Consider the following 55,738-nt stretch of genomic DNA (forward strand, 5'->3'; position numbering starts at 1 on the left):
GATGTGCGGCCTGCTGATCACCACCTCCGGCGACCGCGTGACCGGCATCCGCGGCGACGCCGACGACCCCCTGTCGGCCGGGCACCTCTGCCCCAAGGCGCTCGCCCTCGCCGACCTGCGCGACGACCCCGACCGCCTGCGCGCCCCCGTACGCCGCACCGCCGACGGCTGGCAGGAGATCACCTGGGACGAGGCGTACGACCTCGTCGCCGGCGCGCTGGCCCGCATCCGCCGGCGGCACGGCGCCGACGCCGTCGCCACCTACCTGGGCAACCCCGTCACCCACAGCCTCGGCGGCATGACGCACGCGCCGCCGTTCGTCAACCTGCTCGGCAGCCGCAACCGCTTCACCGCCGGATCGGTCGACCAGCTTCCCCACCAGGTCGTCGCCCGGCTCCTGTACGGCCACCAGTGGCTGCTCCCGGTCCCCGACATCGACCGCACCGCGTACTTCCTGATCTTCGGCGCCAACCCCGCCGTCTCGAACGGCAGCCTGATGACCGCCCCCGGCATGACCCGCCGCATCCGCGCGCTGCGCGAGCGGGGCGGCACGGCCGTGCTGTTCGACCCGCGCCGGACCGAGACCGCCAGACTCGGCGTCGACCACCACTTCATCCGCCCCGGCACCGACGCCGCCCTCATCCTCGGCCTGCTCCGCGTCATCCTCACCGAAGGCGCCGCCACGCCCGCCGCGTACGTGGACGGGCTGGACGAGGTCCGCCACGCCGTCGAACCCTTCACCCCCGAACGGGTCGAGGCCGCGACCGGCGTCGAACCCGGCACCGTCCGGCGGATCGCCCTGGAGTTCGCCGCCGCGCCGGCCGCCGCCTGCTACGGCCGGATGGGCGTGTCCACGCAGCGGTACGGCACGCTGTGCCAGTGGGGCATCCAGCTCCTCAACATCGTCACCGGCAACCTCGACCGGCCCGGCGGCACCCTCCTCACCAGGCCCGCCGTGGACGCGATCGGACAGCTCGACCCCGGACGCCGGGGCCGCTGGCACAGCCGGGTGCGCGGGCTGCCCGAGTTCGGCGGCGAACTGCCGCTCGCCGCCCTCGCCGAGGAGATCCGCACCCCCGGCCCAGGCCAGGTCCGCGCCCTGCTCACCGTCGCCGGCAACCCCGTGCAGTCCGCCCCCGGCGGGCCCGCGCTCGACCAGGCGCTGGCCGGGCTGGAGTTCATGGCCGCCGTCGACTTCTACGTCAACGAGACCACCCGCCACGCCCACGTCATCCTGCCGCCCACGGAGCCCCTCGAACGCGACCACTACGACCTGGTCTTCCGCATGCTCGCCGTCCGCGACACCGCGCGCTACTCGGCCGCCGCCTTCCCCAAACCGCCCGGCGCCCGGCACGACTGGGAGATCTTCCGCGACCTCGCCCGCCGCTACCGCCGCCTCGTCCGCACCGGCCGGTGGCGCGACGCCCTCATGCTGCGGCTGCGCCCCGACCGGATCGTCGACCTCGCCCTGCGGACCGGCCCGTACCGGCTCTCACTGGCCCGGCTGCGCCGCCACCCGCACGGGATTGACCTCGGCCCGCTGCGCCCCGGCCTGCCCCGGCGGCTGCGCACCCCGCGCAAGCGGGTGCGCGCCGCCCCGCCGCCGCTCCTCGAAGCCGCCCGGCAGGCCGCCGCCGGCCTGCTCACCCCCGCCGAGCCCGGGACGCTGCTCCTCATCGGCCGCCGCCACCTGCGCGACAACAACTCGTGGATGCACAACTCGGCCCGGCTCACCAAGGGCCGCCCGCGCCACCACCTGCTGATGCACCCCGCCGACCTCGCCGCCCGCGGCCTCGCCGACGGCGCTCCGGTACGCGTCCGCTCGGCGACCGGCGAGGTGACCGTCGAGGTCGCCGCCAGCGACGACCTCATGCCCGGCACCGTCAGCCTGCCCCACGGCTACGGCCACGACCTGCCCGGCGTACGGCTGACCCGCGCCCGCCACCTGCCCGGCGCCCGCATCAACGCCCTCACCGACCCGGCCGCGCTCGACCAGCTCAGCGGCACCGCCGTGCTCAACGGCGTCCCCGTCACCGTGGAGCCCTGCCCATGACCCCCCGCAGCCGGCGGGCCGCCGACGCCGCCATCGAGGTCCTCGCCGACGAAGGCATGCGCGGCCTCACCCACCGCGCCGTCGACGCCCGCGCCGGGCTGCCGCCCGGCAGCACCAGCAGCTGCTTCCGCACCCGCCTCGCCCTGCTCGACGCGCTGCTGGCCCGCATGCTGGAGCTGGACGAGGCGTCGATCGTACGCCTGCCGCCCGACGCGTGGAGCAGCCGCGAACGGGTCGCCGCGACGCTGGCCGGGCTGCTCGCCCACTGGCTCGGACCGGCGCGGACCCGGACCCGGGCCCGCATGGAGCTCTACCTCGACGCCGCCCTCCACGCCGCCCTCCGCGCCCAGCTCGACGCTGCCAGCGCCCGCTTCCTCCACCTCGCCGCCACTGGCCTGCGCGCCGCCGGGGTGCCCGGCGCCGACGACGCGGCCCGCATGCTCGTCGCCCAGCTCGACGGCGTCCTCTTCGACGCCCTCGCCCGGCCCCTTCCGGTGGCCGCCCAACCCGCCTGGCTCGAGTACGCCGCCCGCACCATCGCCCACTCCATCCCCGACCCCACCCCATAACCGAGGCTGGGGCGCTCCCGCTCCTCCGAGTGCAGCCCGCACCCGCCCCGGCGTCCCTTCGGGCTTGCTACCGGGGTGGCCTGCCCGGGGGAGGCCGCTCCCGCTTGTACGGACGCGCGCCCGCGTCGGGACCGGGGTCCCCCTGGGGTGGCCGCCTTCCGGGGAGGCCGCTCCCGCTTGTACGGGCGCCCGCCCGCGCCGGGACCGGCGTCCTCCGGCCGGAGCTCGTCCCGGTTCGGGGGCCTCTGGTTTTTGGGAGGCCGCCCCATGCGGTGCGTCCCTTCCGGGGCGCGCTGGATGGGGCGCGGGGCCCCCGGACGCTCCGGTTCTGGGGTGGGGGCGTACCGCTCTCGGGGGTCAGAGGGTGTGGAGGAAGGATTCGAGGGTTTTGTTGTAGGCGTCCGGTTGTTCCAGGTTGGGGTAGTGGGCGGTGCCGGAGATGGTGTGGGTGCGGCCGTGGGGGACGGTGGTGGTGAGGCGGTCGGCCATGCCGAGGTGGTCGGGCGAGTCGAGGGAGCCGTTGATCGCCAGGACGGGGACGCGGACGGCCGGGAGCCGCTCCCAGGTGTCGTGGACCGGGACGAGGTGGTTCGGCTCGCCGGGGGCGTGTTTGGACATGGTCTCGCGGGCCATGCGGCGCAGGCGGGCGACCACGTCGGGGTCGAGGGTGTCGAGCGCGCGGTGCGGTCCGGCGGCGAAGAGCAGGTGTCCTTCGACGGAGGCGTCCAGGTCGCCGGCGGCCATGGCGGCCTGCCAGCCGGCCCAGGCCCGGGTGGTCCAGGGGTCGGTGAAGTACGGCTCGCTGGTCCCGGCTCCGGTGACGACGACGGCGCTGACGAGGTCGGGATGTTCGAGCGCGGTGTCGACGGCGGTGGCGGCGCCCATGGAGACGCCGACGAGGATCGCGGGCCCCGTGCCGAGGTGGCGTAGCAGGGCGGCGAGGTCGTCGGTGAGCCGGTAGGGCTCGGTGGCGTTGGGGGAGCGGCCGTGGCCGCGGGCGTCGGGGGCGATGACGCGGAAGTGCTCGGCGAAGGCGGGGATCTGGTCGTCCCACATGCGGTGGTGGAGAAACCCGCCGTGCAGGAGGACGAGGGGACGGCCGGTGCCGGATTCGGTCCAGAACAACTCACTCATGACAACCAAGGTGTCATCTTCCGCTCAACATGGCAACTAAGGTGTCATCATGAGCGAGAGTGGCGACGCGGTGACCGACCGGCTCACCGAGGTGTTCGACCTGGTGGGCCCGCTCTACCGGCGCGCCCAGCGCAAGGTGGAGCTGGACGCCCCCATCGAGGGGCTGTCGGTGGGCGTGCGGGCGGTGCTCAACATGCTGCGCGAGCACGGCCCCATGACCGTTCCCCAGATGGGCCGGGACCAGGCGTTGAGCCGCCAGTTCGTGCAGCGCATGACCAACGACGCGGCGGCGCGCGGGCTGGTCGAGTTCGTGCCGAACCCGGCGCACCGGAGGTCGTCGCTGATCCGGCTGACGGAGGCGGGCCGGGCCGCGATCACCGCCGTGTTCGACCGCGAGCGCGCCATGCTGCGGCAGATCGGCGGCGACCTGACCGAGGCCGAGATCGCCGCCTGCCTGCGCGTGCTGTCACGCCTCCTGCGCCACCTCGACGACGTGGACGTCGACTAGGGGGGACGTCGGCTTAGAACGCGTCGTCGTCGGCCGGCTCGGCGGTGGCGTCGTCCGGGTGGTCGGCGGCCGGCGCGCAGCCGAGGTCGCAGCCGCCGAACCGGTCCGCGTCGACCGGCGTGAACGGGGTCGCCGGCACGCCGCGCAGCGCGGCGGTCATCGTGTCCTTCCAGATGGGGCCGGGCAGCGAGGCGCCCTGAACCGACCCGTAGTAGCGTCCGCCGATGGTGACGCCCGTCAGCTTGTGGCGCTGGGAGCCGCGCGGGTCGCCGATGCTGACGGCCCCGGCCAGGTCCGGGGTGAACCCGGCGAACCAGGCGCTGGCGTACCCGTCGGTGGTGCCGGTCTTGCCGGCGGCCGGCCGGCCGATGCCGCCGACGCCGCTCATCGTGCCGTGCGTGAACACCCCGGACAGGATGTGCGCGGTGGCGTCGGCGACCCCGGCGTCGAGCACCCGCTCGCAGCGCGGCCGGAACGTGGTGGCCTTGCCGTCCCGGCCGACGACCTTGGTGATGGCCATGGGCGGGCAGTACGTGCCGCGCGCGGCGATGGCGGCGTAGGCGGTGGCCACGGTGACGGGGTCGCTCTCGTTGATGCCGAGCGTGAACGTCTCGAACTCCCGCAGTTCCTCGCCGTCCGCCCGCTTGATGCCGAGCGACCTGGCGGTCTGGACCGTCGGGCACAGGCCGACCCGCTCCTGCAGCTCCATGAAGAACGTGTTGACCGAGCCCCAGGTGCCGGTGGCGAGCGTCTTGAAGCCGGGCGACCCTTCGTCGTTGGTGACGGTCCACGACGGGTCGCCGACCTTGCGGCCCGCGCAGTCGGTGAACGAAGTGGCGGAGGGTGCGGTGTAGCCGGCGCCGGCGGTGATGCCGTCGTCGATCTTCATGCCCTGTTTGAGCGCCTCGATCAGCGTGAACGTCTTGAACGTCGAGCCCGCCTGGAAGCCGATCAGCCCGCCGTGGTCCATGTCGGCCACCGCGTTGTAGGAGATCTCGTTCTTGCGCGCCGAGCCGCCGAAGGGCCGGCTGGCGGCCATCGCCCGGATCGCGCCGGTGCCCGGCTGGACCAGCGCCTCGGCGGCCAGCGCCCGGTCGGAGGCGTGGACGTGCTTCTTGATGGCGGCCTCGGCGGCCTTCTGGGCGGCGGGGTCGAGCGTGGTGTGGACCTTGAGCCCGCCCTGGCTGAAGGCGGCCTCGCGCTGCCGCCGGGTCTTGCCGAAGGCGGGGTCGGACAGCAGCTCGTGCCGGACGTATTCGCAGAAGTACGGGTAGCGGCTCTCCTGGCAGCCGTTGGGCTGTTTGACACCCTTGTAGCCGAGCTTGCGGGCCTTGGCGGCGGCGGCCTGCGCGGGGGTGATCCGGCCCAGCTCGGCCATCCGGTCGAGCACCACGTCACGCCGCTGCCGCAGCAGCTCGCGGGCCTTGGCGCCGCGGTCGGGCGAGGTCGCGTTGGGGTCCTGGACGGCACCGGCCAGGGTGGCGGCCTGGGCGAGGTCGAGCCGGGCGGCGGAGACGCCGAAGAAGCGCCTGGCCGCGGCTTCGACGCCGTTGGCGCCCGCGCCGAAGTAGGCGATGTTCAGATACTTCTCCAGGATCTGGTCCTTGGTGTACTTCTGCTCGACGGCCATGGCGTGGCGCAGTTCCTGCAGCTTGCGCGCGTAGCTGGCCTCCAGGGCCGCGTTCTTCTCCGCCTCGGTGCCGGCCGCGTTGAACAGCACCTGCTTGACGTACTGCTGGGTGATGGACGAGCCGCCCTGGCTGATGCCGCCGGAGGTGAGGTTCTTGACCAGCGCGCGGGCGGTGCCCTCGACGTCGATGGCGCCGTGCTCGTAGAAGCGGTCGTCCTCGATGGCGACGATGGCGGTGCGCATCACCTCGGCGATGCGCTCCAGCGGGACGACCTTGCGGTCCTGGGCGTAGAACTGGGCGATCCTGCGGCCTTCGGCGTCGTACACCGTGGTCTTCTCCGCCAGCGGCGGCTCCACCAGCTCCTCCGGGCGCAGGTTGAGCGCTTCGGTGCCCGCGACGAGCACCGCGCCCGAGCCGCCCACGGCGGGCAGGGCGAGCGCGGCGGCGACCAGCCCGGCGGCGGTGGCGGCGGCGGCCAGCCGGGCGACGCCGGACATGCGGGTACGGGAATGCGACCTGGACATGGCGGCCATGACAGCACAGGCATCCACAGACTGTCCAAGACCGATATCAATCGCCCTTTGATATCCAAACAGATATCAAGGCCGGTGCTGTCACATCGCGGGCCGCTGTCCCGTCCTCCCCGTGCTGTCCAACAGACGAGGAGGTCTTCATGAGGGTGTTGCTGGCCGGGGCGACCGGCGCGATCGGGGTGCCGCTGCTGTCGGCGCTGGCCGGAGCCGGGCACGAGGTGGTCGCCGTCATCCGCGATCCCGCCAAGCGGCGGCTCGTCACCGACGGCGGGGCGGTCGCCGTGATCGCCGACGTGCTCGACCGCGACGCGCTGCTGCGCGCCGTCGACGGGGTGTCGGCCGACGTGGTGATGCACCAGGCCACGGCGCTGCGCAACGCCTCGCGCAGGCTGACTCCCGACGACCCGACGATCGCCCTGCGCGGCCGGGGGACCGCCAACCTGCTCGACGCCGCGCGGGTGGTCGGCGCGCACCGGTTCGTCACCCAGTCGCTGATCACCGGCTACGGCTACCGCGACAACGGCGAGCGGCTGCTGACCGAGGAGGACGAGTTCGGCGTGCACGTCGGCACCGTCGCCGACCTGGTGACGGACTCCAGCGTGGCGACCGAGCGGCAGGTGTTCGCCGCCGAGGGCATCGAGGGCATCGCCCTGCGCTACGGCATGTTCTACGGCAAGAACGCCTTCAGCGACATGTTCGCCGACATGATGCGCAAGCGGGCGCCGGTGCTGCCGCGCGGCAGGACGGGCACCACGTCCTTCGTCCACGTGGCCGACGCCGCGGCGGCCGCGGTCGCGGCGATGGAACGCGGCAGGCCGGGGGAGGCGTACAACATCGTCGACGACGAGCCGATGAGCTGGCGCGACTTCCTGATGACGGTGGCGCGCACGCACGGCACCCCGCGCCCGGTCGTGACGCCGAGGTGGCTGCTCCGGCTGGCGGTGCCGTATCTGGGCTGCCTGCTGATCGACACCACGACGCGGGTCTCGCACGCCAAGGCCACCCGCGAGCTGGGCTGGGCTCCGGTGCACCGGAGCGTGCCCGAGGGGCTGAAGGCCCGCTGACGACCCGCCGGGGCGGCGCCGCCCCGGCGGTCTCAGAGGATCTCCACGTACCCTTCGCCGCCGTTGACCCGGATGCGCTGCCCGTCCTCGATCCGCCGGGTGGCGCCCTCCACGCCGACGACCGCGGGCAGCCCGTACTCGCGGGCCACCACGGCGCCGTGCGTCATGACCCCGCCGACCTCCATGACGACGCCCTTGACCGAGACGAACAGCGGCGACCAGCTCGGATCGGTGAACACGGTGACGAGGATGTCGCCGTCCTCCAGGTCGGCCTCGGCCATGCTGCGGATGACCCGCGCCCGGCCCTCCACGACGCCCGACGACACGGGGATGCCCGCCAGCGCCCCCTGCGGCAGCGAGCCCGGCTCGTACGCGCCGGAGATCACCTCGCCCTCCGACGTGATCACGCGCGGCGGGGTCAGCTTCTGGAACGTCTCGTGCTCCTCCCGCCGCCGCGTGATGAGCGAGTAGTCCAGCTCGCCGGTGTTGACCGCCTTCCTGAACTCCTCGATGGACAGGAAGTACACGTCCTCGGGCGCCTGGACGACCCCGCGCGCGGCGAGCTTGGCCGCCTCCTCCATGAGCGCCCGCTTGTAGACCTCGTAGCGCAGGAGCAGCGCGTGCTTGGAGTACTCGCGGTAGCCGATGAAGTGCCGGATCAGGCTCATCTTCTTGGCCGCCTTCTTCGCCTTGCCGGCGCCGCCGGGCAGCGCACGCAGGCGGGCGAGCAGGTCGGCCATCGTGCGCTCGGCGTCGGCGCGGCCCTGCTCCGCCTTGCGGAGGCGCTCCCCGGGCGGGAAGTTGCGGATGTTGCTGAGGATGAGCGGCACGAGCAGCGTCGGGTCCTCGCTCCACCGGGTCCTGGTCAGGTCGATGTCACCGGCGCAGTGCATCCCGTACGTGTCGAGGTAGCGGCGGATGGCGTCGGCGGCCTCGGCCCCGCCCTCCAGCCCGGTCAGGCCGTCGTAGAAGGTGTCGCGCCGGGCCGTCTCCAGGTAGCGCAGCACCTCGGGGTGGTCGCGGACGGCGTCGGCGACGTCGAGCAGGTCGAGCCCCATCGCGGCCACCACGTTGTGGTCGGCGGACTGGGCGACGGCGTCGGCGGCGTTCTTGACGCCCAGCCAGGACTCCATGTGCTTGTTGACCCAGTTCACCGACTGGATGCCGAGGAAGGCCGCCGCCACGCTGCGCGGGTCGAAGGTGAGCTCGGCGAGCACGTCGTGGTCGTCGACGATGCAGGCGAACAGCTCGTCGCCCGACTTCCCGGCGATCTCGCGCCGCAGCCGCGCCACGGTCGCCTCGGTGTGCGCGATCAGGTCGGGCACGACGCGCGGGTCGTCCTCGCGGGCGAGCTTGAGATACTGCTTGGCGATCGGCAGCACGCCGCCCTCGCCGAAGTCCAGCATCGAGGTCTTGCCGCGGGCCAGCCCGGCGACGAAGTCCTTGCGCGTGAGCACGGCCCGCAGGGCGTTGGCCATCAGCACGTCGACCTGGTCGAGGCTCTTGAGCGTGGCGGGCCTGGCCCAGGCCGAGGTGAGCTCCGCCGAGACGTCCTTGTAGAAGCGGTTGCCGGCCACGACGCCCGCCGTGCGGCCCAGCTTGTCGTGCAGCAGCGCGAAGAACGACAGGCCGAGGGGCGCGAAGGCGTCGGTCATCATCTGCCGGTGCCCGTAGGAGACGTACACGTGGTTCTTGTCGTCGCCGGCGGGCGGAACGGGGTAGAGCGTGGTGACGGGGCGGCTCTGCAGGACGTGGAACGCGCCGTCGTACAGCGCCCACTCGATGTCCTGGGGGCGGCCGAAGTGCGCCTCGATCTCCCGGCCGAGGCGCTCCAGCAGCAGGATCTGCTCGTCGCCGAGCTTCTGCGCGGACTGCCGGGCGGGCTCGACCGGGAGCTCCTCGGTGCCGCCGGACGGCAGCCCGCGCAGCTCCATCGTCTGCGTGGCGATCTTCCTGTCGATGATCCGCCCCGCCCTGACGCGGTAGTTGTCGGCGTTGACCAGCCCCGACACGAACGCCTCGCCGAGCCCGTACCCGGCGTCGATCGACACCACCCGGCGGTTGGCCGAGACCGGGTCGGCGGTGAACATGATGCCCGCCGCCTCGGGGAAGACCATCCGCTGCACGACCACCGACAGCCGGACCAGGCGGTGGCCGAAGCCGTTCTGGATGCGGTAGGCCACGGCCCGGTCGGTGAACAGCGACGCCCAGCAGCGCCGCACCGCGTCGACGATCGCCTCGGCGCCGCGCACGTTCAGGTAGGTGTCCTGCTGGCCGGCGAAGGAGCTGGAGGGCAGGTCCTCGGCGGTGGCGCTGGAGCGCACCGCGCAGGGCGCCTCGTCGCCGCCCATCCCGCCGAGGTGGCGGACGATGTCGTGCCGGATCTCCTCGGGCACGGTCAGGCCCTCGATGGCGGCGCGCAGCCGGGCGGCGGCGGCCGCGATGCCGGCCCGGTCGTCGGCCCGCAGCCCGGACAGCCCGTCGATCAGCGCGGCGACCGCCGGGTCTCGCTCGACGACCTGCTCGTACGCGCCGGTGGTGACGCAGAAGCCCGGCGGCACGCGGACCCCGCGGATCGCGGACAGCTCGCCCAGGTTGGCCCCCTTCCCGCCGACCAGGGGGAGGTGCGTCTTGTCGATGTCTTGGAACCCGAGTACGTAGGCACTCATGGCTGATCCCGTCTCTCATCCGATTTCAATACAGCACTGTACTGTATTGAAATCGGGACACGCCAACAGGGAAGGACGTCCCCATGACTGCCAAGATCTGCCTGGTGACCGGAGCCTCCTCGGGCATCGGCCACGCCACCGCGCTGGAGCTGCGCCGGGCCGGCCACATCGTGTACGGGGCCGCGCGCCGCGTCGACCGCATGGCCGGGCTGCGACAGGCCGGGGCCCACCCGCTGGCCATGGACGTCACCAGCGACGACGACCTGGCCCGCGTCGTGGCCGCCGTCCTGGACGAGCACGGCCGGATCGACGTGCTCGTCAACAACGCCGGGACCGGCCTGCACGGCGCCGTCGAGGACGTGCCCGTCGACCGCGCCCGCCGCCTGTTCGAGGTCAACCTCTTCGGCCCGGCCCGGCTCACCCAGCTCGTCCTGCCGCACATGCGCGAGCGCCGCTCAGGCACGATCGTCAACGTCTCCTCGATCGCCGGCGAGATCTCGCTGCCCCTCGTCGCCTGGTACCACGCCTCCAAGCACGCCCTGGAGACCTGGTCCGACTCGCTGCGCCAGGAATGCCTGCCGTTCGGCGTCCGCGTGGTGGTCGTGCAGCCGGGCATCATCCGCACCGAGTTCGAGGAGGACACGCCGCGCGAGCTGCGCGAGACCTCCGGCGGCGGGGCCTACGGCGCGCTCGCCGAGTCGATGGCCAGGCGCGCCGAGGGCAACACCAAGGGCTCCCCGCCCGCCGTGGTCGCCCGGGCCATCAGGACCGCGGCCGAATCGCCCCGGCCCAAGTCCCGCTACCCGGTCGGCTACCTGGCCAGGACGCTCCTGGCGATGCACCGGATCCTGCCTGACCGGGCGTTCGACGCCCTGGTCACGAAGGCGGGCTAGCCCGGCCATGAGACGACCCGGCCGGCCGCGCAGCAGGGAGGTGGACGCGGCGGTCCTGGCCGCTGCGCTCGACCTGCTCATCGAGCGCGGCGCCAGCCAGACCAGCATCGAGCAGATCGCCCAGCGCGCCGGAGTCACCCGCGCCACCGTCTACCGGCGCTTCCCCGGCAAGACGGCCCTGCTCATCCAGGCCATCGAGTCGGTGCACCACGACCACGGCCCGGGGGCGCTCGACTGGCCGGACATCGACCGCATGCTCGACAACTGGGCGGCCTACCTGAGCACCCCCCGCAACCGGCGCATGCTGCGACGGCTGTACGGGGCCGTGGACGACTACCCCGAGCTGCCGCGCGCGTACCGGAACTCCCACGGCGGGCGGCGCGCGGCGGCCGAGCACGCGGCGCTGCGCCGCTCGCGCGAGCGCGGCCAGCTCCCGCGCGAGAGCGACCCCGACACCGTCCAGCAGCTTCTCAACGGCGCGGTGCTGCACCACCTCGGCGCCTACCCCGACACCGAGAGCGCCGAGGCGGTCAAGGCGTACTTCGTGGCCATCCTGCGGCAGGCCGGATACCGCACGGATGTCACATCGGGCCGCCCGCCGCCGTCTGCTCACTGACGGACGACTGGGGGAGGGGCTGCGGTGATTCTCGCGCACGGGATCGGCGGGCGGTCGGATCTGCCGATCCCGCTCTGGCTGGCGCTGTACGCCGGGGCGGGGGCGGTGCTGATCGCGTTCTTCGCGGTGTCGGTGCTGCGGCCACGGCAGCGGCAGCGATCGGGCGGGGTGCCGCTGCCCCGGGCCGCGCAGCGGATCGCCGCCGCGCCCGCCGTCCGCGCGCTGCTCAGGGCGGCGGGCCTGGCGGCGCTCGCGCTGTTGCTGGCCACCGCCTGGTTCGGGGCCGCCGACCCGGCGCGCAACCCGGCGCCCGCCTGGTTCTACGTGTGGTTCTGGGTCGGCCTGATCCCGGTGTCGCTGCTGTTCGGGCCGCTCTGGCGGCTGGTGAACCCGGTGCGCGCGCTCGCCGCCGCCGTCCGACGGCTCCTGCCGGAGGCGGCGCGCCGCGAGCCGCCGTCCGGCCGCGCCGGCTCCCTGCCGGCGGTCGCCGGCATGGTCGCCTTCCTCTGGCTGGAACTGGCCTCCCCCGACCCCGGCTCGCCGCGCGCGGTGGCGCTCTTCGTGACCGGGTACGCGCTGGCGCACACGGTGGCCGGAGCCGTGTTCGGGCCGCGCTGGTTCGACCGGGCGGACTCCTTCGAGGTGTACGCCGGGCTGCTCGCCGCCCTGTCGCCGATCGGCAGGGACGAGGCCGGGCGGCTGGTGCTGCGGACGCCCCCGGCCGGGCTGCGCGCCGGTCGCGCCGACGCCGGGCAGACCGCGCTGGCGCTCGTGGTGCTGGGCGGCACCATGTACGACGGCTTCAGCAGGCTGCCGGTGTGGACCGGGATCACCGGCGTGCTCGGCGGCCCGGCCGCGACGCTGCTGACCACGGCCGCGCTCGGCGTCGTGATCGCGCTCAACCACCTGGCCTACCGCGACGCGCTCCGGATGACCAGGCCGTACGCCCGGCCGTCGGCGGGCGTGGCCGACGCGTTCACGCACTCGCTGGTGCCGGTCATGGTCGGCTATAGCGTCGCGCACTACTTCTCCTTCGCCGTCTTCGAGGGGCAGCGGGGCTGGCTGCTGGCCGGTGACCCGTTCGGCCTCGGCTGGGACCTGTTCGGCGCCGGGGACGCGGCCGTCGACTACACGGTGCTGGCGCCGTCGCTGATCGCCGCCGTCCAGGTGGGCGCGATCGTGCTCGGCCACATCGGCGGCGTGGTGTCCGCGCACGACCGGGCGCTGGAGGTGGTGCGCGCCGGGGAGCTGCGGACCGGCCAGTACCCGATGCTCACGCTCATGGTCGTCTACACCGGCCTCGGCATCACGCTGATGTCCGCGGGCTGAGCCGTGTCACACGCCGCCGGGGGCGCTCGTCCTATCACCAGATCAAGCACAGGAAAGGGACAAATCATGATGAACGGCTACAGCAGGCCGGCCAGGATCTTCGTCCAGGTGGCCGTCGTGGTCGGCGCGCTGACGATGCTGGTGTTCGGCGTGTGGATGCGCATCGACCCCGCGGGCTTCGCGGTCTTCGCCCAGTTCCCCAATCACGTGCACTTCCTGCACGACGCCGGGGTCTTCCAGATCGGCATCGGGCTGATGATGCTCTGCGCGCTGGTGTGGCACGACGTGCTCTCGATCGTGCTGGTCGGGTTCTTCGTCACCAACTCGCTGCACGCGGTGAACCACGCGGCCGACCTGGACCTCGGCGGCAGCCCGGACAACTGGTGGCAGCTCGGGCTCGTCTCGCTGCTGGCCCTGGCCGGCCTCGTGGTGCACCGCAGGCAGCTCAGCCGCCGGTCACGGGCTGACGCGTAGCCGGGTCAGCACCAGCCCGCCGCGGTGGAGCTCGACCTCGAAGACACCCGGGATGTCCGCGACGAGGCTCAGCGTCGAGGCCCGGCCGGGGACGAGCTCCGCCTCGCGGTCGTAGCCGTGCACGTGCAGCTCGTCGGCGGCGTCGGAGGTCACGACCAGCTCGACCGTGTCGCCGGTGCGGGCCTCGACCCGGTCCGGCCCGGTCACCAGCTCGCCGCCGGCCACGACGAACAGGTGCCGCCGCGCGGCGGCGCCCTCGGCCCCCTGCCCCCCGCCCTGCCCTCCGCCCTGGCCGCACGCCGCCGCCGTCGCCAGCAGGGCGACGGCGACGGCCGCGGCGCGGATCGCCCGCCTCACGCGCGGACCTCGCGCATCGCACGCAGCCCGGCCCGGCAGCTCGGGTACTCCGGCCGCCAGTCCAGCTCCCGCTTGGCCTTGTCGTTCGACAGCCGGATCCGGGTGCCCGCCATCAGCGCGTACATGTAGGGCGCCGGCCGCAGCAGCAGGCTCGGCACGGCGATCGGTGCGGGCGCGCCCGCCGCCTCCGCCAGGGCGGCGACGAACTCGGCGAACGGCAGCGGCGTGTCGTCCACCACGTTGTACGCCTGCCCGGCCCGACCCCGTTCGAGAGCGGCGACCGTGGCCGCCGCCGCGTCCGCGATGTGGATCGGCGAGGTCACCCCGGACGGCCTCGGCACCGGCAGCATCCGCCGCGACGCCAGCTCCATCAGCTTGCGCGTGCCCGCCTCCGGGCCGTAGAAGAGGCCGTAGCGCAGCGCGACCCCCTCGATGCCCGCCGTGCCGAACGTCAGCCGCTCGTTCGTCCGCATCGAGCGCATGTGCCGCTCGAAGGCGCCCCGGCCGGTCGGCGCGAACGGGTGCTCCTCGGTCAGCTTCGCCTCGCCGTGGTCCAGGTAGCCGTAGCCGAGGAAGAACGACTGCGTGACGAACCGGTGCGCGCCGACCAGCTCGGCCGCCCGCAGCAGGTTCGCCGTGCCCTGCTCGCGCAGGTCGTCGGTGGCGTGCAGGTCCCGGTGGCGCAGCGGCGTGCCGGTGATCGCGGTCGCCTGGTGGATCACCGCGTCGGCGCGGTGCCCGCGCAGCGCGTCCAGCAGCTTCCGCTCGTCCATCACGTCGACCACCCGCGTCTCGACGCCCGCCTCCTCCAGCAGGCGCGCCCGGCGGGACGAGCGGGTCAGGCCGAGCACCGAGTGACCGGCGGCGAGCAGCCTCGGCACGAGTTCGCCGCCGAGGGCGCCCGTCGCACCCGCGAGCACGACCTTCATTCCCCGTCTCCTTCTTGCTGGTGTGTCATCGAACACGTTCCTTCCCGCGGCCTCGGTGTTCCTGCCCGGCCGCTCTACGATCTGACGCCGGCGCGCCGGCGCCTGTGACACGGATTTCCGCGCGGGATGTCACAAGCCGGGCGGCGGGTTCGTCCCAACGAGGGAAGGCAAGCGACCAGGGGGAACAGTGACGGACGACATCACGGACGAGAGGGAAGCCGTCTTCGCCGCGAACCGCAACCTGCTGTTCGCGGCCGCGTACGACATCCTCGGCAGCGTCACCGACGCCGAGGACGTCGTGCAGGACGCGTGGCTGCGCTGGCAGGGGGCCGACCACGAGGCCATCGAGCACCCGCGCGCGTACCTGATGCGCATCGTCGTGCACCGGGCGGTCGACCAGCTCCGCAAGGCGCGCAGGATGCGCGAGGACTACATCGGCCCGTGGCTGCCCGAGCCGCTGTGGACCGACGAGAGCGCCGCCGAGCCGGTGGAGCGCAGCGGCGGCGTGGCGCTCGGCCTGCTGGTCGTGCTGGAGACGCTGTCGCCGCTGGAACGGGCCGCGTTCGTCCTCAGGGAGGCGTTCGCCTACGAGTACGACGAGATCGCCGGCATCCTCGGCCGGTCGCCCGCGGCGGTGCGGCAGCTCGTGCACCGGGCGCGCGGGCACGTGCACGCGCGGCGGCCCCGCTTCTCCGCCGACCAGCGCGAGGCCCAGGTCGCGGCCGAGCGGTTCGTGGCCGCGGCGGTCGGGGGCAGCATGACCGGCCTGCTCGACGTGCTGGCCCCCGAGGTCACGCTCTGGAACGACGGCGGCGGCCGGGCCCGCGCCGCGCTGCGGCCGGTGCACGGCGCGGCCAAGGTGGCCCGCCTGCTCGCCGCCGTCGGCCCCTACTACGCCGGCTACCAGGTGCGCTGGGCGGCGCCCGGCGGCACCCCGACCGCCCTGATCGTCGACGGCGACCGCCCCGTCGCGGTCGTCACCGTCGAGACCGACCCCGTGGACGGCCGGGTACGCGCCATCTACGGCATGGCGAACCCGGACAAGCTCGCCCACCTGTCGCAGCACAACTGACGAACGAGAGGACGCGCGCATGCCGAAGGTCCTGGAGGACTTCATCCCGTGGCCCCTGGGCACCGAGTGCCACGAGCTGCACATCCGGCAGCGGCCGGAGACCGTGTGGACCGCGCTGAACACGCTGACCCCCGCCGAGCTGCCGGGGGTGCGGCTGCTCATGGGCCTGCGCTCGCTCCCGGCGAACGGGCTGAACCAGGCGCCGACGATGCTCGGCACGATGCGCGGCCGCGGCTGGTTCGAGCTGGCCGGAGAGCCGCAGCGCTACATCGTGCTCGGTTCGATCAGCCAGTTCTGGCGGCTGCGGCCGGGCGAGCAGCGCCACACCTGCCCGCCCGGCAGCTTCCGCGACTACCACGCGCCCGGCTTCGCCAAGTCGGCGTCGATCTTCGAGGTGATCCCGACCGAGCACGGCACGCTGCTGCGCACCGAGACCCGGGTCACCGCCGACTCGCCGCGGACCCGGCGCAGGATGCTGGCCTACTGGCGGCTGATCCGCCCCTTCAGCGGGCTGATCCGCCGGATCATGCTGCGCGCCATCGCCAGGAAGGCCGCCGCGAGCGCCTGATCCTGTGGTGCCGTCCCCGGCGGCATCGGTAGGATCGGCGCCCCCGCCGCCTGAGGAGGTCCCCCGGTGAAGTGGCGTTCGCGGCTCGTCCCGCTGCTGGTGCTGGCCGGGACGGCGCTGTTCCTGTTCGACCAGGGCGCGCGGCGGGAGCCGGTGGTGCGGGAGGTCAGCGTGCTGGAGGGCACGGCGGCGGGCTACCGCTCCTACACCGACAGCGTCGGGCGCGGCAACCGGACCTCGACGGTCGTGGTGTTCGCGCTGACCCTCTCCGGTTATCCGGCCAACGTGACCTTCCGCCTGCTGCAGCCGCCGCCGGGCGGGGTGCCCGACGGCGCCGCCGTGCGCCTGGAGGTCCCCGCCGACGCCGCCGAGACGCTCGCCCGCGCCGCCCGCTTCCCCGACTCCGACTACCTGATCAAGGCGCTGGGGGCCTCGGTCGACGGCCGGCCGGTCTACTCCGCCGCCGGTGACGCCGAGCGGGCGAGCGGCGCGGCGACCGGCTTCAAGATCGCCTCGGCGGTCTTCGCGCTGCTCGCGCTGGCCTGGGGCCTCCTCCTGGTGCGGCGGTTCCGCAAGGCGGGCTGACCGGACGGCTCCTGCGCACGGCTCCCGGTTCGGGGTACGTTTCCGCCTGCGCCGATGAGTTTCGCCGCTCGCGGCGGTCTGCATCATCAGCATCGACCAGGAGGCGACCGCATGACCGAGCTCACGACACACACCCTGGAAGTGCCCGGGGCCGTCCTTCACTACGACATCCGCCCGGCCGACAGCGCCGACCCGATCCTGCTGCTGATCGGGTCGCCGATGGACGCAGCCGGCTTCGCGTCGCTGGCCGCGCGCTTCCCCGACCGCACGGTCGTCACGTACGACCCGCGCGGCGCCGGGCGGAGCGTGCGCACCGAGGGCGGCGAGTCGACGCCCGACCTGCACGCCGACGACCTGCACCGGCTCATCGACGCGATCGGCGGCGGGCCGGTCGACATCCTGGCCAGCAGCGGCGGCGCCGTCAACGCGCTGGCGCTGGTGGCCAAGCACCCCGAGCAGGTCCGCACGCTGGTGGCGCACGAGCCGCCCGCCGCCCAGGCCCTGCCCGACCGCGAGCAGGCGCTCGCGGCCATCGCCGACATCCGGCAGACCTACGAGCGCGACGGCTTCGGGCCCGCGATGGCCAAGTTCATCGGGATCACCAGCCTGACCGGCGAGATCCCCGCCGACTTCGCCGACCGGCCCATGCCCGACCCCGCCGCGTTCGGCATGCCGGCGGAGGACGACGGCTCGCGCGACGACGTGCTGTTCGCCCAGAACCTCATCTCCTGTACGCATTACGAGCACGACTACGAGGCGTTGCGCGCCGCCTCCACCAGGGTGGTCATCGCCGTGGGCGCCGAGTCGGAGGGCCAGATGGCCCGGCGCTCGGGCGAGGGCGTCGCCGCGCGGCTCGGCACCGAAGCGGTGATCTTCCCGAGCAACCACGGCGGTTTCATGGACGGCGAGTTCGGCATGAAAGGCGACCCCGACGGCTTCGCCGCCGCGCTGCGCAAGGTCCTGTCGGAGTAGCGCGGGTCAGCCGTGCGGCCGCATCGGCAGCGCGGTGAGCCTGCTGCCCTGGACGCCGCCGAAGTCCGTCTGCCGCAGCTCGGCGTACGGCACCGCGAGCCGCGCCCGGGGGAAGTCGGTGCGCAGGACCTCGACGAGCGCGCGCAGTTCGAGCCGGGCGAGCTGGGCGCCGGTGCAGTAGTGCGGGCCGGCGCCGAAGGTCAGGTCCGGCCCGATCGCCCGGCGCGGATCGAGGTTGATGCCCTGGATGTCGACGAGCACGGGGGAGCGGGCGGGCAGCCGCACCCCGGCCAGCTCGACCGGAGCCGAGGCGAACCGCCACAGCGTGAACGGCGCGGGCGCGTGCCTGCGCAGCGTCTCGTTGACGAAGTCCTCGGCCTGCGACGGCTCCGGGGCGACGTCGAGCGCGCGGGCCAGCAGGAAGCCGAGCGACGGATCGGTGGTGAGCTGACCGGCGAACACGAGCGTGAAGATCAGGTAGTGCACCTCCGGCTCGCTGAACTCGGGCACCCGCTCGCGCAGCTCGGCGGCCAGGCCGTCCCGGCCCTCGGCCAGCGCCGCGCCGGCCAGCTCCGCGAAGGCGGCCATCGCCGCCCCGACCTCCTCGGGGTCCGGGCTGTACATGCTCCGGCAGGCCGCCATCGCCTGGTCGACGCGCTCCAGCGGCACGCCGAGCACGTCGCAGACCACGGTGAGCGGGTAACGGGTGGCGAAGTCCGCCATCACGTCCACGGTCTCGCCCGTGGCGGCCAGCCGGGCCAGCAGGTCGCGGGCGTGCCCGGCGATCCGGTCCGCGTAGGCGGCCATGCGGCGCGCGGTGAAGAGCGGCGCGTGCGCCCGGCGCAGCCGTTCGTGCGCGGGCCCGTCGAGCGTGGTGAGCGACAGCTGCGCGGCGGCGGTGGGCTCCAGGCCCGCGGTGCGCGGGTCCCAGCTCTCCGGGGCCCAGGCCGGGTCCTTGACGATGTCGGGGTGGACGAGGACCTGGCGGGCCAGCGCCTCCTCGGTGACGATCCACGCCGGGCCGCCCGCGGGGGCGTCGGCCCGGACGATCGGGCCGGCGGCGCGCAGGGCGGCACGGGCCGGATGCGGCTCGCCGATCGCGCGGACGGTGACGGCGAACGGGTCCACGCCGGCGTACGGGGCTTCGGTCATCGGGATCTCCTCGGGGGTCATCGGGTCTGCTTGGGCAGGAGGAACATCAGCGCGGCAGCGCCCACGTAACAGAGGGCCTGCCAGGGCAGCACCGCGCTCATGGCCCCGGAGTACGCCGCGAGCCCGGGCGTCCCGCCCGCGGCCTCCAGGGCGTCGAAGAAGATCAGGCCGAGGACGGCGACGCCCACCGCGTTGCCGATCTGCGTCACGGTCGTGAGCACGCCGCCCGCGGCCCCGGCGTCACGGGCGGGCACCCCGGCGAGCACCACGTTGATCAGGCCGGGCGCGGTGAGGCCCAGCCCCAGGCCGCCCAGCAGCATCGGCGCGGCCAGCAGCCAGGCGGCCGGCTCGGCGCCGCCGCTGACGACCAGGTGGAGGACGACCTGGGAGGCGGCCAGCGTGAGCGACCCCGCCACCAGGGTGCCGCGGCCGGCCCGTACCCCGAGGCCCGAGGTGATGATCGAGCCGACCGCGTACGGCAGGATCACCAGCCCGGTCTCCAGCGCCGAGTAGCCGGCGCCCGACTGCAGGTAGAGCGAGAGCACGAGGAAGAACGACCCCAGCGCGCCGAAGAACAGCAGCGAGGCCGCCAGCCCGCCCGCGAACGCCCGCACGCGCAGCAGCGCCGGATCGAGAACCGGCTGCCCGCCGCGCTCGGCCAGCCGCCGCTGCCTGGCCAGGAACACCGCCGTCACCGGGACCGCGAGCGCCAGGATCACGTAGCTCCACCAGGGCCGGCCCCACTCGCGTCCCTGCACGAGAGGCAGGAGCAGGAGCACGGCGGCGCAGGCGGCGAGCGCCGCGCCCGGCAGGTCGAGCCGGACGCGGCCGGGCTCGCGCGAGTCGGGCAGGTGCCGGGCCCCGAGGGCGAGCCCGACGGCGGCGATCGGCACGTTCACCCAGAAGATCGCCCGCCAGCCGAGCCCGAACAGGTCGGCCTCGACCAGCACCCCGCCGAGCAGCGGCCCGGCGACCGAGGCCAGGCCCAGCACCGCGCCGTACGCGCCGAGCGCCCTGGCGCGGGCGGCGGGCTCGAACGAGGCCCGGATGACGCCGAACACCTGCGGGATCATCAGGCCGCCCGCCAGCCCCTGCGCGACCCGCGCGCCGACCAGGACGGCGGCGTCCGGCGCCAGCCCGCAGCCCGCCGAGGCCAGCGTGAACGCCGACAGCCCGGCGAGGAACACCCGGCGGCGCCCGTACGCGTCACCGGCGCGCCCCCCGGTGATCAGGCCGGCGCCCACGGCGAGCGTGTAGCCGGCGACCGTCCACTGGAGCGCGGCGTCACCCGCGCCCAGGTCGGCGGCGATCGCCGGGAGGGCGACGCTGACGATGGTGGCGTCAAGGAGCTCCATGAACGACGCGGTGAGGACCGCGGCCAGGACGAGAACCGCCGGCCGTCCCGTCAGGAGGGCGGTGGGTGGGGGAGTGGTCATAGCGCGTGGGTGCTCCTCGATCCGCTAGAATGGCTGCATAACGCAGTAGCTGCGCGACGCAGCTAATTTATAGCAGAACCTCTGCGCCACGCAGCAAACTGGAGGGCGGTCGGTGATGGACGAGGAACGGCAGGCGCTGGTCGCCGAGCTGGTCAAGAACGCGATCCCGGCCTGGGCCATCGCCGTCGTACGGCTCAACAAGGCCGTCGCCGACCGGCTCGGCGTGGCCGAGAGCGACGTCCAATGCCTGCACGTGCTCGACCGGCTCGGCCCCGCCACCCCCGGCGCCCTCGCCAAACAGGTCGGCCTCACCACCGGCTCGGCCTCCCGCATGATCGACCGCCTCGTCGCCGCCGGCTGCGTACGCCGCGTCGCCGACCCCGGCGACCGGCGGCGCGTGCTCATCGAACCCACCCCGGACGGCATCGCCCGCGTCAGCGCCGCCTACGCCGGGCTCATCACCCGCACCGAGCAGTCCCTGGCGCCCTTCGACGACCGCGCCCTGGAGGCCATCCTCGAGTTCGTCCGATCCGCCCACCGCGACACCACCGCCGAACTCCACCACCTCCCAACCCCCACCACCGACTAACCCCGCGCCTTCGGGGCCTCCGAGCCGCCCCGGACCTTCCAGGGCTTTGGGGGGTCCGGGGAATCCCGCGCGGCGGTGCCCCTTAGCGGTTGGGCCACGGGCGCCCGGGCTGTTGGAGCCGTCCGGGCCGTTGGGACACCACCGTGCCGCGTGCCACGAAGTGGTCTGAGCTGCCCGCTACGGCGGGGTGCGCGCGGGCCGGTGGTCTGGGCTGTCCGTGCGGGGTGCCGGGCCCGTGCGGGACGTTGGACCCGTACGAAGTGTTGGGTCGGTTCGGTTGGGCCGCCGCTCACCGCCCGTTTCCCCGAGGAAGGTCAGGGGTGGCGGGGGGTGGTGAGGGCGACGGTGGAGAGGGTGAGGGCGGCGAGGGCGGCGAGGGCGAGGGGTGGGACGGGGGCGGAGGTGAGGGGGACGGCCACGGCGGTGGCGACGAGCAGGGCGGCGGCAATGAGGCGGCCCGTCGGGAGGGTGCCGAAGACGACGCGCTGGAACACGGCGTGCCCGGCGAGGAACAGGGCGGGGCCGCCGAGTATGGTGAGCGCGGCCCCGGCCGTGGTGTGGCCGAGCGGGTGGGCGATCGCGAGTTCGTCGCCCACGGCGGCGACGATGACGCCGGCGACGATGGGGATGTGGCTGTAGGTGTAGGCGGATCGTCCGAGCCGTCCGGTGTCGTCGGATTCGGCGACCTTCTCGGCGGCGGCGTCGGCGGTCCGGTCGAAGTACACCCACCACATCGCCACGCTGGTCAGGAAGGCGATCGCGAAGGCGGCGACGGTGGCGGCGGAGAGGTGGTCGTTCTCGGCCAGGGTGAGGCCGGTGATCAGCACCGATTCGCCGAGCGCGAGGATGACGAAGAGCTGGCAGCGTTCGGCCATGTGGCCGCCGTCGATGGACCATTCGGTGGTGGTCGCCCGGCCGAGCAGCGGCATCCGGTAGCCGTGCCAGGGGGCCGCGTACTCCACGAGCAGCGCCGCGATCCAGAGCGCGACCTGGGCGCCGCCTCCGGCGAGGGCGCCGCCGATCCACAGGGCGGCGCTGACCACGTGCCAGGCGAGGATGAGCCGGAACGTGTGGCCGATGGGCTCGCGCCGCGCGGCGACGGCCGCCACGGCGGCTCGCCCGACCTGGATGGTCACGTACGCGAGCGCGAACCACAGGGCCCGGGCGCCGAACGCCTGTGGCAGCGCCGCGGCCATGGCGAGTCCGGCGAGCATCATCCCGGCCATGGTGAGCCGCATGGCCGGGTGGTCGGGGTCGAGGTAGTTCGTGGTCCAGGTGGCGTACATCCAGGCCCACCACACGGCCAGCGTCAGCAGCAGAGTCTGTGCCGCGCCGGCCGCGTCGAGGTGCTCCAGGAGCAGGTGGGAGAGCTGGGTGATGGCGAACACGTACACGAGGTCGAAGAAGAGCTCGATGGGGACGACCTTCGCGGCGCGCACGCGCGATCTGAGGATCAATGCCGTAACCGTCCTCGGCCGAGGTCAACGATCATGAACGGCATTGTAATGGTGTAATCGTCAGTGATTTACCTCATACGGGATGATCTCGGCGAGAGCGGTGGCGCCGCCCATGCCGTAGTCGGCGCGCAGCCGGATGTAGCGGGCGGAGACGCCGGTCAGGTCGACGTCGTTGGGCGCGGTCATCATCGGCCATTCGACCCGCTTGACGTCGCGGAACGTCTCGCCGTCGTCGCTCACCTGGACGACGCCCCGGCGGACGGTGCCGTTCATGTCGTAGCGGAGCTTCGGCTGGAAGCGGACCGCCGACAGTTCGCGCACCCTGCCCAGGTCCACGGTGATGTGGTGGGGCTGTGGCGGCGGGCCGGGGTAGTAGGAGTGGAAGTCGGTGGTCAGGTTGCCGTCGACGGCCCGGGCGGGGTCGCCGGCGCCGGGCTTGTACGTGCTCGCCGTCGCGCTGAGCTCGGCCGGGGGCACCCGGGTGCCGGCCGGGACCTCGGGCCAGACGCCGGGCGCGTGCTCGGGCTCGTCGTGGACGACCGGCTGGTCGGGGCCGGTGCCCTTGCCCCGGATCACCACGTCGGTGATGACCGAGCTGTGGTCGGAGTAGAACGGGTACGGGTCGTCGAGCGGGCTGTCCTGGTGGCGGGGGAGCCGCCGGTCGTCGATGCGCGACCCGAGCACGCGTACGTCCTCGCCGCGCGTGAAGACGTAGTCGATGCGGGCGGGCGCGGACCGCCACCCGCTCAGCGAGCTCCAGGTGCGGCCGGGGTGGCGGCCGGCGTCGGGGTTGGCGTGGCGGAAGGTGTCGGTGAAGCCCGCGTCGGTGAACATCTTGGTGAGCGGCCACGGCAGCACCATGCCCGCGTGGCCGCGCGCGTTCTTGAACTGCTCGGTCCAGTCGAGGTGCGGCCAGGCGTTGAGGTCGCCGCCCATGAGCACGGGGGCGTCGTCGTCGCCGATGAAGGACGGCAGCGCCTTCTCCAGGATGGCCCTGCCCATGGCGACGCGGCGGAAGTTGTCGTTCTCGGCGAGCTGCTGGTCGGTCTTGGTCCTGGGCATGCCGTAGAGGTTCTGCACGGCGGCCTCGTGGCCGTCCCAGTTGGACGACAGCTCGTGCCAGGTCCACATGCTGAACGCGTGCACGTGCTTGCCGTTGGGCAGGCCGAGGCGGGCGCCGCCCAGGTTGAAGGAGGAGATCTCCTCGTCGGCGTAACGCGGGTAGACCTGCTGGATGTCCAGCTTCGTGTAGATCCACAGGTTGTCGCCGTTGACGCTGTAGTCCTCGGGCTGGGTGAGCCGGGCGGCGGTGTAGCGGTCGTCCTCGGCGCGTCCGGCGTTGAGCCCGTCGAGGATCTTCTCGCCGGACCCGTACGCCTCGACCACGAACAGGATGTCCGGGTTGACCTCGTTGAGGTATTCGATGAGCTGGGCGAGGTTCTGGCCCGTCTTCTCCTGGCCGTTGATGGTGCCGCCGACGTACAGGTTCCAGGCCATGAGCCGCAGCGGCGTGCCGGCCTTCTTCTCCGGCATGGAGGTGACGGAGACGTCGACGGTCACGTTCCCGGCGGGCAGGGGGAAGGGGCGGCTGCGGGCCTGGCCCTCGCGCGTGTAGATGGTGTCGCGGGCCCACACCTGCTCGCCGGTCCTGACGGTGGCGACGAACTCCTGCACGTGGTTCGGACGGCTCTTGCCGCTCGCCACGACCGTGCACGAGCTGCCGGGAGCCTGACCGTCACAGTCGAGGCGGTACGCGGCGGGCCTGGGGCCGGGGTCGGCCGAGGCCGGGCTGGGCACGGTCAGGGCGGCGAGGGCCAGGGCGGCCACCATCGGGGGGATCAACTTGCGCAAGGCACTTTCCTTCTGCGGTGTGCCGGGCGGAGCCGGCAGGGGGGATCAGGTGAGGCGTTGCGGGGCCGCGGGCCGGGAGATCGAGCCCTGCGGTGAGAAGAACCGGTCGTCCACGTGGTCCAGGGCCAGGCAGGCCGCGCCCAGCGAGACGCACTCCTCGCCGAGCGTCGAGGGCCGGATCTCGGGGACGCGCAGGCAGTGGGGTTCGAGGGCGCGGCGGAGCGCGGGCAGCAGGACGTCCGCCGAGCGGGAGAAGCCGCCGCCGAGGACGACCAGCTCGGGGTCCAGGGTCAGCACCATGGCGGCGGTGCCGAGCGCGAGCTGATCGGCGTAGGCGTCGACGGCGGCCAGGGCGGCGGGGTCGCCGGTGCGGGCGGAGGCGAAGACGAGCCCGGCGGCGTCCTCGGGGGCGGCGCCCGCGGCGGCGGGGGAGTTCTCCAGGTGGCCGGCCATCGTGCGCCAGCCGGTGATGTCCATGAGGCCGACCTCGCCGGTGGCGCCGCTGAAGCCGTGGTGCAGCAGGCCGTTGAGGATGAGCGCGGCCCCGGGCCGCCGGCCGGCGTGCAGGTAGACCAGGTCGCGGACGCCGGCCGCGACGCCCAGCCGCTGTTCGGCCAGGGCGGCGAGCTTGCTGTCGTTCTCGATGGTGATCGGGCACGACAGGCGGCGGCCGAGATGGCCGATGAGGTCGACGCCGGCCCAGTCGGGCAGTGCGGTGACGCGGGTGACCATGCCTTCCCGGTTGACGACGCCGATGCTCCCGGCGGCGACGCCCCACAGGTCGAGCGTGGTGAGGCCGCCGGCGACGAGCGCGGCGTCGATCGCCCTGTCGACGGCCTCCAGCCGCTCGTCGCGCGTGGTGGCGGGGGTCACGGCGACCCGGCCGCTGGCGACGGCCCGCCCGGCGAGGTCGGTGATGATGGCCAGGACCTTGTGCACCCCTATGTCGATGCCGAGCACGTGTCCCGCGTCGGCGCGGAAGCGGTAGCGCTTGGCGGGGCGGCCCATGCCGCCGGGGGCGGGCTCGACCTCGGCGATCCAGCCGCGGTCCTGGAGGTCGGTGACGACGTCGACCATCGAGCCCCGGGACAGCCCGGTTCTCGCGGCCAGTTCGGTCAGCGTCAGCGGGCCGGTGGCCTCACGCAGCGCGCGGATGCTGCTCAGCAGGTTCAGCTGGCGCAGCCGCTGTAGGTCGCCGCCGTTGACCTGCACGGGCTCTCTCCTCACTATTGATGGTCTCCAGACGATGTCGGTCCGCTGCTAGGGGGATCATCGGCCAAGCGGGTCTTGACTGCAAGACCGGATCCATGAATATCTATGGACTCCACAATAAATCGGGGAGTTCGGGCAGATATGACAGTGACCTTAGCCGTCGTCGGGGCAGGAGCCCGAGGCCAGATCTACGCCCGCGCGGCGACGGCCGGCGGACGGGCGCGGATCGTGGCCGTGGCCGACCCGGACCCGGCCCGGCGCGACAGGCTCGCCGACGAGCACGGCGTGCCCGAGGAGGCCCGCTTCACCGGCTGGGCCGAGCTGGCCGCCGCGCCGAAACTGGCCGACGCCGTGGTCATCGCCACCCAGGACCGCCTGCACGTCGATCCCGCGATCGCCTTCGCCGGGCTGGGCTACGCCATCCTGCTGGAGAAGCCGATGGCGCCCACCGAGCCGGAGGCGCGCCGCATCGTCGAGGCCGTCGAGCGCGCCGGCGTCGTCTTCGCCGTCTGCCACGTGCTGCGCTACACCGCCTACACCCAGGTGTTCAAGGAGCTCGTCGACGGCGGCAGGCTCGGCACGATCTCCAGCGTCCAGCACCTGGAGCCGGTCGGCTGGTGGCACATGGCCCACTCCTTCGTCCGTGGCTCCTGGCGCAACGCCGCCGAGTCCGGGCCGATGCTGCTGACCAAGTCCTGCCACGACATCGACTGGCTGCTCCACCTCGTCGGGGACCGGCCCGTCGGCGTGTCGTCGTTCGGCTCGCTGACCCACTTCCGGCCCGAGAACCGGCCGGAGGGCGCGGGCGCGCGCTGCGTGAGCTGCCCGGTCGAGCCCTCCTGCGCCTACTCGGCCAAGCGCCTCTACCTGGGCTGCCTCGGCGACCCGGACCGGGAGTTCTGGCCGCTCGGCCCGGTCACCACCGACGCCACGACGGCCGGCGTCATGAGCGCGCTGGAGACCGGTCCGTACGGGCGCTGCGTGTACGACTGCGACAACGACGTGGTCGACCAGCAGGTGGTGACGATGGAGTTCGCCCGAGGGACGACCGTGTCGTTCACCATGACGGCCTTCACGCCGCTGGAGCACCGCAAGACCCGCGTGTTCGGCACGCGCGGCTACGCCGAGGGCGACGGGCGGACGATCCGGGTCGTCGACTTCGTGACCGGGGACGAGGAGATCGTCGACACCGGGACCCGCGCGGGCGCCTCGCTGGCCGACGGCCACGGCGGCGGCGACGCGGGGCTCGTCGCGGCGTTCCTCGACGCCGTCGCCACCGGGAACCAGGCGCCGCTCGGCGCCGGCGCGGCCGACGCGCTGGCCGGGCACCTCGTCGTCTGGGCCGCCGAGCGCGCCCGCGAGACCAGGACGGTGCAGCCCCTGTGACGGCGCCCGCTGCCTCCGGAACGGCCGCCACCGCCGCCGGTGGGGTGGTTCCCGTGCCCGCGCGGGCCGTCGCCGGTGCGGGGCGGTTCACGTTCGGCGCCGCCACGCCGCTGGCCGCCGACCCGGCGCTCGCCAGGGCGGCGGTGTGGCTGCGCGAGACGCTCGGCCCGGCCACCGGCCTGCCGCTGCCCGAAGGCCCCGGCGGCGTCGAGATCCGCCTCACCGGAGGGCTCGGCCCCGAGGAGTACCGGCTCACCGTCACCCCCGCGTCGGTGCTGATCGAGGCCACGGCCCCGGCCGGCGCCTTCTACGGGGCCCAGACGCTGCGCCAGCTCCTCGACCCCGCCGCGTTCCGGGCGGGCCGCACCGGCGACCGTACGTGGACGGTCCCCGCCGTCACGATCGCCGACGCCCCCCGCTACGCCTGGCGCGGCTGCCTCATCGACGTGGCCCGCCACTACCTGCCGAAGAACGACCTCCTGCGCTACATCGACCTGCTGGCCACCCACAAGCTGAACGTCCTGCACCTGCACCTGACCGACGACCAGGGCTGGCGGCTGGAGATCAGGAAGTACCCGAGGCTGACCGAGGTCGGCGCCTGGCGGCGCGAGTCGCCGCGCGGCGCCAAGCGGCACGGGCTGTTCGACGGCCGCCCGCACGGCGGCTTCTACAGCCAGGAGGACATCAGGGAGATCGTCTCCTACGCGGCCGACCGGTTCGTCACGGTCGTCCCGGAGATCGACCTGCCGGGCCACACCCAGGCCGCCATCGCCGCCTACCCCGAGCTCGGCAACCTGGACACCCCGCTGGACGTGCGCACCGAGTGGGGCGTCGGCGAGAACGTGCTCAACGTCGCCGACGAGACGATCGCCTTCTTCACCGACGTCCTGGACGAGGTGCTGGAGCTCTTCCCCGGCGACTACGTCTGCGTCGGCGGCGACGAGGTGCCCAAGACCCAGTGGAACGAGAGCGTCCCGGCCAAGGAGCGCATCCGCGAGCTGAACCTGCGTGACGCCGAGGAGCTGCAGACCTGGCTGATGCGGCACTTCACCGACTACCTGCTGGCCCGGGGCCGCAAGCCGCTCGGCTGGGACGAGCTCCTGGAGGGCGGCCTGCCGCCGGGGGTCACGATCGCCGCCTGGCGCGGGGACAAGTGCGCGACGCTGGCCGCGCGGGCCGGCCACGACGTGGTCGTCTCGCCGTTCGCGGAGACGTACCTGGACTTCCGCCAGGCCGAGGGCGACCAGGAGCCGGTGCCGATCGGCAGCGTGACCTCGCTGGACGCGGTGCACGCCTTCGACCCGGTGCCCGCCGGTCTGACCGGGGAGGAACGCGGCCGGATCCTCGGCGCGCAGGCGGCGCTGTGGACCGAGCACATCGACTCGCCGCGGCTGCTCGACTACATGGCCTTCCCGCGCCTGGCCGCCTTCGCCGAGGCGGTGTGGAGCGAGGAGCGCGACTTCGGCGGGTTCCTCGCCCGGCTCGCCGTGCACGAGAAGCGGCTCGACGCGCTGGGCGTGGAGTATCGCCCGGCCGGCGGACCGCACCCCTGGCAGCGCCGTCCCGACGCCCCCGGTCACCCCCGGACCAGGGCCGAGATCGACGGCAAGCTCGCCGCCTGGACCGCGAACCTGCGGTTCTGACACCCCCCACCTGGAGAAACCATGCGCTACCGCCTCCCCCTGGCCGGGCTGCTCGCCCTCGCCGTCCTCGCCGCGGGCTGCGGCTCCTCCTCCGAGCCGGCCGCCGACGGCAAGGCCGCGATCACGTACGCCATCTGGGACAAGAACGACCAGGCCGGCGCCGAGAAGATCATCGCCGCCTTCCAGCAGGCCAATCCGAAGGTCACGGTCAAGCTGGAGATCACCCCGTGGGACCAGTACTGGACCAAGCTCCAGACGGCCGCGTCCGGCGGCGCGGCGCCGGACGTCTTCTGGATGAACAGCCTCAACGTCCGCATGTACGCCAAGGGCGGCGTCATCTCCCCGATCGACGCGGCCAAGGCCGAGGGCCTGCCGGACGCGGTCGTCGACGGCTACCGCTACGACGGCAAGCTGTACGCGCTGCCGCACAACGTGAGCATCCCGGCCCTCTGGTACGACAAGAAGATCTTCGACGCGGCCGGGCTGGACTACCCGACCGCCGACTGGACCTGGGACGACGTCAAGTCCGCGGCCAAGAAGCTGACCGACCCGGCCAAGAAGCAGTTCGGCATCCTGGCGCCGATGTGGGACCAGGGCGGCTTCTATCCGACGATGCTCCAGGCGGGCGGCCACGTGCTCTCGCCCGACGGCAAGAAGAGCGGCTTCGACGACCCGGCCTCCATCAAGGGCCTGGAGTTCTGGACCGGCCTGATCAAGGACAAGGTCGCGCCCGTCGCCGAGGTCTACACCGACACCGACCCCATCCAGCTCTTCCAGTCCGGCAAGTACGGCATGTACTACGGCGGCGTCTGGTTCGCCTCCACGTTCTGGTCCAACCCGGAGATCCGCGAGCGCATCGACGTGGCGCCGCTGCCCGCTGGCCCGGCGAAGGAGGCCGTCATCCTGCTCGGCCTGGCCAACGCCGTGTCGGCCAAGAGCGAGCACCCGGCGGAGGCGGCGGCGTTCGCCGAGTTCGTCTCCTCCGAGCAGGCGCAGAAGATCCTCAGTGACAGCGGCGGCGGCGCCCTCTCGCTCCGGCCGGGCACGCAGGACGGCTGGTTCAAGGCGTTCCCGTCCTTCCACCTGAAGGAGACCTACGACGCCTCGATGCCGCACGGCGTGCCGTACCCGGCGACGCTGAACACCGCGCAGTGGCAGGACGTGCAGCAGAGGCTGCTGGCCGACGCCTGGTCGGGCAAGCGGCCGGTCGCCGACGTCGCCAAGGAGATCGCGGCGCAGATGAACGAGATCCTGGCCAAGGAGTAACGGATGCTCTCCAAGCGCGAGTGGGTGTGGGGATATCTCCTCATCGCCCCGATGGCGCTGGGCCTGGGCGTCTTCTACCTGTGGCCCATCGCCCAGACGCTCTATCTCAGCTTCACCGAGTCGGGCGTCTTCGGCGGGCACACCTGGGTGGGGACGGACAACTTCACCGAACTGCTCGGCGACGACCAGATGCGGGGCGCGCTCGGCAACACCCTGCTCTACGCGGTGCTGGTGCTGGCGGGCGTGCCGGTGGCGATCGTCGTGGCGGCGCTGCTGAACGTGCCGGGGCTGCGCGGCATGAGCGTCTACCGGACGCTGTACTTCCTGCCCGTCGTCACCATGCCCGCCGCCGTCGGCCTGACCTGGCGCTACCTGTTCAACGGCGACTTCGGCGCGATCAACCACTTCCTGGGCGAGCTGGGCATCGACGGGCCGTACTGGGTGAGCGATCCGGACTTCGCCATCTACGCGATCGCGATCGTCGGGGTCTGGAGCTCGGTCGGCTACAACGCCGTGCTGTTCCTGGCCGGGCTCCAGGGCATCCCGCGCCAGTACTACGAGGCCGCCTCGATGGACGGCGCGGGGCGGCTGCGGCAGTTCTTCCGCATCACGCTCCCGCTGCTCACGCCGACCACGTTCTTCGTCCTCGTGATCACCATGATCAACGCGTTGCAGGTCTTCGACCTGGTCTATCTCATGATCGACCTGGACGGCCCGGCGTTGAACGGCAGTCGCACGATCGTCTACCTCTTCTTCGAGAAGGGCTTCGTGCAGAACCAGCGCGGGCTGGCCGCGGCCATCGCCGTGGTGCTGCTGGGGCTGATCCTCGTGCTGACCGCCATCCAGTTCAGGCTGCAGAAGAAGTGGGTGCACTATGAGTAGGGCCAGGACGTGGCCGGCTCACGTGATCCTGACGGCGGGGGCGCTGGTGATGATCGCGCCGTTCGTCTGGCAGGTCGTGGTCTCGCTCCAGACGCTGCCCGACTCGCTGCGGGTGCCGCCGAAGTTCACGCCCTCGTGGGAGTGGTCCAACTTCCCCGAGGTCTTCCGCTCGGTGCCGCTGGCCAGGCAGTTCGTCAACACGGTGGTGGTCACCGTCGGCGTCACGGCGGGGCAGCTCCTGCTGTGCTCGATGGCGGCCTTCGCCTTCGCCCGGCTGCGCTTCCCCGGCCGAAGCGTGATCTTCATGGTGTTCCTGGCCATGCTCATGGTGCCGGGCGAGCTGTTCATCATCCCGCGCTACGAGATCATGCAGGGGCTCGGCTGGCTGAACACGTTGCAGGCGCTGATCGCGCCGGGCGTCTTCGGGGCGTTCGGCACGTTCCTGCTGCGGCAGTTCTTCCTCACGCTGCCCAAGGAGCTGGACGAGGCCGCGCGGCTCGACGGCGCCAACCCGCTGCAGATCTACTGGCACATCATGCTGCCGCTGGTGCGGCCGGGGCTGCTGGCGCTGGGGCTGCTGACCGTCATGTGGTCGTGGAGCAGCCTGCTCTGGCCGCTGGTGGTCAACACCGATCCGGAGATGATGACGCTGTCGGCCGGGCTCGCCTCGCTGCGCGGGCAGTTCCAGACGAACTTCCCCATCCTGTTCGCCGGTTCGGTGGTGGCCTCGCTGCCCGTGATCGCGCTGTTCGTGGTCATGCAGCGGCAGCTCATCGCGGGGATCGCGTTCACGGGCTCGAAGGGGTGACGCTCACGCGCCGCCCTTGAGCGAGGCCAGGATCTCCAGGTAGTGCGGGTTGTACATCAGGCCCAGGATGTTGCCCCACGGGTCGATGACGCTCGCGGTGATGAAGCCGGTGCCGCGGTCGTGCGGGGAGTCGTGCTCCTTGGCGCCCAGCGCCACCAGCCTCTCCAGGGCCGCGGGCACGTCGTCCACGTGCCAGTAGACGACGGCCCCGGCCGGCTGCCCGACGGTCTGCGGGGAGGGGGTCCTGGCCAGCTCGCTCCCGGCGTAGGCGCTGTTGACGACGCCGAACTCGTGCTGGTAGTCGCCGATGCGCCACTCCAGGTAGCCGGGCGTGTCCATGTAGGGCGGGATGCCGAACACCTCGGTGTACCAGCTCCTGGTGGCCTCGAAGTCGGGGGAGTAGAAGGTGGCGGTGGTGAGTCCTCGCAGCATGTCCGGTGCCTTTCTCGTGGTGATGTCTCCATTCTTCCCTTCAAAGTGCTCATCAACTGAGCACTTTCCTGGAGAGAATGGCGGACATGCGCGCTGACCGTCTCGTTGCCGCCCTGCTGCTGCTCCAGTCCCGTGGCCGGGTGACCGCCGCCGAGCTGGCCGAGGAGCTGGAGACCTCCGTCGCGACCGCCCGCCGCGACCTGGAGGCGCTGTCCGCGGCGGGTATCCCCGTCTACCCGCAGCCCGGACGCGGCGGCGGCTGGCAGCTCGTCGGCGGCGCCAGGACCGACCTGAGCGGGCTCAACGCCGCCGAGTCGCGCGCGCTCTTCCTGGTCCTCGGCCCGGCCGGCTCGGCGACCCCCGAGCTGACCTCCGCCCTGCGCAAGCTCGTGCGCGCCCTGCCCGCCACCTTCCGCGCCGACGCCGAGGCCGCCGCGCGGGCCGTCGTGTCGGACCCGGCGGGCTGGGGGGAGCGAGGCAAGGAGCCGCCCGCCCTGGTCGAGTCGCTGCAGACCGCCGTGGTGCGCAGGCTCAAGGTACGGCTCGCGTACCCGGGGAAGGACGGGCAGGCGGCCGAACGGCTCGTGGACCCGCTCGGCCTGGTCGACAAGGACGGGATCTGGTACCTCGTCGCGGGCACCCCGGCCGGGCGGCGGACGTACCGCGTCGACCGCGTCGCCGGGGCGGAGGTCACCGAGCTGCCCGCCGAGCGGCCCGACGGCTTCGACCTTCAGGAGGAGTGGGAGCACGTCGCGGCGGAGATGGAGCGGCGGCGCTCGCTCGTCCACGCCGAGGTGCTGGTCGGCGCCCGGTTCTTCCCGGTGCTGCGGACGCACTTCGGCCGGCACTGCGAGCTCGTCGCCGAGGAGGACGGCGGGCGGGTCCGGGTGCGCGTCGCGGCGCACATGCCGCGCGCGATCGCCGAGCAGCTCGCCGGGTGGGGCGCCATGATCGAGGTGGTCGAGCCGGAGGAGGTGCGCGCCGAGCTGGCGAGGATCGGGCGGGAGCTGGTTCGCCAGTACGAACCGGACATCCGTATCGATTCATCGCCGGGCGTGGACTGAACATGAGCTTGGCTCTACTTTTGCCGTATGTCGATGCTGCGGAAGCTGGCGGTGGCCGCCCTCCTCGCCCTGTTATGCCTGGCCCAGGCGGCCCCGGCGCTCGCCCATGAGGAGCGCCCGGTCACGTTCCCCGACGGCTCGGGCACCGTGCCGGTCTACCGGACCACCGGCCCCGAACTGCTCGTCTGCAAGAGCGACCGGGCCGACTTCGAGCGGCGCGTCGCCTCCTTCCCCGCCGCGCTCAAGGAGCAGAACCTCACCCTGTTCGAACGCTGCCAGAAGGACGGCTTCCGCCACCTCCAGGAGGCCGTCGACCAGGTCAAGGGCCCCGGCTACACCATCAAGATCCTCCCCGGCCTCTACCAGGAGGAGCCCAGCCTGCCCGAGCCCACCGGCGCCTGCGCGAACCTCCAGGCCCGCTGGTCCTCCTTCGGCTACCAGATCCTCTCCTTCGAGCAGCAGAAGCAGTGCCCGCACAACCAGAACCTGGTCGCCATCCTCGGCATCCAGGACCTCCAGATCGAGGGCACCGGCGCGTCCCCGCTCGACGTGGTCGTGGACGCCCAGTACAGGAAGCTGAACGCGATCCGCGCCGACATGACCGACGGCGTCTACTTCCGCAACTTCACCGCCCAGCGGACCACGTTCAACTCGCTCTACATCCTGGCCACCGACGGCTTCGTCATCGACCGCATGCTCACCCGGTGGAACGACGAGTACGGCTTCCTGACCTTCGCCTCCGACCACGGCCTCTACACCGACTGCGAGTCCTACGGCAACGGCGACAGCGGCATCTACCCCGGCAGCGCCTCCGACATCAACGCCGGCCGGGGCCACGACGTGCCCCGCTACGCGATCGAGATCCGCCGCTGCAAGAGCCACCACAACATGGTCGGCTACTCCGGCACCGCCGGGAACTCCGTCTGGGCGCACGACAACGACTTCTACGACAACATGGCCGGCGCCTCGATGGACAGCCTGTTCCCCGACCACCCCGGGCTCCCGCAGAACCACGCGCTGTTCGAGAACAACAGGATCTACGACAACAACGAGAACTACTACCGGCACGTCCGCGACGGCACCTGCGCCAAGCCCGCCGGGCAGCGCGGCTACGAGAGCGGTGTGGTCTGCCCGCAGATCGGCGTCGCGCCCGGCACCGGCATCCTGACGGCGGGCGGCAACCACAACATCTACCGCGGCAACTGGGTCTACGGGCACGACAGGACCGCGTTCATGCTGCTGTGGGCTCCGGCGTTCCTGCGCGGTGAGGAGGCGCTGGGCAAGCAGGCCGACACCTCGCACGACAACTTCTACGGCGGCAACCGGCTCGGCGTCGCCCCCGACGGCTCGGTCCGGCCCAACGCCACCGACGTTTTCTGGGACGGCCAGGGCAGCCGCAACTGCTGGGACACCCGGGCCGCGACCAGCCCGTACGTGGTGCCGGGCTGCGGCGGCAAGGCCGGCGAGCTCGCCGGGCCCGGCTCGCACCGGGTGGTCGGCGAGCCCGCCAAGCTCGCCCACTCGCTGGTGTGCGCCGAGTACAGCGTGACCGAGCGGCGGCTGCCCGCCGGGTGCGACTGGTTCGGCGCGTCCGGCCTGGCCAGGGTCGAGGTGCAGGTGACGCTCGGCACGTCCGTGCTGCTCGGGCTGCTGGTGGCGCTGCTGTGGTGGCGGCGGCTGCGCGGCGCCGGCAGGCTGGGGACGGTGTCGGCGGCGCTCGCGCTGGCCGGGCTGGCGCTCGACGTCCCCGGCGCCGCCTACGACCACACCCTGCTGCCCGCCGCGGCCCTGCTGCTCACGGGCGCGGGGCTGACCGGCATGGGGCTCGCCCTGCGGCGCCCGTACCGCTTCTTCGGCGGCGCCACCGTCGTGTTCGGCGTGCTGACGCTGCTCGACGCGGTGGACAAGTCGCTGATGCTGATCCCGTGGCTGCCGCTCAGCCCGGCCTGGCTGCGGGTGCTGTTCGCGATCGTGTGGGTGCTGTGGGCGGTGGTGCGCCTCGCGCCGCGCCCGCCGGGCAGCAGGACCCCCGAGCCCGTCGCCGCCGAGGCGGCCGCATGACGCGCCTCCCCCTCGGAGTCCTGGCCGTGGCGGCGGCGCTGCTGCTCGGCGGGTGCGGCGAGCCGGTGACCACCCACCACCGGCCAGGCACCGACCACGCGCCCGCCACCGGCTCGGCCGGCACCCCCGGGCCGCCGCACGCCCACGGCGACCACCGCACCCGCGACGTCCCCGCCGCCGAGGCCCCCTCGGTGCGGCTGGAGGTGCGGCCCGACAGCGACTCGGGCTGGAACCTGCGCCTGGTCACCGAGCGGTTCACGTTCACCCCCGACAGCGTCGGCGGGGCCGCGCTGCCCGGCACCGGGCACGCCCACCTCTACCTCGACGGCAAGAAGATCGCCCGGCTGTACGGCCCCTGGCACCACCTGCCGCGCGAGGCCGTGCCGCCGGGCAGCCACACGCTCGCCGCCCGCTTGAGCGCCGACGACCACACGCTCTGGTCGGTGGCGGGCAAGCCGGTGGAGGGCACCGCCACCGTCGAGGGACCCGCCCCGGAGGCGAACACGACCGGCCCCGCGACAGCCACCGGACCCGCGCCGGTCACCGTCGCCGTCCGCGTCAGCGGCGGCAAGGTGACGCCGCCACCCGGCCGCGTCGAGGTCGCGAAGGGCGGCCGGGTGCGGCTGGAGGTCACCGGCGACCGGGCCGACACCGTCCACGTGCACGGCTTCGACCTCGAACGCCCCCTCACCCCGGGCACCCCGCTCGTCCTCGAGTTCACCGCCGACCGCAGCGGCCTGTTCGAGGTGGAGACCCACGACTCCCACCTCGTCCTGACCCAGCTCGTCGTCCGATGAGCGGCATCCTCGCGCACGGCATCGGGTCACGCCACGACCTGCCGATCCCCGCGTTCTACGCGTTCGCGGGGGCGCTGGCCGCGCTCGTCGTGTCGTTCCTCGGGCTGGCCGTGCTCTGGGCCGAGTCGAAGTTCCGCGGCCGGGAGGCCGGCCTGGCGCTGCCGCACGCGCTGCAACGGCTCGCCGACGCCCCCGCCACGCGGACGGCGCTGCGCGCGCTCGGCCTGGCCGGAGCCGCGTTCACGGTGTTCCTGGCCGCGTTCGGGCCCGACGACCCGGAGCGCAACGCGGCGGCCACGCTCGTCTACGTCGTCTTCTGGGTCGGCCTGGTGCCCGCGTCGCTGCTGTTCGGGCCGGTGTGGCGGCTGGTCAACCCGCTGCGGGCCGTCCACGCCGCACTCGCCCGGCTGCCGGGGCGGCGCCGCGACCGGGAGCCGCCCGCGTGGCTCGGCCACTGGCCGGCGGCGGCCGGGCTGCTCGCCTTCACCTGGCTGGAGCTCGTCGCCCCCGAGCCCGCCGCCAACGCCTCCATGCTGGCGTTCTTCGGCTGCTACGCCGCCGTGCACCTGACCGGGTCACTCGTGTACGGGCCGCGCTGGTTCGACCGGGCCGACGCGTTCGAGGCGTACTCGGCGCTGATCGGACGGCTGGCCCCGCTCGGCCGCCGCGCCGACGGCAGGATCGTGCTGCGCAACCCGTTCCACGGCCTGGACGCGGTGACGCCCGTCCCCGGGCTGGTGGCGCTGGTGTGCGTCATGCTCGCCTCCACCGCCTACGACGGCTTCTCCGACGCCCCCGTGTGGGTGGACACCCTGCAGAGCGCCGCCGCCGGCCCGACCGCCACCGGCACGCTCGGCCTGCTCGCCGCCGTCGCCGGAGTCGCCCTGCTGTACGGCGCGTGCATCGGCGTCGCCGGCCTGATCGGCGGCTCCCGGCGGCCCGGCGGCGGCAACCTGCGGGCCTTCGCCCACTCGCTGGTGCCCATCGCCGTCGGCTACCTCGTCGCCCACTACTTCTCGCTGCTGGTCATCGAGGGGCAGCGGGCGTTCATCCTCGCGTCGGATCCGCTGGACACCGGCCTCGACCTGCTCGGCACCGCCTCGCGCACCGTGGACGAGGCGGTGGTCGCGCCAGGCACGATCGCCACCGTGCAGGTCGTGTCCATCGTCGCCGGGCACGTGCTCGGCGTGATCGCCGCCCACGACCGCTCGGTACGGCTGTTCGCCCCCGCCAAGGCCGTCGCCGGGCAGATCCCGCTGTTCATCCTCATGGTCTGCTACACGCTCGGCGGGCTCACCCTCCTCCTGGCCGCATAGTGACCTTTCCGCCGGTGACCGGATGGAGATGGTCATGAGCCGGTGAAGCTCCGTACTGGCGTGCGCGGTCCGGGGGCGGCCGAGGGAAGGCCACGCTTATGGCAGATGTGCAAATCGCGTGCGTCGGCGGGGGACCGGCCGGCCTGTACTTCTCGATCCTGATGAAGCAGGTCGCCCCGGCGTACGACATCACCGTCTATGAACGGAATCCCGCCGGATCCACGTACGGCTGGGGAGTGACCTTCTGGGGCGAGCTCCTCGACGACCTGCTGAGCGCCGACCCCGAGTCGGCGGAGGCGATCAGGAAGAGCTCGTACCGCTGGGACAGCTGGATCATGAACGTCCACGACCGCGCCAGCGTGGGCGGCGAGAACTGGGACGAGGGCTTCGGCATCGGCCGCCGCGAACTGCTCGGCATCCTCGCCGACCGGGCCCGCTCGCTCGGCGTCCGCGTCGAGTACGAGCGCGAGATCACCGGGGAGGACGACGTGGCCGGGGCGGACCTGATCGTCGCGGGCGACGGCGCGGGCAGCGCGCTGCGCGAACGCCACGCCGAACACTTCGGGACCAAGGTGACGACCGGCCGCAACCCGTACGTGTGGCTGGGCACGACGAAGCTGTTCGACGGCTTCACCATCGCCTTCACCGAGACCGAGCACGGCTGGATCTGGTGCTACGGCTACGGCTACGGCGAGAACCGCAGCACCTGCGTCATCGAGTGCTACCCGCAGACCTGGCAGGCGCTCGGCCTGGACCGGGCGAACGAGGCCGAGATGCTGGTGCTGCTGGAGAAGCTGTTCGCCGACATCCTCGACGGGAACCCGCTGATCGGCGGCGCGGGCGCGCGCTGGCAGCGCTTCCGCACCGTGACCAACCGGACCTGGCACCGCGGCAACCTCGTCCTGCTCGGCGACGCCGCCCACACCACGCACTACTCCGTCGGCGCCGGCACCGCGCTCGCCCTGGAGGACGCCACCTACCTGGTCGAGGCGCTGGTCGAGGAGAAGAGCCTGGAGCCCGCCCTGGCCCGCTACGGGCGCGACCGCCGGGGCGCGCTCCGGCTCACCCAGCGCGACGCCCGCTACAGCGCCCAGTGGTACGAGAACCTGACCCGCTACATCGGCCTGCCGCCGGAGCAACTGCACGCGCTGCGCAGCCGGCGGCACTCGCGGCTGCTCCCGCACGTGCCGCCCCGGCTCTACTACCAGGGCGTCAGCCTCGGCTCCAAGGCCGCCCGGCTGCTGCCCGGCCGCCGGTCCGCCACGTAGGAGAAATTTCCGGAAGCCGTGTCGATTCCGGCGCCGCCCGGTCGACGCACAGGCGAGAGGACAGAACGCGACGCACGAAGGAGACCTGATGAGCACCGTGGTGATGCACAACGTGGTGTCGGTCGACGGCTTCATCGCCGACCTGGACGACCAGGTCGGCCCGCTGTTCGAGTGGTACGGCAACGGCGACGCCGAGCTCGCCGAAGGCAGCCCGATCAGGGTGTCCCAGGCGTCGGCCGACTACGTCCGGCCGATTTGGGCGGGCATGGGGGCGATGGTGATCGGGCGGCACCTGTTCGACATGACCAACGGCTGGGACGGCTCGCCGCCCGCGGCCGAGCACGTCGTCGTGGTGTCGCACCGGCCCAAGCCCGAAGGCTGGCACCCCGAGGCGTCCTACCACTTCGTCGGCGACGTGGCCGAAGCGGTCGCCAAGGCCAAGGAGCTCGCCGGGGAGCGCACCGTCGCCGTCGCGGCGGGCGACGTCGGCGGGCAGGTGTTCGCGCTCGGCCTGGTGGACGAGGTGGCGATGGACGTCGTGCCCGTCGTCTTCGGCTCCGGCAAGCGCTACTTCGGCTCCGTCGACGCCCAGCACCTGCTGGAGGACCCGCACGTGGTCGTCCGGGGGAACCGGGTGCTGCACCTGCTCTACAAGGTCCGCCGCTAGGCCAGCTCGACGTGGTCGAGCTCGGCCCACCGGCTGTGGTGCCGGAAGCGCAGCGTGTTCCAGCCCTGGACCAGCGTGACCGTGGCCGGGACCTCCTTCCACCGGTCCCAGCCGTGGTCGGGATAGTCCAGGACGAACGCGGACGAACCATTCACGGTCACGGTGTGCTGCGCATGGCCGTACCCCGCCGCGTACGTGACGTACGCGGTGTAGGCCCCGGCCGACGGCGCGAACACGCGCAGGTCCACCCAGCTGTCGTCATGGTCCAGCCCGGCCACGACGGCGCCCTGCGAAGCCCCGGCCGCGCCCGAGCGGACCCTCGCGTGGTGGATCGTGCCCCGCTCGGCCTCGTACCGGACCCTGCTGCCCCGCACCACCGGGTATCCGTCGGCCCAGCCCAGGCTCGCCGCGTACATCCAGCGGGCCGTGCCCGCCCAGCCGTGGAAGAAGAGGCGGTCGCCGAGCACGTCCGCGCCGCCCGGCCCGCGCACCGCCCCGCCGAGCGTGCGGGTCGTCATCAACGGCCGGTACGCCTTCGTGAACGGCCCCGCCAGCGTCGGCGCCACGGCGTAACCCGTGAAGTAGCGGTCGTCGCCGTACGGGCCGCCCGAGTAGAACAGCACGTACTGGCCGGGACGCCTGACCAGGACCGGCGCCTCGATCACGCCGTGCTCCTCCGGCGCGTCGTTGCGGATGAGCTCACGGCGCGGACCGGTGAACGTGACGCCGTCGTCGAGCACCCGCTGGAGCCAGACGATCGCCGGCTTGCGCACCGCGTTGCCGTCGTTCTTGTAGAGCAGGTAGCGCCCGCCGTCGGCGTCGGTGAAGCTCGCCGGGTCGATCGCGCCGCCCTCGCGCGGGTCGCACACCAGCGGGCCGTCACCCAGCGGCCGGAACGGGCCGAGCGGGCCGTCCGCGAGCGCCGCGCCGATGCAGCGACGGCCCGCGGCGGCGCTGGGCGCGGTGAAGTACATGAGATAGCGGCCGTCCGGGCGGCGCGACACGTCGGGCGCCCACAGGCCGCAGTCGGCGCCGCCCCCGCAGGCCACCGCCCAGGACGGGCGGACGGGCAGCGCGTCGCCGCGCACCGCCCACGGGCCGTCCGCCGCCGGAGCCGTGGCGAAGGGGATGTTCCCCGCGCCGCTGCTCGTGGAGTAGGCGTGGAACGTCCCGGCCGCCTCGATCACGTCCGGGTCCGGGAAGTCCGTGGAGATCACGGCCGCCGGAGGCACGGTGGCCGCCGGGGCGGCGGCCGTCAGGGGCAGGGCAGCGGCCAGCAGGGCACGCAGGAGGCTCATTCGACAGTCCAGTCCTCGGGTCGGGGCGGGTAGGCGAACGTCTGCGTGTCGGCCCAGTCCTCGCCGACCGTGCCGTAGTCGTGCGCGGCCTCGCTGGAGGCGTGCGACTCGCCGACGTCCACCGTGTCGGCCGTCTCCCACGCGCCGTCCAGCCGCTGCTCCACGACGTACAGGAACTCGTTGAAGCCGGAGGAGGAGAGCGACGTGTTGACCACCGTCAGCTTGCGCCGCCCGGCCGTCAGCTCCGGCGGCAGCTCGACGACCTGGTTGCGCCACTTGTAGACGTCGTCGCCCATGAGCGGGCGCCACTCGCCTGCGGGCAGGCCGTTCACCGTGATGGAGGCGTGCTGCAGGGCCACGCCCACGTCCAGGCGGCGGATCAGGCGGACGCCGGTGTTGCGCGGCTCCACCGTCACCGTGAACCGGCTCCGGCCGCCCCGGGGGAACGCGCGGCCGTCGTCGCTCACGATGTGGCCGGGCACCAGGGTGCGCCGGGACAGCGCGTCCGGCGTGCCACCCCACGGCCCCGCCGTCAACGCGACGCTCACCCCCACGCCCGCCACCACCGTCAACCCGGCGGCCACCAACACCACCTTCCGCCGCCGCCCTACTTCCAGAGAGGCCGGTCGGGAGGTCGCGGCCCCGGCGGGTGCGGTGTTGGAGGGTGCGGCTCCGGTGAGTGCCGCCCCGGAGGGCGTGGTGCCGGAGGGCCAGGCTCCGGACGGGCCCGCGCCCGACGCACCGGCCCCAGGGAGCTCGCCCCCGAACGGCGCGGCGCCGGACGGCCCGGTGGTGGGCCCGGACCAGGCTGCGGCCTCGGACGGGCCTGCGCCCGAGGCCCCGGTGCCGGGGGGCGTGGTGCCGGTGGGCCAGGCAGTGGATGGGCCCGCGCCCGATGCGGCGGTCCCAGGGGGCTCGGGTCCGGAATTCCCGGCCTCAGGCGTCCACGCCCCTGAGGGCCAGGTCCCGGACGGGCCTGCGCCCGAGGGGCTGGGGTCGGAGGGGCTGGGGTCGGAGGGACCGGCCCCGAACGGCCCGGTCCCAGAGGGGGCAGTTCCGGGCGGGGCTGGGGGGTGGGTGGGATCGGGGCCGGGTGGGAGCTGGCCGGTAGGGGGGTGGGTGAGGGGGAGGCGGTTGAGGCGGACGCGTTCCCAGGCGCGTTCCCAGGCGGGGATGTGCGGTTCGGGCACCCGGCAGGCTCGCAGGAACGCCACCATCACCGCCTTCTTGGGGAAGCGCCGGCCCGCGAGCATGTCGGCGCAGGTGGCGCGCGGCAGCCGCGCCCCGCCCGCCCGGTCGGCCCGCGCCTGCAGCTCCCGCAGCGACACGTCGGCCCGGGCGAACTGCTCGGCCAGCGCCTTCACCAGGCTCTCGTGGCAGTTCACCCGCTCCAGCGCGGGCCCGGGAGCCTGCGTGAGGTCTTCGCTCATCGCATCCCCTCCTCCTCTTGACGGTCCGTGTGACGTCCAGTGTATGAACCGTGACCGAGAGTGTCCGACGAATGGTCGCCGGCCGTCCGGGTCCGGACGGCTTCGTCCGACGCCCTGTTGGACACCCCGGCGGCCCGGCTTGTCTGGGTGGCGGGGCGCGAACCGGCAGGCGGTGCGCGCATCGGCACGAGGGAGGGACGTCGCATGACGCTCATGAGCGACGAGGACAGGAAGACGGCGCTGCGGGAGCACCCGGCGGTGGCCGAGGTGCTGGCGCAGTTCGGGGACGGCGCGGACGCCGTGCTGGACGAGCTGGCGGCGGGGCTGAACGCCGAGCAGATCCAGGCGATCCCGCAGTCGCCGGCGATGCCGCCGGACGCCTCGGCGGTGGACGGCTTCAGGTGCTGGCGGGCCGGCGCCGTCTATGCCGTCTATCAGCTGTTCGGCATGGCGGTGTGCACGATCGTCGGAGGTTACACGGGCGGGCTGGCCGCCATCGCGTGCCGGATGATCAAAGCCGCGGCGGGCAAGGCGATCGACTGGAACAGCCTCTGCTAGATCCTCGTCGGGCCGGCCTCCGGGAGTCTCCGGAGGCCGGCCCGACGGGCGTGGGCGCGGTCAGTAGCCGGTGCGGCGTGGGGCGGCGGACTGGCGGCGGGGGAGCGGGGGGCGAGGGGCGGGCTTGAGGTCGCGCGCCGGGTGCCCGTGCCGGTGGGGCGTGCGGGCCCGGTCGCCGGTCCGGTCACCGGTGATGGAGTCGGGGAGGCGGATGTGCATGCGTGCTCCTGTCTAGGCTCGGGTGAGCCAGGTGACCTGGGTGCCGTTGTCGAAGGACTTGCGCTGCGCGGGCGTGAACAGGGTGGGCCGGAACGCGCCGGAGAACATCGGCACGCCCGCGCCCGCCACCACGGGATAGCTCTTGAGGATGATCTCGTCGATCTCCGGGAGCAGGGCGGCGGCGAGCTTGCCGCCTCCGCACAGGTAGACGTCCATGCCGGTGTCCTCGGCCTTGAGCCGCTTGACGAGCTCGACGGGGTCGCCGGTCTCCACCGTCACCGTCGGGTCGTCGATCTTCAGCGTGCTGGAGACCACGTACTGGCGCAGGTGGGAGTAGGGGCTGGTGGTGGGGACCTCCAGCGCGGGCTCGTACGTGCCGCGGCCCATCACGAGCGTGTCGAACACCTGGTTGGGCGCGTTCTCCAGGCCGACGAGCTTGCGGATGTGGGTGGGCAGCGTCTCCGGGTAGCGCTCGTTGATCCAGGCGATCATCTGGTCGGAGACGGGATAGAAGTCGAACTCGGCGCCGGGGCCGGCGATGTAGCCGTCAAGGGAGACGCCGATGTAGTAGACAAGCTTTCGCATACCGCTCAACTCCGGATGTAGTACTATGCTTGAAGTGGTTTCAGCGTAGTACTACAAGTGGAGTGGTGTCAAGTGCGTACGAATCCCGAACGCCGGCTGGCGCTGATCGACGCGGCCATCGAGGTGCTGGCAAGGGAGGGCGCGCGAGGGCTGACGTTCCGGGCCGTCGACGCCGAGGCCGGGGTGCCCGTCGGCACCGCCTCCAACTACTTCCCCACCCGCGACGACCTGTTCACCCAGGTCGGCGGCCGGATCTACGAGCGCCTGCTGCCCGACGCGGCGACCGTCGCCCGCGCCCAGGAGGGCGTCCAGGACCAGGCCCGCTACGCCGCGCTCATGCACGAGCTGGTGGACCGGATCTCCGCCTTCAACACCGGCTACCTGGCCCTGCTGGAGCTGCGGCTGGAGTCGACCCGGCGTCCCGAGCTGCGCGCCGTGCTGACCGAGCGCATCCGCCAGGACATCGACGCCAACGTCGCCTACCACGCCGCCTCCGGACTGCCCGGCGACCCGACCTCGGTGCTACTGCTCTACCTGGCGCTCAACTGGCTCATCGTGGAGAAGCTGACGCTGCCGGACATCTTCACCGACGAGCAGGTCCACGACCTGATCGACGCCGCCGTGCGGAGATCGCTGCACCCCTGAGCCGGAACGGTCCATGTGCGAGCCGCGCCGAACGGTGTGAGCATCGGAGGATGAGCGAGCCCGAGGTCAGGCCGAACGAGACGACCGTGCCGCTGATGCCGTGCGCGTCGATGGAGGACACCCTGGCGTTCTACGAGACGCTGGGGTTCAGGGCGGTCTACAGGCAGAGCAAGCCGTACGTGTACCTGGCGCTGGAGTGGAGCGGGTTCCAGCTGCGCTTCGGACCGGCGCCCCGGGGGCTGGACCCGGCCCGGGAGGAGTCCGCCCACTGCCTGGTCCTGGTCGACGAGGTGGCGCCCTACCACGCGGCGTTCGCGGCGGCGATGCGCCGGGCGTACGGGAAGGTGCTGGACAGCGGACTGCCCAGGATCACCCGCTACCGGCCGGGCGCGTCCCGGTTCACGCTGGTCGACCCGTCCGGCAACGTGATCACCTTCGTCCGGCGTGACGAGCCGGACGAGCTGGAGTACGGCGGCTCGAAGAAGCTGACCGGCCTGGCCAAGGTGATCGACAATGCCCGGATCCTGCGCGAGTTCAAGAACGACGACCTTCAGGCGTACCGGGCGCTCAAGTCCGGGATGCGCAGGCACGGCGCGGCCGCCGCCACGGCCGAGCGGGCCGTCGCTCTCGGGAACCTCGCCGACCTGGCCACGGCGCTCGGGGAGCCCGCCGAGCCGTGGATCGCCGAGCTGCGCGGCCTGACGCTCACCGAGGACGACCGGCGGCGCGTCGAGGCGGAACTCGGGCATCTGGCCGCGCTCCCCGCCTGGCTGCCGTGAGCCGCGCGGCTCGTCAGCGGGCCCGCCGGACGAGCAGGCCGATCAGGTAGCAGCCGCCGATCACCGTCGTCACCACGCCCACGGGCAGCGCGACCGGCGCCAGCAGGAGTTGCGCGGCCAGGTCGGCGGCCAGCAGGAGCACCGCCCCGGCCAGCGCCGCCGGGGCGAGCGCCACCCCGGCGGCGCCCGTCAGCAGCCGCCCGATCTGCGGCGCGGCCAGCGCGATGAACACGATCGGCCCCGCCACCGCCGTCACCGTGGCCGTGCAGCCGACGCCCGCCAGGACGAGCAGCAGCCGCAGCCGGTTCAGCCGCACGCCGGAGGCGACCGCGAGGTCGTCGCCGAGCGCCGCCTGCCGCAGGCCGGGGGAGAGCACGGCCAGCAGCCCGGCCAGCGCGGCGACGACGGCGAACGGCAGGGCCAGCTCGTTCCAGTCGATGCCGTTGAGCGATCCGGCGCTCCAGCCGGTCGCGGCCATGGCGATCTCCAGCTCGGCGCGCAGCACGATCCACGCGTTGAGCGCGGTCAGCATCGCGTTCACGGCGATGCCGACGACGACCAGGCGCATGCCGCTCAGGCCGGACCTGAGCGACAGCGCGTACACGGCAGCGGCGGCGGCCAGGCCACCGGCGATGGAACCGGCCGCGAGCTGCGCGGACGTGCCGCCCAGCACGGTGATGGCGAACAGCGCCCCGGTGTAGGAGCCCGCGTCGAGGCCGACGACGTCGGGGCTGCCGAGCGCGTTGCGGGTGAGGTTCTGGAAGACCGCCCCCGCCAGGCCGAGCGCCGCGCCGAACACCAGCGCGGCGGCCACCCGGGGCAGCCGCCACTCGCGCACCACCACGACCTCGTCGCCGTGCCCGGCCAGCGCCGCCAGCACCTCCGCCGGCGGCGTCCACGACCCGCCCGCGCACAGCCCCAGCAGCCCGAGCCCGAGCGCCGCGAGCACCAGCGCCAGCGACACCGCGAGCGTCCTGCGCCCGGCCCTGACCGAGTACGGGCCCGCGCGCAGCACCAGGTGGACGCCCGCACGCCGCACCGGGGCCGCCGGGGAGCCGGTCATGCCGGCACCGCCCCGCGCCGCCGTACCGCCCAGATGAGCACCGGCGCGCCCGCGAACGCCGTCACCACGGCCACGGGCACCTCGCCGGTCGGCAGCAGCACGCGCGCCCCGATGTCCGAGGCGAGCAGCAGCACCGGCCCGAGCACCATCGTGTACGCCATCAGCCACGGGATCGACGCGCCCGCCGGCCGCCTGGCCAGGTGGGGCACCATCAGCCCGAGGAACGCGATCGGCCCGGCGGCGGCGGTGGCGGCCCCGGCCAGCAGGGTCACGAGCACCAGCACCGACACGCGGGTGCGCAGCACGTGCCCGCCGAGCGCCCGGGCGACCTCCTCGCCCATCATGAGCGCGTTCAGCGGCCTGGTGACCAGGACGGCGCACACCAGCGCGACGGCGATGGCCCCGGCGGGCAGGGCGAGCGGGAGCTGCTCCTGCCCGGCCAGCGACCCCACGGACCAGAACCTGAACCGGTCGAACACGTCGGGGAACATGAGCCGCAGCCCGAGCGAGACGCCGGAGAGCACGGCGCTGAGCGCCACCCCGGTGAGCACCAGGCGCAGCGGCGCGGCCGAGCCGAGCGCGTACACGAGCAGGGCGGCGAGCACGGCGCCGAGCGAGGCGAGCGCGAGCTGCGCCGCCTGCCCGGACGCCAGGCCCAGCACGCCGCCGACGTTGATCGCGAACCCGGCTCCCGCCGTCACGCCCAGGATGCCCGGCTCGGCGAGCGGGTTGCGCGTCAGCGTCTGGACCAGCGTGCCGGCGGTGCCGAGGGCCGCGCCGACGCAGACGCCCAGGACGGTGCGCGGCACCCGCACCTCGTTCACGATCAGGTACGCGTCGCCGCCGGAGCCGGTGAGCGCCCGCCACACGTCGGCCGGGGTGAGCGCCTGCGCGCCGACGCAGAGGCTGGCGACCGCCACGGCGAGCAGCAGCACCACCGACGCGGCGAGGACGGCCGGGCGGTACTCAGTCTTCAAGCCCGGCGACTCCGCGCTTCCAGTAGCCGGTGAACAGCGCGTCCAGCCGGCCCTCGCTCCACGGGCGCAGCGGCTTGAGGTCGCCCGTCTCCCCGGCGGCGAACAGGAACGCGGGGACGTCCGGCAGCTTCAGCCCCTGGACGGTCTCGGCCAGCGCCGAGCGGCCGTGCTCGCGGACGAGCCGGACGACCTCCACGCCGGCCCGCTCGGCGAGCGGGTAGCCGTGCTCGACGGCGTCGTCGGTCTCGATCACCAGGTGGGCGGAGACGTCCGGCGGCGACTCCTCCAGCCAGCGGGCCGCCGCCGGCAGCGCGGTCGCGTCGACGGCGAACACGTAGTGGCCGTAGGTGTGCGGGAACGTCTTGGCCCCCGGCGGCCCGGCGACCGTCACCGGGTCGCCGACCGCGACGGAGGCCGCCCATCCGCTCGCCAGGCCGCCGTCGTGCAGCACGATGTCCAGGTCCAGCTCGCGGGCCGCCGCGTCGTAGCGCCGCACGGTGTACTTGCGCGTCGGCGGCATCGGCCGGGGCCAGTCGAGCATCAGCCTGTCGTTGGGCACCGGGACGCGGTGGGCGCCGTCGGGGTCAGGGAAGACGATCCTGACGTGGTCGTCGGCCTGGTAGGTGTGGAAGCCGTCCAGCTCCGGCCCCTTGAGGGTGAGCCGCAGCATGCGCGGCGTCACCAGCTCGCGGGCGGCCACCCGGACGGTGCGCACGCCGATCGGGTACGGGACGCGGATCAGGCCGGTCCCGGCGGCGTGGTGGGCGGCGACCTTGGGCCCGGGGTCGCGGCGGTCGGCGCTCATGACGCCGCCAGCGGCGCGAGCGCCTGGTCGACGGCGTCCAGCGTCATCAGCGCCGAGTCGTACGTGGCCGCCTCGGTGTAGCGGATCGGGAACGCCTTCCCGGCCTTGACCGCCGGGAGGTTCTTCCACAGCGGGGAGTCGAGCACGTACTTCACCGACTCGTTCGGCGTGCCGTCGGGCCGCACCGAGTACGTGATCGCGTCGGCCTCGCCGAGACTGGCCGGCAGCTCCTCGATCGACGGGTACTCCGACACGTCGCTGCTCCCTCCGCCCTTCTTCTTGACCTGTCCGTAGTAGGTGACGCCGACGTCCTGGGCGATGTTGGTGCCCCAGGAGCCGGCGAACTCGCGCTGGAACGTCCCCTTCGCGGCCTCCCCGTACGAGCCGACGTGGCCGAACTTCACGCCCGCCAGCGCCTCCCGGTACTTGGCGGCCAGTTCGGCGGCCTTCTTCTCGTAGGCGGCCTTGGCCTGGCCGAAGTTCGCGGCGCGGCCGGCGGCGTCGGACTGCCGCTGCGACAGCTCGCGCCACGCGGACGGGACGGTCGGGCCGATGGCGACGACGGGGGCGATGGACTCGAGCCGGTCCATGTCCACGTCGGCCAGCACCGGGGCGGGGACGCCGATGACGATGAGGTCCGGCTTGACCTTGGCGATGGCCTCGTAGTTGGTCTCGGCCGCGGTCTCGCCGGCGATCTTCTCCAGCCGGTCGTAGGTGGCCCGGTCCTCCTGCGACATCAGCGGCAGGCCGCGCTTCCACAGGGAGATGCCGACGAGCGCGGCGTCGGCCTCGATGAGCGCGGGCACGGCGTACCCGGTGGCGACGACCCGCTGAGGGTCGGCGGGGATGGTGACCTGGCCGTTGTCGGCGGCGAACACGCGGGTCGCGGCGGCGGCGGCCGGCTGCTCGCCGGACGGGGCCGAGCCGCACCCGGCGACCAGGGCGAGCGCGAGAAGCGGGACTCCGGCGGCACGCCGGAGCTGGGCAGAGTGCATCAGAAGGGGTCCTTCACCAGGGATGAGACGTAGTTAGGTTACCCTTACCAAAGTTGCTTCTGATGTCGCTGGGAGGCCATCCGATGTCGCTGGGACGCCACTCCGTGACGGTCACCGACCCCGTCGGGACCGACCCGCTGCGCTGCGACGAGTTCGGCTACGGGCTCGGCCGCCTCGACGGCGTCCTCGTGCTCAAGTACCGCTCGGCGGCCGTGCTGGAGTTCGCCGAGAGCCGCCAGGACTTCCTGCACCAGCTCTACTGGTCGCCCGACGGCATGCTGGCCACCAGGCACGGCGCGCGTACCCAGTTCGTCGGCCACCGGGAGGCGTTCTGGGCGCACCGGGCCGTCACTCACGAGGTGCGCGCGGCCGACCGGCAGACCGTCTACCGGATCTGCCTGCGCGAGGTGCCCCCGGCGCTCGCCGGGCTGCGCGCGGGGGCCGTCTCCGTCGGGCGGGAGGCCGCCCGGCTCATCGAGGCCATCGCCAGGCCCGGCCTCGACGAGGCCGAGGGGCTGGCCGCCCGCGACGTCATCATGGCCGGGCTGGGCACGAGCACCGCCGAGTTCGTCGGCCACCACGCCACCGGCACCGGCTTCGCGATGACGGTGGCGCGGGCGCTCTCGCACGACCCGGGCGACGCCGCCCGCCTGGAGGAGTGGGCCGAACGGCTGCACGTCAGCGTCAAGACGCTGCAGCGCGACTTCGAGCGCGAGTTCGGCATGCCGTACTCACGGGTGCGCACCAAGCTGCGGCTCAGCACGTCGCGGGTGCTGCTGGAGACGCAGCCGGTGGCCGAGGTGGCGCGGCGGGTCGGCTACTCCAGCCCGTCGGCGTTCATCAGCGCCTTCACCAAGGAGTACGGCTGCACCCCGGGCCGCTACGCCGCGACGTGACGGCCATCCGGCGTTCACCGGCACGTCACGGGCGCTGCCTACGCTGAGCCCTCATGCGGAAGATGGCCCCGGCCCTGGCCGCGGCAGCGCTGCTGTGCGGCTGCGCCACCGGCCTCGACGGCGCCCCGTCGATCCTGGACAAGGACGAGCTGGTCGTCGCCGTGAAGTCGGACCAGCCCGGCCTGGCCGTGCGCACCCCGGGCGGCGCGTTCGAGGGCTTCGACGTCGACGTGGCCGCCTACGTGGCCGCCCGCCTGGGCAAGAAGGTCTCCTTCGTCGAGACCACCTCGGAGGGCCGCGAGGCCAAGCTGCGCGACGGCGTGGCCGACATGGTGGTGGCCACCTACTCCATCAGCCCCGAACGCAAGGCCCAGGTGACGTTCGCCGGGCCGTACTACGTCTCCCACCAGGACATCCTGGTCCGGGCCGGATACCGGCGGATCCGCGGCGTGCGCGACCTCGAAGGGCGCAGGCTGTGCGAGGCGCAGGGCTCGATCTCCACCTCGCGCATCGTGGACGGCCGCCGGATCGCCGCCGAGCTGGTCCCGGCCAGGACCTACGGCGAGTGCGTCGACCTGCTCAGGGCGGGGGCCGTGGAGGCGGTCTCCACCGGCGACCTGATCCTCGCCGGGTTCGCCGCCCGCGAGCGCGGCGCGTTCGCCATCGTGAACGCGCCCTTCACCGACGAGAGGTACGGCATCGCGCTGCCGCTCGGGGACGTGGCGGCGTGCGAGCAGGTCAACCGCGCGATCACGGACATGTACCAGGACGGCACGGCGGCCCGGCTGCTGGAGAAGTGGTTCGGCGGCAGCGGGCTGCGGCTGACGCCGTACGTGCCGGAGTTCGAGGGCTGCGTGGACTGACGCTGTCACAAAACGCCCCGCTATTCAGTCGTATGTCTGGAACGGTGTCGGGCGGAAGGGAACAGCCATGTACGCGCCAGAGAAGCGGATCGCCACCTCGGTCCTGGTCATCGGCACGGGCGGGGCCGGCCTGCGGGCCGCCATCGAGCTCGCCGAACGCGGGGTCGGCGTCCTGGCCGTCGGCAAGCGGCCCAAGGCGGACGCGCACACCTCGCTCGCGGCCGGCGGCATCAACGCGGCACTCGCCACGATGGACCCCGACGACACCTGGGAGCAGCACGCCGCCGACACCCTCAAGGAGAGCTACCTGCTCGCCAACCCCGAGACCGTGCGCATCGTCACGGAAGGCGCCGCCCGGGGCATCGAGGACCTGCAGCGTTACGGCATGCCGTTCGCCCGCGAGGCCGACGGCCGCATCTCCCAGCGCTTCTTCGGCGCCCACACCTACCGCCGCACCGCCTACGCCGGCGACTACACCGGCCTGGAGATCCAGCGCACGCTGATCGACCGCGCGGCCCGCCTCGACGTGCCCGTCCTCGACACCGTGTACGTGACCCGCATCCTGGTCCGCGACAACGCGGTCTTCGGCGCGTACGGGTTCGACCTGACCGACGGCAGCCGCTACGTCATCCACGCCGACGCGGTGATCCTGGCGGCCGGCGGCCACACCCGGATCTGGCGGCGCACCTCCTCCAGGCGCGACGAGAACACCGGCGACTCCTTCCGCCTCGCCGTGCTCGCCGGGGGCCGCATCCGCGATCCCGAGCTGGTGCAGTTCCACCCGTCCGGGCTCCTCCACCCGGAGAACGCGGCCGGCACGCTGGTGTCGGAGGCGGCGCGCGGCGAGGGCGGGATGCTGCGCAACGGGCTCGGCGAGCGGTTCATGGCCCGTTACGACGCCGAGCGGATGGAGCTGTCGACCCGCGACCGCGTCGCCCTCGCCGCCTACACCGAGATCAAGCAGGGGCGCGGCACGCCGGACGGCGGCGTCTGGCTCGACGTGTCGCACCTGCCCCGGCAGACGATCATGACGAAGCTGCCACGCGTCTACCAGACGCTGATGGAGCTGCAGATGCTCGACATCACCAAGCAGCCGATCGAGGTCGCGCCGACCGCGCACTACTCCATGGGCGGCGTCTGGGTGCGGCCCGAGGACCACGGCACCGGCGTGGACGGCCTGTACGCGATCGGCGAGGCGGCCAGCGGCCTGCACGGGGCCAACCGCCTCGGCGGCAACTCCCTCATCGAGCTGCTCGTCTTCGGCCGCATCGTCGGGCAGGCGGCGGCCGAGTATTCCGCCGGCCTCGACGCCCAGCGCCGCTCGGCCGACGCGGTCGGCGAGGCGCGGGCCGAGGCCGACGGGCTGCTCTCCGCCGACGGCCCGGAGAACGTCCGCGCGCTGCAACGCGAGCTGCGCGACATCATGACCGAGCACGCCGGCGTCGTACGTGACGAGGCCGGGCTGCTCAAGGGGCTCGACGCGCTCGCCGCCGTCGAGGCGCGCATCGAGGACGTCGGCGTGCACCCGGACATCGCCGGGTTCCAGGACCTGGCGCACGCCTTCGACCTGAAGTCCGCGGCGCTCGCCGCTCGCGCCACGATGGAGGCCGCGCTGGAGCGGCGCGAGACCCGGGGCTGCCACAACCGCTCCGACCACCCCGGGCTGGACCCCGCCCTCCAGGTCAACCTCGTGTGGTCCGGGCCCGGCTCGATCGAGCGGGAGCCGATCCCGCCCATCCCCGCCGGGATCGCGGCGCTCATGCGCGAGGTCTCCACCGACGGCAAGCTCGTCGAGTAGCCGCCCGGGTTCCGGATGGACGCGTTCTTCCGCGACGCGCCGGCCTCCTGGGACGGCCTCAGCGCATCGCCTCGGCGCCCGCCCTGATGGCGTCGCGGATGCGCGGGTAGGTGCCGCACCGGCAGATGTTGCGCAACCCGTCCAGGTCGGCGTCGGTGACGGCACGCCCCTCCTCGGCGACGCGCCGGACCAGCGCGACGGCGGCCATGATCTGGCCCGGCTGGCAGTAGCCGCACTGGGACACGTCGTGGTCGAGCCAGGCGCGCTGCATGGGATGCAGCTCCTGGCCGGACGTGGCCGCCAGCCCCTCGATGGTGGTGACCTCGTCGTCGGGCCGCAGCTCCCCCACGGGGATCGCGCACGGGCTGACGGCCTTGCCGTTGAGGTGGCTGGTGCACGCCTTGCACACGTCGATGCCGCAGCCGTACTTGGGTCCGGTGATGCCGAGCAGGTCGCGCAGCACCCACAGCAGGCGCACGTCCGGCGCCACCTCCACGGTGACCTGCTCGCCGTTGACGCGGAAAGTGTGCTCGGGCACTCGGGTCCTCCTTCAGCGGGCGTGGTCCAGGCCGTCGGCCGGGGACGGGGGGATCGGGGGCACGGTCGGCTTGGGGGTGAAGGACAGCGTCCCGTGGTTGATCGGGAACGTGGTCGGCATGACGCCGGTCGCGCGCGCGTACGCGCAGGCGACGGCGGCCATCGAGGCGGCGACGCCCAGCTCGCCCGCGCCGCCGGGCCGGTCGGAGGTGCTGGGCATGACGATGATCCGCAGGTCGGGCGGGGTGTTCCACTGCCGGGTGTAGAAGTAGTCGTCCCAGCTCGCCTCCAGGAAGTGGCCGTCGCGCAGGTGCAGGCTGGAGGTGAGGGCCAGCGCGATGCCGTCCATGACGCCGCCCATCATCTGCGCCTCCAGGCCGCGCGGGTTGACGGCGAGCCCGGCGTCCACGGCGAAGACCGCCTTGGTGACGCGGGGCCCGGTCACGCCGTCGCGGATCGGCCGCTCGACGGTCTCCGGGCGGCAGTCGATCTCGACGAGGGCGGCGCTGACGGACTTGTACTCGCTGTGGAAGGCGATGCCCTGCGCGGTGCCGGCGGGCATCGGCCTGCCCCATTCGCCCGCTTCGGCGACCGCGGCCAGCACCGCGCGGGAGCGCTCGTCGCGCAGGAAGTCGTGCCGGAACCGGCGCGGGTCCCGGCCCATGCGGGCGGCGAGCCGGTCGACGACGAGCTCGCGGGCGCAGGTGACGTCGGGCGAGTAGACGTTGCGCATGCTGCCGGTGTTGAAGCCCCGGTCCGTCTCGTTGAGCAGCCGGCCGCTGACGCCGAACTGGTAGGGCATCGTCTGGCTGAGCTGGAAGAACGTCTGGGCGAAGCTGAGGTCGCCCCCGGGGAGCCGGGCGGCCAGGGCGGTGATGATCTCGCCGAGGCCGTGCCCGAGGTCGGTGGAGACGCTGGTGTGCCGCTGCTGGTAGCCGAGCACCGTGCCACCGAGGTAGGAGACGCGTACCCGTGAGATGGCCATCGGGTGGGTGCGGCCCTGGCGGGAGTCGTCGGCGCGGTGCCACAGGAGCTTGACCGGCTTGCCGACGCGCTGTGACAGCTCGGCGGCCTCCAGGGCGGCGTCGAAGAACAGCTTGCGACCGAAAGAGCCGCCGCCTTCGGTGACGTGCACCGTGACCCGGCTCTGCGGCAGCCCGAGCCTGGCGGCGATGGCCTGCTGGGCGACGACGGGCGACTTCAGCGACGACCAGATCTCGGCGCGGTCGGCGCGTACGTCGGCGATCGCGCAGTTGGGTTCGAGCGCGCTGTTGCTGCGGAAGTGGAAGGTGAACGAGCCCTCGACGACGGGGGTGGGCGGCCGGAGGCCGAGCGGCGGTTCGGCGGCGCGCAGTTCGCGGAGCACGGACTCGTCGGACTTGCCTTCGGCGGTGCCGGGCCTCCAGGTGACGCGCAGGGCGCGTACGGCGTCGACGCACTGGCCGAACGTGGCGGCGCGGACCGCCACCCCGGTGGAGATCACGACCGCGTCGGTGACGCCCGGCATGGCGCGGACCTCGGCGAGGTTGGCGACCGAGCCGACCTTGCCGTTGATGGTGGGCGGGCGGCACACCATCGCCGGTTTCGCGTCCGGGACGTCCAGGTCCAGGGTGAACTTCTTGCGCCCGGTCACCGCGTCCAGCGCGTCGATCCGGTTGTGCGGGCGGCCGATGACGGTGAAGCTCTCGCGCGCGGCGAGCTCGACCGGCACCCGCAGCGTCCGCGTGGCGGCGGCCCTGCCGGAGAGCTCCCCGATGCCGACGCTCCGGCCCGCGCGGCCGCTGATCACGCCGTCCTTCAGCGTCAGGTCGGCGGGGGCGACGCCGAGCTCGGCGGCGGCGGCCCGCATCAGCCGGCTCCGGGCGACGGCGGCCGCCACCCGGATCGGGACGTACGTCGCGAACGTCGTGTTCGATCCGCCGGTGAGCTGGTTGAACACCAGCTCCGGGCGGGCGTCGGCGAGCGTGACCCGTACCCGCCCGACCGGTACGGCCAGCTCCTCGGCGATCAGCATGGCGGTGGAGGTGGTGATGCCCTGGCCCACCTCGGCCCTGGGCAGCGCGAACGACACCGTGCCGTCCGCGCCGACCTCGACCGTGATCAGGTTCGCGGTCGGCAGCGCCGCCGCGGTCATCAGGTCGTTGAGGTCGAGCAGGTCGGTGATCTCCGGCGACGGGAGCCCGGGGTCCGGCCCGGCGGCGGTGATCAGCGTCGGGGCCGCCAGCACGTACCCGAGGAAGCGCCGCCGCCCGATGGCCGTCATGTGCCGGGACGGTTCGTCGTCGGGATCTCGATCCTGGTCTCCCGGCCCTTGGTGAGGAAGAACATGATGTACCGCCGGGCCGCCTCGTCGATCACCCAGGCGATCTCGGGCACCAGCGGCAGCGGCACGAGGCCCTCGCGGAACCGCACCAGCTTCGGCCAGGCGGACCTGACCAGCGGGTCCCACACCGGCTCGCGTTCGATGCCGTCCCAGTCGGCCACCTGGTCGCCGACCAGGTAACGGGCCAGCGCGTTGCACAGGGGCCGGCTGACGCTGCCGGGGCTGGTCTGCTCGGCGAGCTGGTCCAGCAGGATGCCGGTCAGCGCCACGCCCTCCGGCGTCGGCCCCATGTTGCGCGGCAGCACCTGGTCCGACTGGGCCTCGGCGTCGGCCCAGGTGGCGGGGATGTACTCGTCCCTGATGCCGAGCAGGTGCGCGGTCACCTGCCACACGTGCAGGTACGCCTCCGACTCGGCGGCGCTGATCGGCACCTTCCACTCGCGCATCCTGCGCATCGCGAACGTCGGCAGCGTGTGCCAGGTGACCAGCATGTCCTCCTGGCTGATCGGGATGCCGTAGGGCCAGTGCGGCACCTGCTTGAGCAGATGCCGGACCGCCGCGTGCACCAGCCGGGTCTTGACCGACTCGACCACGCAGGAGCCGTCGGGCCGGTAGGCGTTCAGCGAGCCGACGGCGAACCCGAGGATGCTGGTCTTGGCGACGCGGTCCTCCATGTCGGCGCCGCCCTTGGAGTAGTAGACGGCCCGCGCCTCCTTGGGGATGG

At 73.2% G+C, this 55,738-nt stretch carries 52 protein-coding genes (2 of these 52 running past the window's edge); 30 read left to right on the forward strand and 22 right to left on the reverse strand.

Translation table 11 applies throughout. The features are described 5' to 3' along the window. Both AB0J53_RS20960 and AB0J53_RS20965 read left to right on the forward strand, forming a co-directional pair. On the forward strand, positions 1–2,053 hold the 3' portion of the coding sequence (locus AB0J53_RS20960; protein ID WP_364174586.1) for a molybdopterin-dependent oxidoreductase. It extends 35 nt beyond the left edge of the window; 2,053 of the gene's 2,088 nt are visible here — the last part of the coding sequence; its start codon lies beyond the left edge, outside the window; it ends in the stop codon at positions 2,051–2,053. Next, positions 2,050–2,622, forward strand: coding sequence for a hypothetical protein (locus AB0J53_RS20965; RefSeq protein ID WP_364174589.1), 573 nt, complete (start codon positions 2,050–2,052; stop codon positions 2,620–2,622). The genes AB0J53_RS20960 and AB0J53_RS20965 overlap by 4 nt, the downstream gene beginning before the upstream one ends. Before the next feature lie 357 nt (positions 2,623–2,979). On the opposite strand, the gene AB0J53_RS20970 is transcribed toward AB0J53_RS20965, so the two are convergent. Then, a complete protein-coding gene (locus AB0J53_RS20970; RefSeq protein ID WP_364174592.1) occupies positions 2,980–3,756 on the reverse strand; it encodes an alpha/beta hydrolase in 777 nt (258 codons plus the stop codon). A gap of 49 nt (positions 3,757–3,805) precedes the next feature. On the opposite strand from AB0J53_RS20970, the gene AB0J53_RS20975 reads away from it, so the two are divergent. Next, positions 3,806–4,264, forward strand: coding sequence for a MarR family winged helix-turn-helix transcriptional regulator (locus AB0J53_RS20975; protein WP_364174595.1), 459 nt, complete (start codon positions 3,806–3,808; stop codon positions 4,262–4,264). A gap of 13 nt (positions 4,265–4,277) precedes the next feature. Here AB0J53_RS20975 and AB0J53_RS20980 read toward each other — a convergent pair whose 3' ends face one another. After that, positions 4,278–6,419: a transglycosylase domain-containing protein gene (locus tag AB0J53_RS20980; protein WP_364174598.1), complete on the reverse strand. Its 2,142-nt coding sequence runs from the start codon at positions 6,417–6,419 to the stop codon at positions 4,278–4,280. A 149-nt stretch (positions 6,420–6,568) separates the two neighbouring features. Between AB0J53_RS20980 and AB0J53_RS20985 the strand changes: the two genes are divergently transcribed. Next, the gene (locus tag AB0J53_RS20985; protein WP_364174601.1) at positions 6,569–7,492 is read left to right on the forward strand and encodes an NAD-dependent epimerase/dehydratase family protein; all 924 of its coding nucleotides are present in this window, start codon (positions 6,569–6,571) and stop codon (positions 7,490–7,492) included. A gap of 32 nt (positions 7,493–7,524) precedes the next feature. Here the strand turns inward: AB0J53_RS20985 and rph are convergent, their stop codons facing one another. Further along, positions 7,525–10,161, reverse strand: coding sequence for a rifamycin-inactivating phosphotransferase (gene rph, locus AB0J53_RS20990; RefSeq protein WP_364174604.1), 2,637 nt, complete (start codon positions 10,159–10,161; stop codon positions 7,525–7,527). A gap of 83 nt (positions 10,162–10,244) precedes the next feature. On the opposite strand from rph, the gene AB0J53_RS20995 reads away from it, so the two are divergent. From AB0J53_RS20995 to AB0J53_RS21010, 4 genes are all read left to right on the forward strand, one after another. Next, entirely contained in the window at positions 10,245–11,054 is an 810-nt protein-coding gene (locus AB0J53_RS20995) for an oxidoreductase (protein ID WP_219518891.1), read from the forward strand. A 7-nt stretch (positions 11,055–11,061) separates the two neighbouring features. Then, positions 11,062–11,670, forward strand: a complete 609-nt coding sequence (locus AB0J53_RS21000; protein ID WP_219518888.1) for a TetR/AcrR family transcriptional regulator — start codon at positions 11,062–11,064, stop codon at positions 11,668–11,670. 24 nt (positions 11,671–11,694) lie between these two features. Then, positions 11,695–12,999: a hypothetical protein gene (locus AB0J53_RS21005; protein ID WP_364174607.1), complete on the forward strand. Its 1,305-nt coding sequence runs from the start codon at positions 11,695–11,697 to the stop codon at positions 12,997–12,999. A 66-nt stretch (positions 13,000–13,065) separates the two neighbouring features. After that, positions 13,066–13,473, forward strand: a complete 408-nt coding sequence (locus AB0J53_RS21010; protein ID WP_219518882.1) for a hypothetical protein — start codon at positions 13,066–13,068, stop codon at positions 13,471–13,473. Here the strand turns inward: AB0J53_RS21010 and AB0J53_RS21015 are convergent. Further along, positions 13,456–13,830 (reverse strand): hypothetical protein, encoded by a 375-nt coding sequence (locus AB0J53_RS21015; RefSeq protein ID WP_364174609.1) that lies wholly within the window; start codon positions 13,828–13,830, stop codon positions 13,456–13,458. The genes AB0J53_RS21010 and AB0J53_RS21015 overlap by 18 nt on opposite strands. Continuing rightward, positions 13,827–14,759: an NAD(P)-dependent oxidoreductase gene (locus AB0J53_RS21020; protein WP_364174611.1), complete on the reverse strand. Its 933-nt coding sequence runs from the start codon at positions 14,757–14,759 to the stop codon at positions 13,827–13,829. Before AB0J53_RS21020 ends, AB0J53_RS21015 begins: the two co-directional genes overlap by 4 nt. A 187-nt stretch (positions 14,760–14,946) precedes the next feature. Between AB0J53_RS21020 and sigJ the strand changes: the two genes are divergently transcribed. The 4 genes from sigJ to AB0J53_RS21040 all read left to right on the forward strand — a co-directional run bounded on the left by sigJ (position 14,947) and on the right by AB0J53_RS21040 (position 17,956). Then, positions 14,947–15,831, forward strand: coding sequence for an RNA polymerase sigma factor SigJ (sigJ, locus tag AB0J53_RS21025; RefSeq protein WP_357585734.1), 885 nt, complete (start codon positions 14,947–14,949; stop codon positions 15,829–15,831). A gap of 19 nt (positions 15,832–15,850) precedes the next feature. Continuing rightward, positions 15,851–16,399 (forward strand): hypothetical protein, encoded by a 549-nt coding sequence (locus AB0J53_RS21030; RefSeq protein ID WP_364174614.1) that lies wholly within the window; start codon positions 15,851–15,853, stop codon positions 16,397–16,399. Between the two features lie 66 nt (positions 16,400–16,465). Next, positions 16,466–16,984 (forward strand): hypothetical protein, encoded by a 519-nt coding sequence (locus AB0J53_RS21035; RefSeq protein WP_364174617.1) that lies wholly within the window; start codon positions 16,466–16,468, stop codon positions 16,982–16,984. A 111-nt stretch (positions 16,985–17,095) separates the two neighbouring features. Then, positions 17,096–17,956 carry an alpha/beta hydrolase gene (locus AB0J53_RS21040; RefSeq protein ID WP_364174620.1) on the forward strand — a complete coding sequence of 287 codons (861 nt, stop codon included), beginning with the start codon at positions 17,096–17,098 and terminating at the stop codon, positions 17,954–17,956. Between the two features lie 6 nt (positions 17,957–17,962). Here the strand turns inward: AB0J53_RS21040 and AB0J53_RS21045 are convergent, their stop codons facing one another. Together AB0J53_RS21045 and AB0J53_RS21050 are read right to left on the reverse strand one after the other, a co-directional pair. Beyond that, positions 17,963–19,129, reverse strand: coding sequence for a cytochrome P450 (locus AB0J53_RS21045; protein WP_364174622.1), 1,167 nt, complete (start codon positions 19,127–19,129; stop codon positions 17,963–17,965). Beyond that, entirely contained in the window at positions 19,126–20,544 is a 1,419-nt protein-coding gene (locus AB0J53_RS21050; protein WP_364174625.1) for an MFS transporter, read from the reverse strand. Before AB0J53_RS21050 ends, AB0J53_RS21045 begins: the two co-directional genes overlap by 4 nt. Positions 20,545–20,659: 115 nt before the next feature. Between AB0J53_RS21050 and AB0J53_RS21055 the strand changes: the two genes are divergently transcribed. Next, the gene (locus tag AB0J53_RS21055; RefSeq protein WP_364174628.1) at positions 20,660–21,133 is read left to right on the forward strand and encodes a MarR family transcriptional regulator; all 474 of its coding nucleotides are present in this window, start codon (positions 20,660–20,662) and stop codon (positions 21,131–21,133) included. Positions 21,134–21,447: 314 nt separating this feature from the next. On the opposite strand, the gene AB0J53_RS21060 is transcribed toward AB0J53_RS21055, so the two are convergent. The 3 genes from AB0J53_RS21060 to AB0J53_RS21070 are packed head-to-tail and all read right to left on the reverse strand — an operon-like array spanning position 21,448 to position 25,653. Further along, the gene (locus AB0J53_RS21060) at positions 21,448–22,590 is read right to left on the reverse strand and encodes a low temperature requirement protein A (protein WP_364174631.1); all 1,143 of its coding nucleotides are present in this window, start codon (positions 22,588–22,590) and stop codon (positions 21,448–21,450) included. Between the two features lie 60 nt (positions 22,591–22,650). Then, positions 22,651–24,441, reverse strand: a complete 1,791-nt coding sequence (locus tag AB0J53_RS21065; protein ID WP_364174634.1) for a discoidin domain-containing protein — start codon at positions 24,439–24,441, stop codon at positions 22,651–22,653. A 45-nt stretch (positions 24,442–24,486) separates the two neighbouring features. Then, on the reverse strand, positions 24,487–25,653 hold the full coding sequence (locus AB0J53_RS21070; protein ID WP_219515024.1) for an ROK family transcriptional regulator: 1,167 nt from the start codon (positions 25,651–25,653) through the stop codon (positions 24,487–24,489). Between the two features lie 141 nt (positions 25,654–25,794). Between AB0J53_RS21070 and AB0J53_RS21075 the strand changes: the two genes are divergently transcribed. The 5 genes from AB0J53_RS21075 to AB0J53_RS21095 are packed head-to-tail and all read left to right on the forward strand — an operon-like array spanning position 25,795 to position 31,638. After that, positions 25,795–27,039, forward strand: coding sequence for a Gfo/Idh/MocA family oxidoreductase (locus tag AB0J53_RS21075; protein ID WP_364174637.1), 1,245 nt, complete (start codon positions 25,795–25,797; stop codon positions 27,037–27,039). After that, complete coding sequence (locus AB0J53_RS21080) at positions 27,036–28,682, forward strand: beta-N-acetylhexosaminidase (RefSeq protein WP_364174640.1); 1,647 nt, start codon at positions 27,036–27,038, stop codon at positions 28,680–28,682. The genes AB0J53_RS21075 and AB0J53_RS21080 overlap by 4 nt, the downstream gene beginning before the upstream one ends. A gap of 21 nt (positions 28,683–28,703) precedes the next feature. Further along, entirely contained in the window at positions 28,704–29,948 is a 1,245-nt protein-coding gene (locus AB0J53_RS21085; RefSeq protein ID WP_364174643.1) for a sugar ABC transporter substrate-binding protein, read from the forward strand. Positions 29,949–29,951: 3 nt separating this feature from the next. Next, positions 29,952–30,830: a sugar ABC transporter permease gene (locus AB0J53_RS21090; RefSeq protein ID WP_364174645.1), complete on the forward strand. Its 879-nt coding sequence runs from the start codon at positions 29,952–29,954 to the stop codon at positions 30,828–30,830. Continuing rightward, positions 30,823–31,638 (forward strand): carbohydrate ABC transporter permease, encoded by an 816-nt coding sequence (locus AB0J53_RS21095; protein ID WP_364174648.1) that lies wholly within the window; start codon positions 30,823–30,825, stop codon positions 31,636–31,638. Before AB0J53_RS21090 ends, AB0J53_RS21095 begins: the two co-directional genes overlap by 8 nt. 3 nt (positions 31,639–31,641) lie before the next feature. Here the strand turns inward: AB0J53_RS21095 and AB0J53_RS21100 are convergent, their stop codons facing one another. Then, positions 31,642–32,070: a VOC family protein gene (locus AB0J53_RS21100; protein WP_219515032.1), complete on the reverse strand. Its 429-nt coding sequence runs from the start codon at positions 32,068–32,070 to the stop codon at positions 31,642–31,644. A gap of 86 nt (positions 32,071–32,156) precedes the next feature. Between AB0J53_RS21100 and AB0J53_RS21105 the strand changes: the two genes are divergently transcribed. The 6 genes from AB0J53_RS21105 to AB0J53_RS21130 all read left to right on the forward strand — a co-directional run bounded on the left by AB0J53_RS21105 (position 32,157) and on the right by AB0J53_RS21130 (position 39,243). Continuing rightward, positions 32,157–33,134 (forward strand): WYL domain-containing protein, encoded by a 978-nt coding sequence (locus tag AB0J53_RS21105; protein ID WP_364174651.1) that lies wholly within the window; start codon positions 32,157–32,159, stop codon positions 33,132–33,134. Positions 33,135–33,161: 27 nt separating this feature from the next. Then, entirely contained in the window at positions 33,162–35,195 is a 2,034-nt protein-coding gene (locus tag AB0J53_RS21110; RefSeq protein WP_364174653.1) for a right-handed parallel beta-helix repeat-containing protein, read from the forward strand. Continuing rightward, positions 35,192–35,992 (forward strand): hypothetical protein, encoded by an 801-nt coding sequence (locus tag AB0J53_RS21115; RefSeq protein ID WP_364174656.1) that lies wholly within the window; start codon positions 35,192–35,194, stop codon positions 35,990–35,992. The genes AB0J53_RS21110 and AB0J53_RS21115 overlap by 4 nt, the downstream gene beginning before the upstream one ends. Further along, a complete protein-coding gene (locus AB0J53_RS21120) occupies positions 35,989–37,308 on the forward strand; it encodes a hypothetical protein (protein ID WP_364174659.1) in 1,320 nt (439 codons plus the stop codon). The genes AB0J53_RS21115 and AB0J53_RS21120 overlap by 4 nt, the downstream gene beginning before the upstream one ends. Positions 37,309–37,406: 98 nt before the next feature. Then, the gene (locus tag AB0J53_RS21125) at positions 37,407–38,576 is read left to right on the forward strand and encodes an FAD-dependent monooxygenase (RefSeq protein ID WP_364174661.1); all 1,170 of its coding nucleotides are present in this window, start codon (positions 37,407–37,409) and stop codon (positions 38,574–38,576) included. 88 nt (positions 38,577–38,664) lie between these two features. After that, positions 38,665–39,243, forward strand: coding sequence for a dihydrofolate reductase family protein (locus tag AB0J53_RS21130; protein ID WP_364174664.1), 579 nt, complete (start codon positions 38,665–38,667; stop codon positions 39,241–39,243). Here the strand turns inward: AB0J53_RS21130 and AB0J53_RS21135 are convergent. Next, positions 39,240–40,541, reverse strand: coding sequence for a family 43 glycosylhydrolase (locus AB0J53_RS21135; RefSeq protein ID WP_364174667.1), 1,302 nt, complete (start codon positions 40,539–40,541; stop codon positions 39,240–39,242). The two genes, AB0J53_RS21130 and AB0J53_RS21135, sit on opposite strands and share 4 nt — an antisense overlap. Then, positions 40,538–41,971, reverse strand: a complete 1,434-nt coding sequence (locus AB0J53_RS21140) for a hypothetical protein (protein WP_364174670.1) — start codon at positions 41,969–41,971, stop codon at positions 40,538–40,540. The genes AB0J53_RS21135 and AB0J53_RS21140 overlap by 4 nt, the downstream gene beginning before the upstream one ends. A 204-nt stretch (positions 41,972–42,175) precedes the next feature. On the opposite strand from AB0J53_RS21140, the gene AB0J53_RS21145 reads away from it, so the two are divergent. Further along, positions 42,176–42,529, forward strand: coding sequence for a hypothetical protein (locus AB0J53_RS21145; protein WP_219510585.1), 354 nt, complete (start codon positions 42,176–42,178; stop codon positions 42,527–42,529). A gap of 60 nt (positions 42,530–42,589) precedes the next feature. On the opposite strand, the gene AB0J53_RS21150 is transcribed toward AB0J53_RS21145, so the two are convergent. Both AB0J53_RS21150 and AB0J53_RS21155 read right to left on the reverse strand, forming a co-directional pair. Then, positions 42,590–42,748, reverse strand: coding sequence for a hypothetical protein (locus AB0J53_RS21150; protein ID WP_357585762.1), 159 nt, complete (start codon positions 42,746–42,748; stop codon positions 42,590–42,592). Positions 42,749–42,760: 12 nt separating this feature from the next. Then, positions 42,761–43,333, reverse strand: a complete 573-nt coding sequence (locus AB0J53_RS21155; protein ID WP_364174674.1) for a dihydrofolate reductase family protein — start codon at positions 43,331–43,333, stop codon at positions 42,761–42,763. A 72-nt stretch (positions 43,334–43,405) separates the two neighbouring features. Here AB0J53_RS21155 and AB0J53_RS21160 point away from each other — a divergent pair, with 72 nt between their 5' ends. Both AB0J53_RS21160 and AB0J53_RS21165 read left to right on the forward strand, forming a co-directional pair. Further along, positions 43,406–43,978 carry a TetR/AcrR family transcriptional regulator gene (locus tag AB0J53_RS21160; RefSeq protein WP_219510591.1) on the forward strand — a complete coding sequence of 191 codons (573 nt, stop codon included), beginning with the start codon at positions 43,406–43,408 and terminating at the stop codon, positions 43,976–43,978. 50 nt (positions 43,979–44,028) lie between these two features. Next, positions 44,029–44,757: a glyoxalase gene (locus AB0J53_RS21165; protein WP_364174677.1), complete on the forward strand. Its 729-nt coding sequence runs from the start codon at positions 44,029–44,031 to the stop codon at positions 44,755–44,757. Between the two features lie 13 nt (positions 44,758–44,770). On the opposite strand, the gene AB0J53_RS21170 is transcribed toward AB0J53_RS21165, so the two are convergent. The 4 genes from AB0J53_RS21170 to AB0J53_RS21185 are packed head-to-tail and all read right to left on the reverse strand — an operon-like array spanning position 44,771 to position 48,597. Continuing rightward, positions 44,771–45,820, reverse strand: coding sequence for an iron chelate uptake ABC transporter family permease subunit (locus AB0J53_RS21170; RefSeq protein WP_364174680.1), 1,050 nt, complete (start codon positions 45,818–45,820; stop codon positions 44,771–44,773). Next, positions 45,817–46,797 carry an iron chelate uptake ABC transporter family permease subunit gene (locus AB0J53_RS21175; RefSeq protein WP_364174683.1) on the reverse strand — a complete coding sequence of 327 codons (981 nt, stop codon included), beginning with the start codon at positions 46,795–46,797 and terminating at the stop codon, positions 45,817–45,819. Before AB0J53_RS21175 ends, AB0J53_RS21170 begins: the two co-directional genes overlap by 4 nt. Further along, positions 46,787–47,602, reverse strand: coding sequence for a siderophore-interacting protein (locus AB0J53_RS21180; protein WP_364174686.1), 816 nt, complete (start codon positions 47,600–47,602; stop codon positions 46,787–46,789). The genes AB0J53_RS21175 and AB0J53_RS21180 overlap by 11 nt, the downstream gene beginning before the upstream one ends. Next, positions 47,599–48,597: an ABC transporter substrate-binding protein gene (locus AB0J53_RS21185; RefSeq protein WP_364174688.1), complete on the reverse strand. Its 999-nt coding sequence runs from the start codon at positions 48,595–48,597 to the stop codon at positions 47,599–47,601. The genes AB0J53_RS21180 and AB0J53_RS21185 overlap by 4 nt, the downstream gene beginning before the upstream one ends. Before the next feature lie 62 nt (positions 48,598–48,659). Between AB0J53_RS21185 and AB0J53_RS21190 the strand changes: the two genes are divergently transcribed. From AB0J53_RS21190 to AB0J53_RS21200, 3 genes are all read left to right on the forward strand, one after another. Beyond that, positions 48,660–49,493: a helix-turn-helix transcriptional regulator gene (locus AB0J53_RS21190; RefSeq protein WP_364174691.1), complete on the forward strand. Its 834-nt coding sequence runs from the start codon at positions 48,660–48,662 to the stop codon at positions 49,491–49,493. Positions 49,494–49,546: 53 nt separating this feature from the next. Then, the gene (locus tag AB0J53_RS21195) at positions 49,547–50,356 is read left to right on the forward strand and encodes a glutamate ABC transporter substrate-binding protein (protein WP_357585776.1); all 810 of its coding nucleotides are present in this window, start codon (positions 49,547–49,549) and stop codon (positions 50,354–50,356) included. A 67-nt stretch (positions 50,357–50,423) separates the two neighbouring features. Further along, positions 50,424–52,154: an FAD-dependent oxidoreductase gene (locus tag AB0J53_RS21200; RefSeq protein WP_219510594.1), complete on the forward strand. Its 1,731-nt coding sequence runs from the start codon at positions 50,424–50,426 to the stop codon at positions 52,152–52,154. 58 nt (positions 52,155–52,212) lie between these two features. Here AB0J53_RS21200 and AB0J53_RS21205 read toward each other — a convergent pair whose 3' ends face one another. The 3 genes in view from AB0J53_RS21205 to AB0J53_RS21215 are tightly spaced (at most 12 nt apart) and all read right to left on the reverse strand, a layout consistent with a single transcriptional unit that may run on beyond the window. Continuing rightward, a complete protein-coding gene (locus tag AB0J53_RS21205; RefSeq protein WP_219510595.1) occupies positions 52,213–52,692 on the reverse strand; it encodes a (2Fe-2S)-binding protein in 480 nt (159 codons plus the stop codon). Positions 52,693–52,704: 12 nt separating this feature from the next. After that, on the reverse strand, positions 52,705–54,954 hold the full coding sequence (locus AB0J53_RS21210; RefSeq protein WP_364174695.1) for a molybdopterin cofactor-binding domain-containing protein: 2,250 nt from the start codon (positions 54,952–54,954) through the stop codon (positions 52,705–52,707). Further along, positions 54,951–55,738, reverse strand: the 3' portion of a protein-coding gene (locus AB0J53_RS21215; protein WP_364174698.1) for an oxygenase MpaB family protein. 427 nt of this gene lie beyond the right edge of the window; 788 of the gene's 1,215 nt are visible here — the last part of the coding sequence; its start codon lies off the right edge, out of view — the gene reads right to left on this strand; the stop codon is at positions 54,951–54,953. The genes AB0J53_RS21210 and AB0J53_RS21215 overlap by 4 nt, the downstream gene beginning before the upstream one ends.

It is taken from the genome of Nonomuraea sp. NPDC049725, assembly GCF_040674795.1.
Classification (GTDB): Bacteria; Actinomycetota; Actinomycetes; order Streptosporangiales; family Streptosporangiaceae; genus Nonomuraea; species Nonomuraea ceibae.

Bases quoted from the DNA above. Each gene is read 5' to 3' on its own strand.
- AB0J53_RS21050 (WP_364174625.1), bottom strand. From the start codon at position 20,544: ATGACCACTCCCCCACCCACCGCCCTCCTGACGGGACGGCCGGCGGTT.
- AB0J53_RS21055 (WP_364174628.1), top strand. From the start codon at position 20,660: ATGGACGAGGAACGGCAGGCGCTGGTCGCCGAGCTGGTCAAGAACGCG.
- AB0J53_RS21185 (WP_364174688.1), bottom strand. From the start codon at position 48,597: ATGCACTCTGCCCAGCTCCGGCGTGCCGCCGGAGTCCCGCTTCTCGCG.
- AB0J53_RS21130 (WP_364174664.1), top strand. From the start codon at position 38,665: ATGAGCACCGTGGTGATGCACAACGTGGTGTCGGTCGACGGCTTCATC.
- AB0J53_RS21045 (WP_364174622.1), bottom strand. From the start codon at position 19,129: ATGACCCCCGAGGAGATCCCGATGACCGAAGCCCCGTACGCCGGCGTG.
- AB0J53_RS21140 (WP_364174670.1), bottom strand. From the start codon at position 41,971: ATGAGCGAAGACCTCACGCAGGCTCCCGGGCCCGCGCTGGAGCGGGTG.
- rph (WP_364174604.1), bottom strand. From the start codon at position 10,161: ATGAGTGCCTACGTACTCGGGTTCCAAGACATCGACAAGACGCACCTC.
- AB0J53_RS21120 (WP_364174659.1), top strand. From the start codon at position 35,989: ATGAGCGGCATCCTCGCGCACGGCATCGGGTCACGCCACGACCTGCCG.
- AB0J53_RS21095 (WP_364174648.1), top strand. From the start codon at position 30,823: ATGAGTAGGGCCAGGACGTGGCCGGCTCACGTGATCCTGACGGCGGGG.
- AB0J53_RS21195 (WP_357585776.1), top strand. From the start codon at position 49,547: ATGCGGAAGATGGCCCCGGCCCTGGCCGCGGCAGCGCTGCTGTGCGGC.
- AB0J53_RS21165 (WP_364174677.1), top strand. From the start codon at position 44,029: ATGAGCGAGCCCGAGGTCAGGCCGAACGAGACGACCGTGCCGCTGATG.
- AB0J53_RS20985 (WP_364174601.1), top strand. From the start codon at position 6,569: ATGAGGGTGTTGCTGGCCGGGGCGACCGGCGCGATCGGGGTGCCGCTG.
- AB0J53_RS21145 (WP_219510585.1), top strand. From the start codon at position 42,176: ATGACGCTCATGAGCGACGAGGACAGGAAGACGGCGCTGCGGGAGCAC.
- AB0J53_RS21105 (WP_364174651.1), top strand. From the start codon at position 32,157: ATGCGCGCTGACCGTCTCGTTGCCGCCCTGCTGCTGCTCCAGTCCCGT.
- AB0J53_RS21030 (WP_364174614.1), top strand. From the start codon at position 15,851: ATGCCGAAGGTCCTGGAGGACTTCATCCCGTGGCCCCTGGGCACCGAG.
- AB0J53_RS20965 (WP_364174589.1), top strand. From the start codon at position 2,050: ATGACCCCCCGCAGCCGGCGGGCCGCCGACGCCGCCATCGAGGTCCTC.
- AB0J53_RS21200 (WP_219510594.1), top strand. From the start codon at position 50,424: ATGTACGCGCCAGAGAAGCGGATCGCCACCTCGGTCCTGGTCATCGGC.
- AB0J53_RS21010 (WP_219518882.1), top strand. From the start codon at position 13,066: ATGATGAACGGCTACAGCAGGCCGGCCAGGATCTTCGTCCAGGTGGCC.
- AB0J53_RS21210 (WP_364174695.1), bottom strand. From the start codon at position 54,954: ATGACGGCCATCGGGCGGCGGCGCTTCCTCGGGTACGTGCTGGCGGCC.
- AB0J53_RS21075 (WP_364174637.1), top strand. From the start codon at position 25,795: ATGACAGTGACCTTAGCCGTCGTCGGGGCAGGAGCCCGAGGCCAGATC.
- AB0J53_RS21155 (WP_364174674.1), bottom strand. From the start codon at position 43,333: ATGCGAAAGCTTGTCTACTACATCGGCGTCTCCCTTGACGGCTACATC.
- AB0J53_RS21040 (WP_364174620.1), top strand. From the start codon at position 17,096: ATGACCGAGCTCACGACACACACCCTGGAAGTGCCCGGGGCCGTCCTT.
- AB0J53_RS21085 (WP_364174643.1), top strand. From the start codon at position 28,704: ATGCGCTACCGCCTCCCCCTGGCCGGGCTGCTCGCCCTCGCCGTCCTC.
- AB0J53_RS21110 (WP_364174653.1), top strand. From the start codon at position 33,162: ATGTCGATGCTGCGGAAGCTGGCGGTGGCCGCCCTCCTCGCCCTGTTA.
- AB0J53_RS21000 (WP_219518888.1), top strand. From the start codon at position 11,062: ATGAGACGACCCGGCCGGCCGCGCAGCAGGGAGGTGGACGCGGCGGTC.
- AB0J53_RS20995 (WP_219518891.1), top strand. From the start codon at position 10,245: ATGACTGCCAAGATCTGCCTGGTGACCGGAGCCTCCTCGGGCATCGGC.
- AB0J53_RS21180 (WP_364174686.1), bottom strand. From the start codon at position 47,602: ATGAGCGCCGACCGCCGCGACCCCGGGCCCAAGGTCGCCGCCCACCAC.
- AB0J53_RS20970 (WP_364174592.1), bottom strand. From the start codon at position 3,756: ATGAGTGAGTTGTTCTGGACCGAATCCGGCACCGGCCGTCCCCTCGTC.
- AB0J53_RS21170 (WP_364174680.1), bottom strand. From the start codon at position 45,820: ATGACCGGCTCCCCGGCGGCCCCGGTGCGGCGTGCGGGCGTCCACCTG.
- AB0J53_RS21090 (WP_364174645.1), top strand. From the start codon at position 29,952: ATGCTCTCCAAGCGCGAGTGGGTGTGGGGATATCTCCTCATCGCCCCG.
- AB0J53_RS20975 (WP_364174595.1), top strand. From the start codon at position 3,806: ATGAGCGAGAGTGGCGACGCGGTGACCGACCGGCTCACCGAGGTGTTC.
- AB0J53_RS21125 (WP_364174661.1), top strand. From the start codon at position 37,407: ATGGCAGATGTGCAAATCGCGTGCGTCGGCGGGGGACCGGCCGGCCTG.
- AB0J53_RS21115 (WP_364174656.1), top strand. From the start codon at position 35,192: ATGACGCGCCTCCCCCTCGGAGTCCTGGCCGTGGCGGCGGCGCTGCTG.
- AB0J53_RS21020 (WP_364174611.1), bottom strand. From the start codon at position 14,759: ATGAAGGTCGTGCTCGCGGGTGCGACGGGCGCCCTCGGCGGCGAACTC.
- AB0J53_RS21135 (WP_364174667.1), bottom strand. From the start codon at position 40,541: ATGAGCCTCCTGCGTGCCCTGCTGGCCGCTGCCCTGCCCCTGACGGCC.
- AB0J53_RS21150 (WP_357585762.1), bottom strand. From the start codon at position 42,748: ATGCACATCCGCCTCCCCGACTCCATCACCGGTGACCGGACCGGCGAC.
- AB0J53_RS21100 (WP_219515032.1), bottom strand. From the start codon at position 32,070: ATGCTGCGAGGACTCACCACCGCCACCTTCTACTCCCCCGACTTCGAG.
- AB0J53_RS21190 (WP_364174691.1), top strand. From the start codon at position 48,660: ATGTCGCTGGGAGGCCATCCGATGTCGCTGGGACGCCACTCCGTGACG.
- AB0J53_RS20980 (WP_364174598.1), bottom strand. From the start codon at position 6,419: ATGTCCAGGTCGCATTCCCGTACCCGCATGTCCGGCGTCGCCCGGCTG.